Annotated in this window: 58 protein-coding genes, 4 tRNA genes and 2 pseudogenes (1 of these 64 running past the window's edge); 43 read left to right on the top strand and 21 right to left on the bottom strand. The window is 68.3% G+C overall.

The genetic code is table 11. The features are described from left to right. Positions 1-1,068 carry the 3' portion of an NADH-quinone oxidoreductase subunit NuoN gene (gene nuoN, locus L6E10_RS03815; RefSeq protein WP_236216832.1) on the top strand. 510 nt of this gene lie to the left of the window's left edge, so only the last 1,068 of its 1,578 coding nucleotides appear in the window; its start codon lies beyond the left edge, outside the window; the stop codon is at positions 1,066-1,068. Between the two features lie 37 nt (positions 1,069-1,105). Then, on the top strand, positions 1,106-2,089 hold the full coding sequence (locus tag L6E10_RS03810) for a polyprenyl synthetase family protein (protein WP_236216905.1): 984 nt from the start codon (positions 1,106-1,108) through the stop codon (positions 2,087-2,089). Here L6E10_RS03810 and rarD read toward each other — a convergent pair. Continuing rightward, positions 2,086-3,015, bottom strand: coding sequence for an EamA family transporter RarD (rarD, locus tag L6E10_RS03805; RefSeq protein ID WP_236216830.1), 930 nt, complete (start codon positions 3,013-3,015; stop codon positions 2,086-2,088). The two genes, L6E10_RS03810 and rarD, sit on opposite strands and share 4 nt — an antisense overlap. A gap of 145 nt (positions 3,016-3,160) precedes the next feature. Here rarD and L6E10_RS03800 point away from each other — a divergent pair, with 145 nt between their 5' ends. Then, the gene (locus tag L6E10_RS03800) at positions 3,161-5,149 is read left to right on the top strand and encodes a hypothetical protein (RefSeq protein WP_236216828.1); all 1,989 of its coding nucleotides are present in this window, start codon (positions 3,161-3,163) and stop codon (positions 5,147-5,149) included. Between the two features lie 64 nt (positions 5,150-5,213). On the opposite strand, the gene L6E10_RS03795 is transcribed toward L6E10_RS03800, so the two are convergent. The 4 genes from L6E10_RS03795 to L6E10_RS03780 form a co-directional block, all read right to left on the bottom strand. Further along, the gene (locus L6E10_RS03795; RefSeq protein WP_236216826.1) at positions 5,214-6,263 is read right to left on the bottom strand and encodes a 2-oxoacid:ferredoxin oxidoreductase subunit beta; all 1,050 of its coding nucleotides are present in this window, start codon (positions 6,261-6,263) and stop codon (positions 5,214-5,216) included. After that, positions 6,260-8,098: a 2-oxoacid:acceptor oxidoreductase subunit alpha gene (locus L6E10_RS03790; RefSeq protein ID WP_090094651.1), complete on the bottom strand. Its 1,839-nt coding sequence runs from the start codon at positions 8,096-8,098 to the stop codon at positions 6,260-6,262. The genes L6E10_RS03795 and L6E10_RS03790 overlap by 4 nt, the downstream gene beginning before the upstream one ends. Positions 8,099-8,309: 211 nt before the next feature. Beyond that, positions 8,310-9,050: an enoyl-CoA hydratase gene (locus tag L6E10_RS03785; RefSeq protein ID WP_236216824.1), complete on the bottom strand. Its 741-nt coding sequence runs from the start codon at positions 9,048-9,050 to the stop codon at positions 8,310-8,312. 9 nt (positions 9,051-9,059) lie between these two features. Further along, the gene (locus L6E10_RS03780; protein ID WP_240010010.1) at positions 9,060-9,509 is read right to left on the bottom strand and encodes an Lrp/AsnC family transcriptional regulator; all 450 of its coding nucleotides are present in this window, start codon (positions 9,507-9,509) and stop codon (positions 9,060-9,062) included. A gap of 66 nt (positions 9,510-9,575) precedes the next feature. Here L6E10_RS03780 and ddaH point away from each other — a divergent pair, with 66 nt between their 5' ends. Next, entirely contained in the window at positions 9,576-10,460 is an 885-nt protein-coding gene (gene ddaH / locus L6E10_RS03775) for a dimethylargininase (RefSeq protein WP_374235738.1), read from the top strand. A gap of 174 nt (positions 10,461-10,634) precedes the next feature. On the opposite strand, the gene L6E10_RS03770 is transcribed toward ddaH, so the two are convergent. Then, positions 10,635-11,846 (bottom strand): toll/interleukin-1 receptor domain-containing protein, encoded by a 1,212-nt coding sequence (locus L6E10_RS03770; RefSeq protein WP_236216820.1) that lies wholly within the window; start codon positions 11,844-11,846, stop codon positions 10,635-10,637. A gap of 778 nt (positions 11,847-12,624) precedes the next feature. Further along, positions 12,625-13,002 carry a MerR family transcriptional regulator gene (locus tag L6E10_RS03765; protein ID WP_236216818.1) on the bottom strand — a complete coding sequence of 126 codons (378 nt, stop codon included), beginning with the start codon at positions 13,000-13,002 and terminating at the stop codon, positions 12,625-12,627. 640 nt (positions 13,003-13,642) lie between these two features. On the opposite strand from L6E10_RS03765, the gene L6E10_RS03760 reads away from it, so the two are divergent. Next, positions 13,643-14,065, top strand: coding sequence for a hypothetical protein (locus tag L6E10_RS03760; protein WP_236216816.1), 423 nt, complete (start codon positions 13,643-13,645; stop codon positions 14,063-14,065). On the opposite strand, the gene L6E10_RS03755 is transcribed toward L6E10_RS03760, so the two are convergent. Then, complete coding sequence (locus tag L6E10_RS03755; protein WP_236216814.1) at positions 14,062-14,235, bottom strand: hypothetical protein; 174 nt, start codon at positions 14,233-14,235, stop codon at positions 14,062-14,064. The genes L6E10_RS03760 and L6E10_RS03755 overlap by 4 nt on opposite strands. Positions 14,236-14,358: 123 nt before the next feature. Next, positions 14,359-14,616: a hypothetical protein gene (locus L6E10_RS03750; RefSeq protein WP_236216812.1), complete on the bottom strand. Its 258-nt coding sequence runs from the start codon at positions 14,614-14,616 to the stop codon at positions 14,359-14,361. Positions 14,617-15,460: 844 nt separating this feature from the next. On the opposite strand from L6E10_RS03750, the pseudogene L6E10_RS41135 reads away from it, so the two are divergent. Both L6E10_RS41135 and L6E10_RS03740 read left to right on the top strand, forming a co-directional pair. Then, positions 15,461-15,811 (top strand): annotated as a pseudogene (locus L6E10_RS41135) (transglycosylase SLT domain-containing protein); the annotation flags it as partial. 151 nt (positions 15,812-15,962) lie between these two features. After that, positions 15,963-16,112: a hypothetical protein gene (locus tag L6E10_RS03740; protein ID WP_236216808.1), complete on the top strand. Its 150-nt coding sequence runs from the start codon at positions 15,963-15,965 to the stop codon at positions 16,110-16,112. 250 nt (positions 16,113-16,362) lie between these two features. Here the strand turns inward: L6E10_RS03740 and L6E10_RS03735 are convergent, their stop codons facing one another. Beyond that, a complete protein-coding gene (locus L6E10_RS03735; protein WP_236216806.1) occupies positions 16,363-17,394 on the bottom strand; it encodes a LysR family transcriptional regulator in 1,032 nt (343 codons plus the stop codon). 225 nt (positions 17,395-17,619) lie between these two features. Here L6E10_RS03735 and L6E10_RS03730 point away from each other — a divergent pair, with 225 nt between their 5' ends. The 4 genes from L6E10_RS03730 to htpX are packed head-to-tail and all read left to right on the top strand — an operon-like array spanning position 17,620 to position 19,882. Further along, positions 17,620-18,030, top strand: coding sequence for an NADH-quinone oxidoreductase subunit B (locus tag L6E10_RS03730; protein ID WP_090094656.1), 411 nt, complete (start codon positions 17,620-17,622; stop codon positions 18,028-18,030). Continuing rightward, on the top strand, positions 18,027-18,554 hold the full coding sequence (locus tag L6E10_RS03725) for an NADH-quinone oxidoreductase subunit C (RefSeq protein WP_236216804.1): 528 nt from the start codon (positions 18,027-18,029) through the stop codon (positions 18,552-18,554). The genes L6E10_RS03730 and L6E10_RS03725 overlap by 4 nt, the downstream gene beginning before the upstream one ends. Further along, the gene (locus L6E10_RS03720) at positions 18,551-19,003 is read left to right on the top strand and encodes a 4Fe-4S binding protein (protein WP_236216802.1); all 453 of its coding nucleotides are present in this window, start codon (positions 18,551-18,553) and stop codon (positions 19,001-19,003) included. Before L6E10_RS03725 ends, L6E10_RS03720 begins: the two co-directional genes overlap by 4 nt. A gap of 18 nt (positions 19,004-19,021) precedes the next feature. Further along, positions 19,022-19,882 carry a zinc metalloprotease HtpX gene (gene htpX, locus L6E10_RS03715; RefSeq protein ID WP_236216800.1) on the top strand — a complete coding sequence of 287 codons (861 nt, stop codon included), beginning with the start codon at positions 19,022-19,024 and terminating at the stop codon, positions 19,880-19,882. On the opposite strand, the gene rfbA is transcribed toward htpX, so the two are convergent. Both rfbA and L6E10_RS03705 read right to left on the bottom strand, forming a co-directional pair. Then, a complete protein-coding gene (gene rfbA / locus L6E10_RS03710) occupies positions 19,879-20,751 on the bottom strand; it encodes a glucose-1-phosphate thymidylyltransferase RfbA (RefSeq protein ID WP_236216798.1) in 873 nt (290 codons plus the stop codon). The genes htpX and rfbA overlap by 4 nt on opposite strands. Beyond that, on the bottom strand, positions 20,748-21,239 hold the full coding sequence (locus L6E10_RS03705) for a YajQ family cyclic di-GMP-binding protein (protein WP_236216797.1): 492 nt from the start codon (positions 21,237-21,239) through the stop codon (positions 20,748-20,750). Before L6E10_RS03705 ends, rfbA begins: the two co-directional genes overlap by 4 nt. Positions 21,240-21,358: 119 nt before the next feature. Between L6E10_RS03705 and L6E10_RS03700 the strand changes: the two genes are divergently transcribed. Then, positions 21,359-21,439, top strand: a tRNA-Tyr gene (locus L6E10_RS03700). A 592-nt stretch (positions 21,440-22,031) separates the two neighbouring features. Here the strand turns inward: L6E10_RS03700 and L6E10_RS03695 are convergent. The 4 genes and pseudogenes from L6E10_RS03695 to L6E10_RS03680 all read right to left on the bottom strand — a co-directional run bounded on the left by L6E10_RS03695 (position 22,032) and on the right by L6E10_RS03680 (position 26,846). Beyond that, positions 22,032-24,002 (bottom strand): hypothetical protein, encoded by a 1,971-nt coding sequence (locus L6E10_RS03695; protein ID WP_236216795.1) that lies wholly within the window; start codon positions 24,000-24,002, stop codon positions 22,032-22,034. A 505-nt stretch (positions 24,003-24,507) separates the two neighbouring features. Continuing rightward, positions 24,508-24,945, bottom strand: a complete 438-nt coding sequence (locus L6E10_RS03690; protein WP_236216793.1) for a hypothetical protein — start codon at positions 24,943-24,945, stop codon at positions 24,508-24,510. Between the two features lie 44 nt (positions 24,946-24,989). Beyond that, positions 24,990-25,792, bottom strand: a pseudogene (locus L6E10_RS03685) (IS3 family transposase); the annotation flags it as partial. Between the two features lie 259 nt (positions 25,793-26,051). Next, positions 26,052-26,846 carry a MerR family transcriptional regulator gene (locus L6E10_RS03680; RefSeq protein WP_236216791.1) on the bottom strand — a complete coding sequence of 265 codons (795 nt, stop codon included), beginning with the start codon at positions 26,844-26,846 and terminating at the stop codon, positions 26,052-26,054. 78 nt (positions 26,847-26,924) lie between these two features. Here L6E10_RS03680 and L6E10_RS03675 point away from each other — a divergent pair, with 78 nt between their 5' ends. The 4 genes from L6E10_RS03675 (at position 26,925) to L6E10_RS03660 (ending at position 30,030) form a co-directional block, all read left to right on the top strand. Continuing rightward, positions 26,925-27,287, top strand: a complete 363-nt coding sequence (locus L6E10_RS03675) for a nuclear transport factor 2 family protein (protein WP_236216789.1) — start codon at positions 26,925-26,927, stop codon at positions 27,285-27,287. A gap of 38 nt (positions 27,288-27,325) precedes the next feature. After that, positions 27,326-28,114: an SDR family oxidoreductase gene (locus L6E10_RS03670; RefSeq protein WP_236216787.1), complete on the top strand. Its 789-nt coding sequence runs from the start codon at positions 27,326-27,328 to the stop codon at positions 28,112-28,114. 52 nt (positions 28,115-28,166) lie between these two features. Continuing rightward, positions 28,167-29,189, top strand: a complete 1,023-nt coding sequence (locus tag L6E10_RS03665) for an alpha/beta hydrolase (RefSeq protein ID WP_236216784.1) — start codon at positions 28,167-28,169, stop codon at positions 29,187-29,189. Positions 29,190-29,352: 163 nt separating this feature from the next. Then, entirely contained in the window at positions 29,353-30,030 is a 678-nt protein-coding gene (locus tag L6E10_RS03660) for a protein phosphatase 2C domain-containing protein (protein WP_236216782.1), read from the top strand. Between the two features lie 106 nt (positions 30,031-30,136). Here L6E10_RS03660 and L6E10_RS03655 read toward each other — a convergent pair whose 3' ends face one another. Beyond that, entirely contained in the window at positions 30,137-30,490 is a 354-nt protein-coding gene (locus L6E10_RS03655) for a helix-turn-helix domain-containing protein (RefSeq protein ID WP_236216781.1), read from the bottom strand. 82 nt (positions 30,491-30,572) lie between these two features. Here L6E10_RS03655 and L6E10_RS03650 point away from each other — a divergent pair, with 82 nt between their 5' ends. The 3 genes from L6E10_RS03650 to L6E10_RS03640 all read left to right on the top strand — a co-directional run bounded on the left by L6E10_RS03650 (position 30,573) and on the right by L6E10_RS03640 (position 32,639). Continuing rightward, positions 30,573-31,397, top strand: a complete 825-nt coding sequence (locus tag L6E10_RS03650; RefSeq protein WP_236216779.1) for an NAD(P)-dependent oxidoreductase — start codon at positions 30,573-30,575, stop codon at positions 31,395-31,397. After that, entirely contained in the window at positions 31,394-32,128 is a 735-nt protein-coding gene (locus tag L6E10_RS03645; RefSeq protein WP_236216777.1) for an SDR family NAD(P)-dependent oxidoreductase, read from the top strand. Before L6E10_RS03650 ends, L6E10_RS03645 begins: the two co-directional genes overlap by 4 nt. Before the next feature lie 85 nt (positions 32,129-32,213). Beyond that, positions 32,214-32,639 (top strand): carboxymuconolactone decarboxylase family protein, encoded by a 426-nt coding sequence (locus L6E10_RS03640; protein ID WP_236216775.1) that lies wholly within the window; start codon positions 32,214-32,216, stop codon positions 32,637-32,639. A 111-nt stretch (positions 32,640-32,750) separates the two neighbouring features. Here L6E10_RS03640 and L6E10_RS03635 read toward each other — a convergent pair whose 3' ends face one another. Next, positions 32,751-32,960 (bottom strand): hypothetical protein, encoded by a 210-nt coding sequence (locus tag L6E10_RS03635; protein ID WP_236216773.1) that lies wholly within the window; start codon positions 32,958-32,960, stop codon positions 32,751-32,753. A 139-nt stretch (positions 32,961-33,099) separates the two neighbouring features. After that, positions 33,100-33,918 carry a GNAT family N-acetyltransferase gene (locus L6E10_RS40665; protein WP_236216771.1) on the bottom strand — a complete coding sequence of 273 codons (819 nt, stop codon included), beginning with the start codon at positions 33,916-33,918 and terminating at the stop codon, positions 33,100-33,102. A 30-nt stretch (positions 33,919-33,948) separates the two neighbouring features. Here L6E10_RS40665 and L6E10_RS03625 point away from each other — a divergent pair, with 30 nt between their 5' ends. The 12 genes from L6E10_RS03625 (at position 33,949) to rplA (ending at position 41,959) form a co-directional block, all read left to right on the top strand. Then, positions 33,949-34,701 carry a PhzF family phenazine biosynthesis protein gene (locus tag L6E10_RS03625; RefSeq protein ID WP_236216769.1) on the top strand — a complete coding sequence of 251 codons (753 nt, stop codon included), beginning with the start codon at positions 33,949-33,951 and terminating at the stop codon, positions 34,699-34,701. A gap of 160 nt (positions 34,702-34,861) precedes the next feature. Beyond that, on the top strand, positions 34,862-37,468 hold the full coding sequence (locus L6E10_RS03620) for a bifunctional diguanylate cyclase/phosphodiesterase (RefSeq protein WP_236216767.1): 2,607 nt from the start codon (positions 34,862-34,864) through the stop codon (positions 37,466-37,468). A 74-nt stretch (positions 37,469-37,542) separates the two neighbouring features. Next, positions 37,543-37,618 (top strand) — tRNA-Thr (locus L6E10_RS03615). Between the two features lie 43 nt (positions 37,619-37,661). Next, positions 37,662-37,734, top strand: a tRNA-Met gene (locus L6E10_RS03610). A gap of 199 nt (positions 37,735-37,933) precedes the next feature. After that, positions 37,934-38,098 (top strand): 50S ribosomal protein L33, encoded by a 165-nt coding sequence (rpmG, locus tag L6E10_RS03605; RefSeq protein WP_015105301.1) that lies wholly within the window; start codon positions 37,934-37,936, stop codon positions 38,096-38,098. A gap of 91 nt (positions 38,099-38,189) precedes the next feature. Next, entirely contained in the window at positions 38,190-38,639 is a 450-nt protein-coding gene (locus L6E10_RS03600; RefSeq protein WP_236216765.1) for a MaoC family dehydratase N-terminal domain-containing protein, read from the top strand. After that, complete coding sequence (locus L6E10_RS03595; protein WP_236216763.1) at positions 38,636-39,043, top strand: MaoC/PaaZ C-terminal domain-containing protein; 408 nt, start codon at positions 38,636-38,638, stop codon at positions 39,041-39,043. The genes L6E10_RS03600 and L6E10_RS03595 overlap by 4 nt, the downstream gene beginning before the upstream one ends. A 236-nt stretch (positions 39,044-39,279) precedes the next feature. After that, positions 39,280-39,352: transfer RNA gene (locus L6E10_RS03590), tRNA-Trp, on the top strand. Between the two features lie 34 nt (positions 39,353-39,386). Next, entirely contained in the window at positions 39,387-39,800 is a 414-nt protein-coding gene (gene secE, locus L6E10_RS03585; protein WP_236216762.1) for a preprotein translocase subunit SecE, read from the top strand. Between the two features lie 40 nt (positions 39,801-39,840). Further along, entirely contained in the window at positions 39,841-40,647 is an 807-nt protein-coding gene (gene nusG, locus L6E10_RS03580) for a transcription termination/antitermination protein NusG (RefSeq protein ID WP_236216760.1), read from the top strand. 85 nt (positions 40,648-40,732) lie between these two features. Continuing rightward, positions 40,733-41,167, top strand: a complete 435-nt coding sequence (gene rplK / locus L6E10_RS03575; protein WP_053733180.1) for a 50S ribosomal protein L11 — start codon at positions 40,733-40,735, stop codon at positions 41,165-41,167. An 81-nt stretch (positions 41,168-41,248) separates the two neighbouring features. Further along, positions 41,249-41,959, top strand: a complete 711-nt coding sequence (gene rplA, locus L6E10_RS03570; protein WP_236216758.1) for a 50S ribosomal protein L1 — start codon at positions 41,249-41,251, stop codon at positions 41,957-41,959. 63 nt (positions 41,960-42,022) lie between these two features. Here rplA and L6E10_RS03565 read toward each other — a convergent pair whose 3' ends face one another. Beyond that, positions 42,023-42,994, bottom strand: a complete 972-nt coding sequence (locus L6E10_RS03565; protein ID WP_236216756.1) for a GlxA family transcriptional regulator — start codon at positions 42,992-42,994, stop codon at positions 42,023-42,025. An 85-nt stretch (positions 42,995-43,079) separates the two neighbouring features. Here L6E10_RS03565 and L6E10_RS03560 point away from each other — a divergent pair, with 85 nt between their 5' ends. After that, positions 43,080-43,961: an NAD(P)-dependent oxidoreductase gene (locus L6E10_RS03560; RefSeq protein WP_236216755.1), complete on the top strand. Its 882-nt coding sequence runs from the start codon at positions 43,080-43,082 to the stop codon at positions 43,959-43,961. A gap of 39 nt (positions 43,962-44,000) precedes the next feature. On the opposite strand, the gene L6E10_RS03555 is transcribed toward L6E10_RS03560, so the two are convergent. After that, positions 44,001-44,726: a hypothetical protein gene (locus L6E10_RS03555; RefSeq protein WP_236216753.1), complete on the bottom strand. Its 726-nt coding sequence runs from the start codon at positions 44,724-44,726 to the stop codon at positions 44,001-44,003. Positions 44,727-44,971: 245 nt separating this feature from the next. On the opposite strand from L6E10_RS03555, the gene rplJ reads away from it, so the two are divergent. From rplJ to L6E10_RS03500, 11 genes are all read left to right on the top strand, one after another. Beyond that, positions 44,972-45,526 (top strand): 50S ribosomal protein L10, encoded by a 555-nt coding sequence (gene rplJ / locus L6E10_RS03550; RefSeq protein WP_236216751.1) that lies wholly within the window; start codon positions 44,972-44,974, stop codon positions 45,524-45,526. A gap of 56 nt (positions 45,527-45,582) precedes the next feature. After that, positions 45,583-45,969, top strand: a complete 387-nt coding sequence (rplL, locus tag L6E10_RS03545) for a 50S ribosomal protein L7/L12 (protein WP_236216749.1) — start codon at positions 45,583-45,585, stop codon at positions 45,967-45,969. Between the two features lie 352 nt (positions 45,970-46,321). Continuing rightward, positions 46,322-47,389 (top strand): ABC transporter ATP-binding protein, encoded by a 1,068-nt coding sequence (locus tag L6E10_RS03540; protein WP_236216747.1) that lies wholly within the window; start codon positions 46,322-46,324, stop codon positions 47,387-47,389. Further along, positions 47,386-48,168, top strand: coding sequence for an ABC transporter permease (locus L6E10_RS03535; protein ID WP_090094684.1), 783 nt, complete (start codon positions 47,386-47,388; stop codon positions 48,166-48,168). The genes L6E10_RS03540 and L6E10_RS03535 overlap by 4 nt, the downstream gene beginning before the upstream one ends. Beyond that, entirely contained in the window at positions 48,168-48,977 is an 810-nt protein-coding gene (locus L6E10_RS03530) for an ABC transporter permease (RefSeq protein WP_090065886.1), read from the top strand. The genes L6E10_RS03535 and L6E10_RS03530 overlap by 1 nt, the downstream gene beginning before the upstream one ends. Next, positions 48,974-50,281, top strand: coding sequence for an MCE family protein (locus tag L6E10_RS03525; protein ID WP_236216745.1), 1,308 nt, complete (start codon positions 48,974-48,976; stop codon positions 50,279-50,281). Before L6E10_RS03530 ends, L6E10_RS03525 begins: the two co-directional genes overlap by 4 nt. After that, complete coding sequence (locus tag L6E10_RS03520) at positions 50,278-51,309, top strand: MCE family protein (RefSeq protein WP_236216743.1); 1,032 nt, start codon at positions 50,278-50,280, stop codon at positions 51,307-51,309. Before L6E10_RS03525 ends, L6E10_RS03520 begins: the two co-directional genes overlap by 4 nt. Beyond that, the gene (locus L6E10_RS03515) at positions 51,306-52,307 is read left to right on the top strand and encodes an MCE family protein (protein ID WP_236216742.1); all 1,002 of its coding nucleotides are present in this window, start codon (positions 51,306-51,308) and stop codon (positions 52,305-52,307) included. The genes L6E10_RS03520 and L6E10_RS03515 overlap by 4 nt, the downstream gene beginning before the upstream one ends. Continuing rightward, positions 52,304-53,470, top strand: coding sequence for an MCE family protein (locus tag L6E10_RS03510; RefSeq protein ID WP_236216740.1), 1,167 nt, complete (start codon positions 52,304-52,306; stop codon positions 53,468-53,470). The genes L6E10_RS03515 and L6E10_RS03510 overlap by 4 nt, the downstream gene beginning before the upstream one ends. A gap of 11 nt (positions 53,471-53,481) precedes the next feature. Then, a complete protein-coding gene (locus L6E10_RS03505; RefSeq protein WP_236216738.1) occupies positions 53,482-54,621 on the top strand; it encodes an MCE family protein in 1,140 nt (379 codons plus the stop codon). Continuing rightward, a complete protein-coding gene (locus tag L6E10_RS03500) occupies positions 54,618-55,847 on the top strand; it encodes an MCE family protein (RefSeq protein ID WP_236216736.1) in 1,230 nt (409 codons plus the stop codon). Before L6E10_RS03505 ends, L6E10_RS03500 begins: the two co-directional genes overlap by 4 nt. Positions 55,848-55,853 lie beyond the last annotated feature (6 nt).

Raw genomic sequence — 55,853 nt, 5'->3', positions numbered from 1 at the left:
ATCGCGCTGGAAGTGCTGTCGCTGCCGCTGTACCTGCTGTGCGGCCTGGCTCGCCGCCGTCGCCTGCTCTCGCAGGAAGCGGCCGTGAAGTACTTCCTGCTCGGCGCGTTCGCCTCCGCGTTCTTCCTCTACGGCGTGGCCCTGCTGTACGGCTACGCGGGTTCGGTGAAGCTCTCGGCCATCGCGACCGCCGCGGGCGGCACGGACCGCTCCGACACGCTGCTGTTCGCGGGCTTCGGCCTGCTGGTGGTGGGTCTGCTGTTCAAGGCGGCCGTCGGCCCGTTCCACGCCTGGACCCCGGACGTGTACCAGGGCGCCCCGACGCCGGTGACGGCGTTCATGGCGGCCTGCACCAAGGTCGCCGCGTTCGGCGGCATCCTGCGCGTGCTCACGGTGGCGTTCGAGAACACGCAGTGGGAGTGGCGCGGCGTGCTCTACGGCGTCGCGGTCGTGTCGATGGTGATCGGCGCGGTCCTGGGTCTCACCCAGACCGACGTGAAGCGCATGATCGCGTACTCCTCCGTGGCGCACGCGGGCTTCCTGCTGATCGGCTCGATCGCGTTGACCCCCGAGGGCGACGCCCCCGGTGTGAGCGCGACCATGTTCTACCTGCTGGCGTACGGCTTCACCACGATCGCCGCGTTCGGCATCGTGTCGCTGGTCCGCAACTCGGACGGCGAGGCGACGCACCTGTCGCAGTGGGCGGGTCTCGCCAAGCGGTCGCCGATCGTGGCGGGCGTCTTCACGTTCCTGCTGCTGGCCCTGGCCGGCATCCCGCTGACGTCCGGCTTCATCGGCAAGTTCGTCGTGTTCAGCGCGGCGATCGACGCCGGCCTGACGCCGCTCGTGGTGATCGCCCTCGTGGCCTCGGCCGTGGCGGCGTTCTTCTACCTGCGGGTGATCGTGCTGATGTACTTCAGCGACCCGGCCCCGGACGGCCCGACCGTCACGGTCCCCGGTGCGTTCACCACGATCGCGATCACGTTGGGTGCCGTCGTGACGTTGGTGCTGGGTCTGTGGCCCACCTTCGTGCTCGATTGGGCGGGTACCGGCACCTTCCTCAGCTAGGTGTACGTACGCTGCTGGTGTGACCAGTAGCGAGCAGTTGGGGCCGGGGTTCGCGTTGGTGGACCCCGTGCTCACCGAGGTAGTCCAGGACGGCCTGGCCGAGGTGGAGCGCATCCTGCACGACGTCGTGCAGAGCGAGTTCCACCCGGTCACGGAAACCTCGCTTCACCTTGTGGAGGCGGGCGGGAAGCGGATCCGCCCGCTCTTCACGCTGCTCGCATCGCAGTTCGGCGCCGACTGGGACCGGGACAAGGTCATCAAGGCCGCCACTGTGGTCGAGCTCACCCACCTCGCGACGCTCTACCACGACGACGTCATGGACGAGGCGACCATGCGGCGCGGAGCGGTCTCCGCGAACGTCAAGTGGGACAACAGCATCGCGATCCTGACGGGCGACTTCCTGTTCGCCCACGCGTCCCGGCTGACCGCCGACCTGGGGACGGACGCGGCGCGGATCATCGCGGAGACGTTCTCGGTCCTCGTGACCGGCCAGATGCGCGAGACCGTCGGCCCGCGGCCCGGCGAGGACCCGATCTCCCACTACCTCAAGGTGATCGAGGAGAAGACCGGCGTCCTGATCGCCACCGCGGCGCTGTTCGGCGGCATGTTCTCCGACGCGACCGACGAGCAGACGGACGCCCTGCGCCGGTACGCCGAGGTGATCGGGGCCGCGTTCCAGATCTCGGACGACGTGATCGACATCGCCTCCCCGTCCGTCGAGTCCGGCAAGACGCCCGGCACCGACCTGCGCGAGGGCGTGAAGACGCTGCCGATGCTCCACTCGCTCGCCGACCCGGCCGAGACGCGCCTGCACGAGCTGCTGGCGGGACCGATCACCGACGACGCGCTGGTGGACGAGGCCCTCGAACTGCTGCGGAAGTCCTCGGGCATGGACAAGGCCCGCGAGACCCTCGACGACTACGCGGACCGGGCCCGCACGGAGCTGGGCAAGCTGCCGCCGTGCGCCGCGCGGGACGCGTTGGAGGAACTGGCCACGTACGTGGTCGAGCGCACTCGCTAGGGCCCGCTGACCGGCGCGAGCGCCTGCTTGCGCCGGTTCCGCACCGCGTCGACGGTGAAGACCGCCAAGGCCAGCCACACCAGGCCGAACCCGATCCACCGGCTGGCCGGCATCGGTTCGTGCACGACGAACACGCCCCACGCGAACTGCAGGATCGGCGCGATGTACTGCAGCATCCCCATGGTGCTCAGCGGGATCAGCCGGGCACCCGCGCCGAACGCCAGCAACGGGATCACCGTCACGACGCCGGTGCTGACGAGGAGCAGGGCGTGGCCGGTGCCGGCGGCGGCGAACGTGTTCGCGGTGCCGAGCGTGAGCAGGTAGATCAGCGCGATCGGCGCGATGACGGCGTTCTCGGCGGTGAGGCTGGAGATCGCGTCCAGCGGGACCTTCTTCTTCAGCAGGCCGTAGATGCCGAACGAGCAGGCCAGCACCAGCGAGATCACCGGTAGCCTGCCGTAGTCGATGGTGAGCACGATCACAGCGATCACGGCCACGCCGATGGCCGCGACCTGAGTGATGCGCAATCGTTCCTTGAGGAAGATCATGCCCAGTGCCACGCTCACCAACGGGTTGATGAAGTAGCCGAGTGCGGCCTCGACGACATGATGGCTGTTCACGGCGTAGATGTACGTTCCCCAGTTGACCGTGATCAGAACGGCCGCTGCGGTGACGATGAGCCAGCCCTGTCCTGACAGTTCGAGCAGGGGACGCCACCGGCGGAGCACCGCGACGACGACGGCGAGCACGACGAACGACCAGACGATCCGGTGTGCGAGCACCTCGACCGGCTGGGCGGGTACGAGGAGTGGCCAGTACGCCGGGAAGAGGCCCCAGAGGACGTAGGCGATTGCGCCGTAGGTGACCCCTCGCCCCTGGGTGTGAACTTCTGGCGAAGTGCGGGCAGAGGTTGTCGGAGGGGGCACAAAACCCCACTCTACGCTGGGCTTTCCAGCCGTTATTTGCGCTGAACGGCGTAGTGACGGAGCATCATCAAAGGCACTGTAGTTTGGCCATGCTCACCCTTCCGAGTGAGTGAGGTCGGAGTGTGGTCGTAGAAGGGGCTTACCCGTGAACATCTTCGGGCAGGTCTGGCTGTGGAGCCTGCTGTCCTTCGTTGCGGGAGCGCTGGTCACCTGGCTGGTGTACGTACGCCCCGCGCGCAAGCGGATCGCCGACCTCAATGATCAACTTGTCGACGCCCGCAGGTCGTCCGCGCCCGTCGCGGCGCCGGCCCCGGCCGACGACTTCGTGATCGACGAGTGGGCCGACGCGCCGCCGCGGTCGCTGAGCGACGAGGTGCCGGCACCCCCGGCACCCGTGCCCGCTCCTGTGCCCGCGCCCGCGCCGTACGTGGAGCCGCCCGCCTACTTCGGCGAGCCCGTCGCGGCACCCGCGCCGCCGCCCGTCGTCGAGGAGGAGCCCGCTCCCGCCGCCGAGGAGCGCCGCGACCAGCCGGAGGAGCACGACGAGCCCTCCGCCCCGGTCCGCCAGTACCTGGAGCCCGACGAGGCGCAGCGCCGCTTCGAGGAGCAGCTGGCCGAGCAGAGGGCGCTGGCCGACACCGAGGACGACGACCGCCCGCGGTCGCTGTTCGAGCGCCTCCCGCACGACGAGGTGCCCGCCGAGACCCCGGCCGAGCAGACGACGGTCCTGTCGCAGTCCGGCCTCGAGGCCGCGGACTTCGACGACGAGCCGGAGCTCCCGGCCGAGCAGACCTCGTACGTGCCCGCGGTCCCGCCGGTCGCCGAGCCCGGTGCCCCGGCGGCGCAGCCGACCGCCGGTCCCGAGGTCGAGCAGACCGACGACTTCGTCTACCAGCCTCGCGAGGTGTGGGCGCAGGACGAGCCGGAGACGTACCTCGACGAGGCCGCCGAGCAGGAGGACGAGCCCGCGCCGACGCGCTCCGAGCAGACGACGTTCATCGCCGTCGAGGAGAGCAGCTGGCCCGACAACGACCTCACCGGCGAGTACCCCGGCCTGCGCGACGAGATCTCCGGCCAGCTGGACGGCTTCACCGAGCCGGAGCCCGACCCCGAGGCCGAGGCCGAGGTCCAGCCGGAGGAGCCCGCCGAGCAGACCGGCCTGATCGAGCCGATCGACCTCGACGCCCCGCAGGTGCGCAACGGCGTCTTCGAGCCGACGCAGGCCGAGGAGCCGCAGCCGGAGCCCGAGCCCGCTCACGCCCCGCGCGAGGAGCCGGCCCACCGGGAACCGGTCTACGAGGAGTTCGTCGAGCCCGAGTACACCGGCTCGTTCACCCAGCCGTTCGTGGCTCCGGGAGCCCCCGCCCCCGCACCGTTCTCGGCGTTCGAGCCGCGCGTGGAGACCGACGAGGCCCCGGAACGCACCCCGCGTGCCGTCGGCGCGGCCTTCTCGCACAACGCGGAGGCCTCCGAGACCCCCGAGGCCCCCGCGGCACCGGTGGCCGACCGCCCGCGGTCGCTCTTCGAACCGCTGCTGGACGCCGACGAGCCGCTGCCGCCCCTCGGCCAGACCCGCACGCTCCCGGACACGACGAACGACCAGCCGTTCGTCCCGAAGTTCGTGCCGAGCGACGAGCCCCTGCTCGCCGCCCCGCCGGAGCCCGAACCCGAGCCGGTGCACCTGCCCCAGCGCCACACCGAGGCGGGCCTGCCCATCCGCGAGGCCAGGCGCACGACCCCGCAACGCCAGCAGAGCTTCCCGGCGTTCGCGGCGTTCGAGTCCCCGAAGCAGGAGGCTCCCAAGCCCGCTCCCGCACTCCCGGCGCGCCCCCGCCCGGTCGGCTTCTCGCCGTCCACCGGCGGCCGCCCGAACGGTGCCCCGGCAGGCGGCGGCACCGGACCGGCCCGCTTCCAGCAGCCGGAGGGCTTCAACCCGCGCTCGCCGTTCGGTCCGGGCTCGGTGCTGCCGAAGTCGGACGGCACGGCGCCGGCCGTGGACTTCGCCGTGAAGGCCACGCTGACCGGGCGTCGTTACTACTCCGAGGGGTCCGCGAACTTCGTGGAGACGCGGGCCGACGTGTGGTTCCGCACGGAGGCCGACGCGGAGAAGGCCGGGTTCCGCCCGGCACCCTGATCCCCGAGGCACAGCGAAAAGGCCCCCACCGCGTTCGGTGGGGGCCTTTTCCGTCACTCCGCGGTCAGCCGACCACGGTCCAGGTGTCCTTGCCGTGCAACAGCTTGGCCAGGTCCGCGGCCTTCGTGGCCTTGGCCTCGCCGACCTGCGCCCGCACCCCGTCGTCGTACGTCGTGCGGTTCGCCCGCCGGAACACACCGGTGACGGTGTGCGTGAGGTCCTGCGTCGACAGCCTCGACAGCGCGAACGACAGGTTCAGGTCCGACGCGTCGTGCACCACGACGTCGCTCGCGTCCACGTCCGCGGACTTGGCGACCGCGAGCCCGAAGCCCTCGCGCACCACGCAGTACTCGCCCTCGCGGCCGAAGCGGATCGGCTCGCCGTCGACGACGTTGATGATCCGCCGCTGCGCCTCGTCCGCGTCCTTCAGCACGTCGAACGCGCCGTCGTTGAAGATCGGGCAGTTCTGGTAGATCTCGACGAGCGCCGACCCGCGGTGCTCGGCCGCCTGGCGCAGCACCGAGGTCAGACCGGCCTTGTCCGAGTCGAGCGCCCGGCCGACGAAGGAGGCCTCCGCGCCCAGCGCCAGCGACACCGGGTTGAACGGGTGGTCGAGCGACCCGAGCGGGGTCGACTTGGTGACCTTGCCCTCCTCGGAGGTGGGCGAGTACTGGCCCTTGGTGAGGCCGTAGATCCTGTTGTTGAACAGCAGGATCTTGAGGTTCACGTTGCGCCGCAGCGTGTGGATCAGGTGGTTGCCGCCGATCGACAGCGCGTCGCCGTCACCGGTCACCACCCACACGCTCAGGTCCGGCCGCGCCACGGCGAGACCCGTGGCGATGGCCGGCGCACGGCCGTGGATGGAGTGCATGCCGTAGGTGTTCATGTAGTACGGGAAGCGGGACGAACACCCGATGCCCGACACGAACACGATGTTCTCGCGCTTGAGACCCAGCGACGGCAGGAACGACTGCACGGTGTTGAGCACGATGTAGTCGCCGCAGCCGGGGCACCAGCGGACTTCCTGGTCGGACTTGTAGTCCCTGGCCGTCTGCTTCTCGTCGGTGGTGGGAACCCCGGTCAGGCCGGGGATTCCGAGGTCGATCGCGGTCACGCCGACACCCCCTTGATCACGTCAGCGAGCACGTCCTGCAACTCCTCCGCCTTGAAGGGCAGGCCCTGGACCTTCGTGTACGACACGGCGTCCACCAGGTACTTCGCCCTCAACAACAACGCGAGCTGGCCCAGGTTCATTTCCGGCACGACCACCTTGTCGTAGCTGCGGAGCACCTCGCCCAGGTTCTTCGGGAACGGGTTGAGGTGCCGCAGGTGTGCGTGCGCGACCGGCAGGCCCAGCTTGCGGACCCGGCGGGCCGCCGCGCCGATCGGGCCGTACGACGAACCCCAGCCCACGACGAGCACGCGGGCGTTGCCGTCCGGGTCCTCGACCTCGACGTCCGGCACCTCGATGCCGTCGATCTTCGCCTGGCGCAGGCGGACCATCTTGTCGTGGTTCTCGGGGTCGTAGGAGATGTTGCCGGTGACGTCCTGCTTCTCCAGGCCGCCGATGCGGTGCTGCAGACCCGGGGTGCCCGGCACGGCCCACGGGCGGGCCAGCGTCTCCGGGTCGCGGGAGTACGGCTGGAAGTTCTCCGGGTCGGTCGCGAACTCGACCGTGAGGTCGGGCAGCGAGTCGACGTCCGGGATCAGCCACGGCTCGGAGCCGTTCGCCACCGCGCCGTCGGACAGGAACAGCACCGGCGTGCGGTACTTCAGCGCGATCCGGCACGCGTCGACCACGGCGTCGAAGCAGTCCGAGGGGGACCGCGGCGCCACGACCGGCACCGGCGACTCGCCGTTGCGGCCGAACATCGCCTGCAGCAGGTCGGCCTGCTCGGTCTTGGTCGGCAGGCCGGTGGACGGGCCACCGCGCTGCACGTCGATCACGAGCAGCGGCAGCTCGGTCATCACGGCGAGGCCGATGGTCTCGGACTTCAGCGCGATGCCGGGGCCGGACGTCGACGTCACGCCGAGCGCGCCGCCGTAGGACGCGCCGAGGGCGATGCCGATGCCCGCGATCTCGTCCTCGGCCTGCACCGTGGTGATGTCGAAGTTCTTGTGCTTGCTGAGCTCGTGCAGGATGTCCGACGCCGGCGTGATCGGGTACGTGCCGAGCACGACGGGCAGCTTCGACAGCTGTGCCGCCGCGACGATGCCGTACGCCGTCGCCGTGTTGCCGGTGATCTGGCGGTAGGTGCCGACGTTGAGCTTCGCGGGAGCCACCTCGTAGGTGACGGCGAAGGCCTCGGTCGTCTCGCCGTAGTTCCAGCCGGCGCGGAACGCGAGGACGTTGGCCTCGGCGATGTCGGGCTTCTTCGCGAACTTCTCGCGCAGGAACCGTTCCGTGCCCTCGGTCGGCCGGTGGTACATCCACGAGAGCAGCCCGAGCGCGAACATGTTCTTCGCGCGCTCGGCGTCCTTCTTGCCGAGGCCGGTCTCCTCGAGGGCGCCGATGGTCAGCGTCGCCATGGCGATCTTGTGGACCTGGAACCGCTCGAGCGAGTCGTCCTCGAGCGGGTTCGAGTCGTAGCCGACCTTCGTCAGGTTCCGCTTCGAGAACTCGTCGGTGTTGACGATGAGGATGCCGCCGTCCGGCAGTTCGCCGACGTTCGCCTTGAGCGCGGCCGGGTTCATCGCGACGAGGACGTCGGGACGGTCGCCGGGCGTCAGGATGTCGTAGTCGGCGAAGTGCAGCTGGAACGACGACACACCGGGCAGGGTCCCCTGTGGTGCGCGGATCTCGGCGGGGAAGTTGGGCTGCGTGGCGAGGTCGTTGCCGAACGCCGCCGCTTCCGACGTGAACCGGTCTCCGGTGAGCTGCATACCGTCACCGGAGTCGCCGGCGAAGCGGATCACAACGCGATCCAGCTTGCGGGTCTCAGTGCTCATTCCTACGCCGATACCTCTCTCCAAGGGTGGCTGTGCCCCACCGCGAGGGTAGCCGCCAGGACCGCCTGCGAGACGGGCCGTGTACCACTAGGCGAGACGAACTGTCCCATCTGCCGCAGCGGGTCCCCAACTGGACGGTGAGCACAGCACTACCAGCGGATACCCGAACGCGGCAGACGTCACCCTCGATACCTGTTACCAAAGGTAACACCTAACGCCCGCTGATCCGAGCCTTCATCGCGGCAAGCCTGGCAGCGAATTCTGGAGTGTCGATCGAAGTCACCTGTGGCCGCAGCTCGGTCTCGACGGCGTGCCCGTGGTCCTGCATCGCATCGGTCAGCCGCATCGTCGCCTTGATGGTCCGGACGAGGCCGGCCGGAGCGTCGGCGGCGGCCCGCGCCATCTCCAGGGCCGCCGCCAGCGGGTCCTCGGCCCTGGAGTGGGCGAGTCCGACGCGCACCGCCTCGTCGGCGTCGAGGATCTGCCCGAACAGCGTCATGGCCGTCGCGGTCTGCCTGTTCGTGATCCTCTGCAGCATCCAGGTCATGCCGCCGCCGGGGTGGATGCCGAGCTGGAGGAACCGCGCGTCGAACCGCGCCTTCGGCCCCGCGATCCGCACGTCGGCGGCCAGCGCGAGGTTGAGCCCGGCGCCGACCGCCGCGCCGTTGACCGCGGCGATCGTCGGGATGGTGGCGTCGGCCACCGCGAGGAAGCCCCGGTAGATCTGCTTGAGGCCCTCGTCCTTCGAGTTGCCGAGCTGCGTGAGGTCCGCGCCGGCGCAGAACGCGGGCGGCGCACCCGTGACGATCAGCGCGTTGGCTTCCCGCTCGGCCTGCTTGACCTTGTCGTGCAGCTCCCGCGACAGGTCGATCGTCAGTGCGTTGCGCCGGTCCGGATCGTTGATCGTGATGACGGCGACGGAGTCGTGGTGCTCCAGCAGAACCTCAGCCATGCCCGAACCCTAGGGTGCGGGCGGCCGGTCCAGGAGGCGGGACAGCACGACCGTGGACACGGTCCGGTCGATGATCTCGACGGCCCGCAGCCGCTCCAGCGCCGTCTCGAGGTGGTGGATGTCCGCCGCGCGCAGGTGCACGATCGCGTCCGCCGCGCCCGACACCGTGTAGGCCGCGCTGACCTCGGCCATCGGCTCCAGCCGGTGCTGGATGTCGTGCGGCGCCACGTTCCCCTTGCAGTGCACCTCGACGAAGGCCTCGGTGCCCCACCCGAGCGCCTCGGGGTCCACCACGGCCGTGAAGCCGCGCAGAACCCCGGTGTCCAGCAGTTTGTCCACCCGCCGCTTGACCGCGGGAGCGCTCAGCCCCACCTCCTTGCCGATCTCCGCGTAGCTGGAGCGCGCGTTGGCCATGAGGCACGAAATGATTCGATGGTCGATGCTGTCCACACGCAACATTCTGCCCTAATCAACGCAATGTCGCGGCGTTGTTCGATGGTCCAGCGGCCCTTTACATTTCGATCCATGACCGTCTCCATCTCCGGGCCCGGCGAGCCGATCACGCTCGACATCGCAACGCCCCTCGTGCCGACGCGCGTGCCGACCACCCGTCGGTACCTGATGTGCCCGCCGACGTACTTCACGGTGGAGTACGCCATCAACCCGTGGATGGACCCCACCAGGCCGACCAGCACAACCCTGGCCGTGGAGCAGTGGACGGCCCTGAAGGAGACCTACGAGCGCCTCGGCCACGACGTCGAGGTCATCGACCCCGTCCCCGGCCTGCCCGACATGGTCTTCTCGGCCAACAGCGGCACCGTGATCGACGGCCGAGTCCTCGGCTCCCGCTTCCGCGCCTCCCAGCGCTCGGCCGAAGCCGACCACTTCCGCCGCTGGTTCCTCGGCGCGGGCTACAAGTCCGTGGTCATGCCCACCGCCGTCAACGAGGCCGAGGGCGACTTCACCTGGACCGGCTCCCTGCTGCTGGCCGGCACGGGCTTCCGCACCGACCCCCACGCGCACGCCGAGGCCCAGGAGGTCCTGGGCGTCCCGGTCGTCTCGCTGCAGCTGGTCGACCCGCGCTTCTACCACCTCGACGTGGCCCTGTTCATGCTCGACGACCAGTCCGCCTCACCGCTGGTCGCCTACTACCCGGAGGCGTTCTCGCCGGGCTCGCAGCAGGTCCTGAAGCGCCTGTTCCCGGACGCCGTGATCGCCAACGACGACGACGCCGTCTGCCTGGGCCTGAACGCGGTGTCCGACGGCAAGCACGTCGTCATGCCCGTCGAGGCCGTGCACCTGGCGGAGCAGGTGGCGCGACGCGGGTTCGAGCCCGTGTTCGTGGACATCTCGGAGTTGCGCAAGTCGGGCGGCGGCCCGAAGTGCTGCACGATGGAACTGCGCGGCTAGACCTCGCCCACGCAGCCATCTGGATCTGCGCTGGTGGAAGGCTCGAAACGAGCTTTCCACCAGCGCAGTTTCATATCCGGCTCTGCATGGCTCCGTCACTGTCCGGCAGCGACGACGGGAGTTGTCACGCTCCACGGGGCAGTTACGGACAGAAACCCCCGGCAGACGTGTTGCCTACTCCTTCCAAAAAGTTGCAGATAGTTGTACCGGTCCGTTTGTGCTCTGGATTTCGAGGTACCCAACCTGAACCGTGCCGGCTGGCGGTTTATCCGTTCGAACGCACGCGAAGCCGACCTCCTCGAAGGCATCGTCGGAAAGTCGATTCGGCCAGGGGCTCTGGTTCAAAGATTGTTCGCATTGTTCACGCGTGGGTGCCTGCTGGCCCAAATGCGGCGCTACAGTGTGGCGCGCCGGTATCTCCCAGTGCGCCGAGGGGCCGAAGGGGGCCCCGCAGGATCCGAATCGCATCAACTCGGCAGTTGCGGCGAGATTGCGGTTGCTGTCGGATGAAGAACCTTCGAAGAGCTCGGATACTTTGCGCGCGTTGAAGTCGACTGCTACACCTTCGCAGCTGGGAACCTGAGGCACGATGAAGACACTCCCCTTGTAGGCGATGTTGCCCTCGGAAGTTGCCGATGTGCTTACGGTAGTGCTGGTAGGGGGTGGTGGTGGCTGCAGTCGCGAAGAGGATGTAGGCGAGTCGGAGGTGGTCAGTGTGGTCGAGGTTGACGCCTCCGTTTTGCCAGACGGAAAAAGAATGAATTTGACCATTGGCGTCAGAATGATCACTGCGATGATCGCAGGAACTGCAGTGATCAAAAGTTTGCGACGAAGATCGTGACCGGAGGTAAATCTCGGTTTCTGCGTAGGCGCGTTCCGCGTGTGTGGCGGCGCGCCTGGAAACTGCGGTTCCACCGGAACTGCGCGCGCAAGCGGCTTGCCAGGAAATCTGGGGGTGGTCTGCGGTTTCAAGCGCCCTTCCACGGCACCGCGCACAACTCGCCGCAGACGTTGCCGAGCTTCCTCCTCGGAAATGCCGAACAGGTCCGCCGACACCACCGAGCCCAGCAGGCCTGACCGATCGCATTCCTCGACCCGCAGGACCAGTAGCTTGCGACCTGCGCCTGCAGGGTCCTCGCGCCATGCTGCCTGCCACTCGGTCTTCCCGTACACCGACGACAGGTATGCCGACGACAACACCGCGATGGTGCGTGCAGTGCCTTGAACGCCATCGTGCATCTTGGCGACCCAGTTGCTACCCGGCACAAAGTCCCACTCTTGGATCAAGACTTTGTGACCGGACTCTTCCAACTCCCACGCCACCCACTCCGCCCACGCGCGGTCCGCCGACGTGTAAGAGACGAAGAAGTCCCGATCGTCCGTCACCGGTCACACCCCCTCGGTTCGTTCGCACCGGCACATGGTGGCCTAGTACGCTGCGTTACCGCGTTGAGCCTGGAGATGCACCGAGTGATCGAACTATGAGACCTGGTCAACGGCAGTCAATTGCAGTCGCTCGTGACTTGGCGGATCGCTCCGCGGTTCCCGGGTTCGCGCTGGGCGGAGTCCCGAGTGGGCTCCACCAAACGCAGGAGCCTTGTCGATCTTGGTGACTACGAACGGCTTCCCAGGGCAGTTTGGTGACCATCCGGTGGCGAGGGCCGTGCGGATGCTGTTGGCGACGTCGGCCGGCGTGATTGGAGTGGCAGGTGCATTGATCCAGTTGCTCGGGTGTGGCTGACTGGTCCTCACGACCAGGACGGTTCCTGCTGAGTCGACCTGTTCGACCGCATAGCTCAACGGCGTCCAGGCGAGGCATTGGCAGTACGTCGGCTTGTGCCGAATGCGCCAGCGGTAGACCGTGTCATCCACGACGATCCGCCGAGAGCCCTTTCTTGCCAAAGCCATGCTCATCCCACAGTTCGCTCGTCAGAGCGCAAAACATAACGCGTGCCGACGCTGTCGTTCGCGCCAATATCCGCTGATAATCGCGGCCAGCTTGCCTTGATGCTCCGCGGTTTCATCCGCGAATGCGCGGCGCGGGACAGGGGGCGTCTGCACAGACGTACCTGAAGCTTCTGATCTGCGCTGGTGGAAGGTTCGAACGAGCTTTCACCAGCGCAGCTTCATGTCCGGCCCACCACGCTCCGCTGCACGGACGAACTCACACGCCTTGCAACGGCGGATGCGGCTCTTCAGGTGCGGAAGCAGGCGCCAACTGGGCGTTGAGCGCCCGAGCTTCCTCGAGTTGGTCTTCCAGGGTGACGATGCGGCAGGCGGCGTCGAGGCCGGTGCCCTGGTCGACCAGGGCGCGGACGCGGGCGGCCAGGCGCAGTTGGTGGCGGCTGTAGCGGCGGTGCCCGCCGGCGGAGCGTTGCGGCTCGATGAGCTTCGCCTCGTCGAGGCTCCGCAGGAAGTTCGCTGAGGTGTTGAGCAGTTCCGCGGCACGGCCCATCGTGTAGGCGGGGTAGTGCTCGTCGTCGAACTTCTCGGCTGTTGTCTGCGGTTCGTCGTCCGCTCGTTCATGGACAGCTGGGGTCATCGCGCCTCCGCATCACGAGGGGCCCCGGTGCAGTAGCACCGGGGCCCCGGGGTTGTTGGGTTTCACTTCCACCTAGCCGACCGTGAGATCGGCTCTCTCTGTCCGCGTGGCCCCTGGAAGAAGCGGGCGAAGCGGGGATCGCTTGTGCGTAACCGAAGACCACCTACCAATCTGATGGAACTGCGGTACCCGTTCGGCAGAGCTCAGCCGAAGCCGGGCGATCCGATGGGGTGCAACCCTTCCCTTCTCCTCTGATAACTACTTTTTCTCTCACGTGGCTGTCGGCGCCGGTCCTCATGCACGTGCCGGCTTCACTTCCACCGACTGCCTCGACCGCCTCCGGGAGCCACTTCCACTGACCGGCTCCGGTGCGACCGTCCTGCACTTGCTACAGCCGGTTCCTGTTCTTGCTGGTACTGCTCACCGGCTGCCTTCGGTCATCTGCCGCAAAGCAAGCGTCTGACCGTCCTGCAATCGAGCTCACGGGTAGTTCGTCATCTCCCGTGCCATGTTATCTCTCGTTCAACGAGGAGAAGCATACACATGATCGAAGGAGCATGTCTACCTCCGTCGCAGTAGATTTTCTCCGCCAGGCGGCCGCCAACGCCGCGGAGGTCGCCGTCCTCTCTAATACGGGTCGATGAGCTTCCACTACGAGGTGGTCTTCTCGTTGTTCCTGCGCGAGAACACCCCAGCCGAGGTCCTGGACGAGCTGCGCTACCACCTCGGCCTCGCGCCCGAGCCGCCGCGGAACCCGGTCCTCGACTACGACTTCCCGGTCCTGCGGCCGAACCCGGACAGCTACCTCCCCGGTGGCGAGCACGCCGCGCTGCGCGAACAGCTCCGCGGGTTCAACGACGAGGGCGACCTGCACGCCTGGGGGCTGCACGCACGGCTGTTCTGGCTGGATGACCAGTGGGCCGAGGTGTGGTGGCAGGTCGTGCAGTGGCTGGCGCCGCACGTCGAGGACAACGGCTACGCGGGCTTCGTCCGCGAGGAAGCCGACGAGCGGCCCGCTGTGCTGACGTTCCACAACGGCGAGTTCCGCCTCGACGAGCCCTAGACCTCCAGCGCCCACTTCACGTACCGGATCGAGGGCGTGAAGCCCGCCTTCTCGAAGAGCCCGGTGGCTCCGAAGGCGTTCGCGGAGGACCTCGGTCGTCCCGATCCCTGCGTGCGCGAGTCGCGCCGACGCACGGTGGTGACAAGAAGGACGAGCGCGTCCAAGGCCATGTAGTTCTCGCCGTTCCGGTCGCCACGTGAGCTCGGGCATGCGGCGGACGCCAGCGAGTCGCGAGGACGATGTCGCCGCGGTGTCCGGAGGCGTGCTCAAGGCGCTGGAGCAGAACGCAGGCGCTAGAACGCCAGCCGGTACGCCTCCACCACCAGCAGGCCGGCGACGACCACGATCGCCAGTGCGCCCGCGAGGAGGAGAAGGCCGGCCAGCTCTCCGCCCAGCTCACGCGCCCACCACTTCGCCGAGCGCCACAGCCGCGACGGCAAAGAGGCGAACCAGCGGTGGAGTTGCCTCTGCCACCACGGGCGCGAGGCCTCCAGCCGCGCCTGCAGCACGGCCTCCTGAGCTGCCCGGCGGCGCGCGGCGCGGTCGTCCATCCGAAGCTCCCCAATCGAGCTGAACCGCCGGCGCGGCTCCTCCGTACCCCTCACCAGACCCAGGACGCACTGTCCGGCTCACAAGGGCAGGACTTGCGCCGAACCGCAGACAGCGCCGCCAGTTCGTCAGAAGGCAACGATGAACTCACGAAGGACGAACACGGCTCACTAACTGTCTGTTAGCAACGCGAAGTCCAACTGATCGGAAACGTGACGAGAGTCACCCAACGGGCGCTCAAGCTTGCCTGCGCTCGTGACACGAGGTTACGTTCTCGCCCGCCGATAACGGTTTGGTCACCGGCAGGACAAGGAACCGCAGCCAGTAGGGTCCGAAGTCCGGCCCGGAATCCCCCGCCGGGAGAGTCCGGTGGCCAAGCTCCCCGACGCAGGAGGCTTCCCCTTGGCCCGGCACAGCAAGGCCGATGGCCGAACCGTGTACACGGTCGTGCCCAAAGCAGCAGTGAAACCCGGTGCGCATCGAGTCGAGGACGACAAGGTCCCGCTCGCCCACCGCGTGAGCGCCATCGTCGTCGCGGCGGGTGTCGCCGCCGGCACCGCCGCCATCGCCAACGCCGCGACCAGCGGCACGGCCACCGAACTCGCCGCGGGTGCGGCCGAGCTGGGCGCTCTCCCCGACCAGCAGGTCAAGACCATCCAGACGGTGCACGACGTCAACCCGGGCAACCAGGTCGGTCGGCTCCTGCAGTTCCAGCAGATGTACGCGCAGCAGACCTTCGAGCAGGCCACCAAGGTCGCCGCCGACGCGCACGCCCAGCGCGAAGCGGCCGCCAAGGCCGAGGCCGAGCGTCAGGCCGAGATGCGCAAGCCCGCGAAGCAGCGCGAGGTCGAGGGCTGGATCAAGGAAGCCATCAAGGTCCTGCAGGCCAACGGCACCAACATCGACAACGGCTCCATGGACGAGATCTACACGATCATCATGAAGGAGTCGAACGGCAACCCCAACGCCGTGAACAACTGGGACTCCAACGCGATGCGCGGCACGCCGTCGAAGGGCCTGATGCAGTGCATCGACCCGACGTTCCGCGCGTACAAGCTGCCGGGGTACGACAACATCCTGGCGCCGGTGGACAACATCATCGCGGGCGTTCGCTACACCTACGCGCGCTACGGCGGCTTCCACAACCACCCCGGTCTGGTCTCCATGAACCTGGGTGGCGGGTACCTGGGGTACTGAGGAAGCGGCACGACGCGCCGTGTCGGGGTGCGGGGGACGTATCGACGGGCAATGCTGTCAATCAGGTTCACCCACAAGAATGGCGGCCCTAGCGGGCGCACGCCCGGTAGTGCTCCCATCGAACGCGATCCCCGAACGCAGGGAGTGGCCGATGAACGAGCAACAGGCACGCGAGAACGAGCTGGAGAAGATCCGCTCGGAGGCGACGAGCTGGCTGGCCAAGATGGCCCAGGCGCAGCACCGTCCCCGGGTCGAGCAACGCAGGCCTGAGCACGACGCCATGACACCCGCGAAGCAGTAGGCGGCATCCAGCGGAAGCGCCCCGGTCACGGCCGGGGCGCTTCCGCGTTCCCGGGCGGGGGACGCCTCGGGGGAGCTGGTGTTCCTGAGGGTGACGTCGGTTAGCCCGTTCGAGGCCTCGGACCGCGAGGGCGTAGCCGCTCCCGGTAGCGCTTCCGGGCCCTGAGATCCACTCAGGACGCCCGCGGCACGGGGAACCGGGTCCCGAGGCCCGGAGGGCTCGAGCGAGAGTCGGTGGACGCGCCTGCCGATCACGCGGTCGGAGCCTCCCGTTCGAACGCGGTCCACAGCAGCTTCAACGGGTGGTCCGCGGGGTGCTTCGCGAGTGCGTCGGTGCGGGCGAACACGCCCACCAGCCGTTCGAGCGAGTCGTCGGCGAGCTGCACCACGCGCAGACCGCTGCCCTCGCGCAGTTCGTTGTTCGCCGCCACCACCCCCAGGCCGGACGTCACGATCATCGCGCCCTTGACCAGGTTGGAGCGCAGCAGGGAGATGCCGTACTGGATCTCGTCGATCTCGGCGGCGATGTCGAGGCCCTGCCGGTAGTCGGGGCCGAACCAGCCGCGCAGGAACTCCGCGATCAGCCCGGCGCCGGGCACGACCAGCGGCACCGACCGCAGCGCCGGCACGCGCACCTTGTCGCCGACGACGGTCTCCGGCAGGTTCGTCAGCAGCGCGAGCCCTCCCCGGCGCCACTCGATCACGTCGAACTCGGGGCGCTCCCACCCCGCGCCGGCCCTCGTGACGACGCTGCCGCACACGAGGTCGACCTCCTGCGTCTCCAGCTTGGTCCAGATGTCCTTGGTGCGGATGTGCACGACCTTGAGGTCGACGTCGCGCTCCTGGAACTCGTCCTCGACGTGGTGCCACGCCTTCGCGAGCGTGTCGAGCATGTACCGCGTGGTTCCCACGGTGACGGTCGTGCCGAGCTTGCGGCGGCACTCGTGAATTCCGTCGAGCCACTCCGCGAGCGTGTCCCGCGCCAATTCGACGAGCGACTCACCGGTTGGCGTGAACAGCACGTCCTTTCCGCGTCCCTGCTTCACCACGAGCGCTTCGCCGCACAGTTCCAGGAAGTTCCTGTTCAACGTGTCGAGCTGCTTCTGCACGCTCGACTGCTCGCGCCCCAGCGCCCGCGCCGCCCGCAGCGCCGAACGGGTCTCGTGCACCGTCAGCAGTGTCCTGAGCTGGTCCATCGTGGTGTCCAGCAGGGCTCCGGGCATGTTCAACAGGCGGTGCAGCGTGGTACTTGTGGGGAGCACCAACTGGGACGAGCCGGACATCGAGACCCTCTCTGGTGTTCTGTCGATCAGTTGAACTGAACTTGACCGCATTTCGCCGACAAATATTCTGGAGATCCTGTCGGCAAATCCCTGGACACTTATCGCGCGGTGTACAAAACTATCCGCGGCGACCACGCGTGGGAGCCGATTCCGGGGGGAATCATTGGGGGGTGGGGGTCCGCCAGGCGTGAGCCGGCGGGCCCCCAAGTACTACTCTCAGCCGTTGTGACGGCTTCCGCTCGCCTGGACTGGGGCACCACCTACCAGGTCACCGTTCTCGAACTCGGACTCGCCTGCTGCGGGGTCGAAGTGATGGCGGCTCTCGACCGCCTTCCCGACCTCGGCGTCACGCCGGTGGACGGCGCGGGCGAGGCGCACGTCCTCGTCGTCTCCGGCACCGTCACCGACGTCATGTTGCCCGCTGTCCTCCGCAGTTTCGAGGCCATGCCCGAACCCCGTTACGTCATCTCCGTGGGCGCCTGCAGCAACACGGGCGGCCCGTACTGGGATTCCTACAGCGTCACCAAGGGCATCGACCAGGCCCTCCCCGTCCACGTCGCCGTTCCCGGCTGCCCGCCGCGCCCCGAAGCGCTGCTCGAAGGCCTCAAGGCGCTGCACCGGCTGGTGAACGCGTGACGACCCCGAAGACCGCTTTCGGTCAGACGATCCACCACGTGGAGCTCGCCGCCTGGAGCGCGACGGCCGCGGCGCACCACGCCGAGGGGTTCGTGATGTTCGACTGGCTCGGCGTCGAGGACGCGGGCCGTCCCGGTGCCGTCGGGCAGCGCCACGCCGTGTTCCTGCACGTGATCGACCCGCGGACGCGCGAGGGCGTGATGCTGCGCACCGAGCTCGGCCCCGACGAGGCGCTGCCGAGCGTCGCCCACCTCTGGAAGGGCGCGCACTGGCACGAGCGCGAGGCCGCCGAGATGTTCGGCATCACCGTCGGCGGCGCGCCGGAGCACCTGCTGCTGTCGGACAGCTTCCAGGGCCACCCGCTGCGCAAGGACTTCGTGCTCGCCTCCCGCGTCGTGCGCCCGTGGCCCGGCCGCCTGGAGCCGGGCGAGGACACCACCAGCGCGCCGAGCCGCCGCCGCACCGCACCGCCAGGAGTGCCGGACCCCTCGTGGGGCCCGCGTCGTGAAGAGGAGCAGTCGTGACGAACCTTCCACCGCGCACGAGAGGCGTCATCGCGCTGCTGGAGGCCAACTGCACGGTCTGCATGATCTGCGCGCGCGAATGTCCCGACTGGTGCATCCACATCACCAGCCACACCGAGGTCGAGCAGCAGCCCGGCAGCGCCCGCCCGCGCAGCCGCAACGTCCTCGACCGGTTCGCGATCGACTACGGCCAGTGCCTCTACTGCGGCATCTGCGTCGAGGTGTGCCCGTTCGACGCCCTGCACTGGGCGCCGGCGTTCGGCTACCCGGGAACGGGCTCGGTCGAGGGCGACGGTGCCGTGGCGGAACTGGTCCACGAACGGGACGTGCTCGCGACGTGGGTCGAGAAGGTGCCACCGCCGCCACCGCTCGACCCGGCGGCGGAGGCCGCGCCGGAGACGGCGACAGGAACTGGCAGGCGGCCTGGTTCGTTGAGAGGTAGGACGTAAAGACCCGGAGGCGCAACCGTGCACAAGCACTTCAACGGGTTGAAGACGGCCGTGCTGCTCGGCGGGATGAGCGCGCTGATCGTGCTGGTCAGCAGCTTGTTCGGGCGAACGGCACTGGTCATCGGCCTGGTGCTGGCCTTGGGCGTGAACGCCTACGCGTACTTCAACTCGGACAAGCTCGCGCTGCGGGCGATGCGGGCGCGGCCCGTGTCGCAGGTGGAGCAGCCCGTGCTCTTCGCGATCGTGCGGGAGCTGTCGCAGAAGGCCCGCCAGCCCATGCCCAGGCTGTACCTGAGCCCGACGGTGGCCCCCAACGCGTTCGCGACGGGCCGCAACCCCCGCAACGCCGCCGTGTGCTGCACGACCGGCATTCTCGACCTGCTCGACGAACGCGAACTGCGCGCCGTGCTCGGCCACGAGCTCGCGCACGTCTACAACCGCGACATCCTGATCAGCTGCGTCGCCGGCGCGCTGGCCGGCGTGATCACGATGCTCGCGAACCTGGCCCTGTTCGCCGGGATCTTCGGCGGCAGCGACGACGACGAGGGCCCCGGCCCGCTCGGCCTGCTGCTGATCGCGTTGCTCGGCCCGGTCGCGGCCACGGTCGTGCGCCTGGCTGTGAGCCGCTCCCGCGAGTTCCAGGCAGACCAGTCCGGCGCCGAGCTCACCGGCGACCCGCTCGCGCTGGCCTCGGCGCTGCGCAAGATCGAGCAGGGGACGCGGGCGGCGCCGCTCGCGCCGGAGCCGGAGGTGGTGTCGCAGAGCCACCTGATGATCGCGAACCCGTTCCGCTCCGGGGAGCAGTTCGCGAAGTGGTTCTCGACCCACCCGCCGATCGCCGACCGCATCCGCAGGCTCGAGGAGATGGCCCGGCGCTAGCGGATCGCCTGCGCCACGGCCATGAGGTACTCGCCGTACCCGGACTTGCCGAGCTTCTCGCCGAGCGCATAGCACTCCTGCGCGGAGATGAAGCCCATGCGCAGTGCGATCTCCTCGGGACACGCGATGCGCACGCCGGTCCGGTGCTCCAGCACCTGCACGAACTGCGCGGCTTCGAGCATCGAGTCGTGCGTGCCGGTGTCGAGCCACGCGAAGCCGCGGCTGAGGTCCACCAGGTGCGCACGACCCTCGCGCAGGTACGCGAGGTTGACGTCGGTGATCTCCAGCTCGCCGCGCGGCGACGGCTTGAGGCCGCGCGCGATGTCCACCACGCCGTTGTCGTAGAAGTAGAGCCCGGTGATCGCCCGGTTCGACTTCGGCTCCTTCGGCTTCTCCTCGATGGACAGCAGCTTCCCGGTCGCGTCGACCTCGCCCACGCCGTACCGCTCGGGGTCCTTCACCTGGTACCCGAACAGCACGCACCCGTCCAAAGTGGACGCGTGGTGCTGCAGCGTCGTGGAGAAGCCCTGGCCGTAGAAGATGTTGTCGCCCAGCACCAGCGCCACGTCGTCGTCCCCGACGAAGCCGGCGCCGATGACGAACGCCTCCGCGAGCCCGTTCGGCGCGGCCTGCTCCGCGTACTCGAACGACATGCCCCACTGCGACCCGTCGCCGAGCAACCGCCGGAACAGCGGTAAGTCGACCGGCGTGGAGATGATCAGCACTTCCCGGATGCCGGCCAGCATGAGCACCGACAGCGGGTAGTAGATCATCGGCTTGTCGTACACCGGCAGCAGCTGCTTGGAGACGGCCTGCGTGATCGGGTGCAGGCGCGTCCCGCTGCCACCGGCGAGGACGATCCCCTTCACCGGTAGTTGGTGAACTGGAGGGCGATGCCGAAATCGGAGCCCTTGAGCAGCGCGATGACCTCCTGCAGGTGGTCCTTCTTCTTGCCCGACACCCGCAGCTGGTCGCCCTGGATCTGCGCCTGGACGCCCTTCGGCGCCTCCTCGCGGATCTTCTTGGCGATCTCCTTGGCCTTCTCGGAAGTGATGCCCTGCACGAGGTTCCCCGTGACCTTGAACACCTTTCCGGACACGGCCGGCTCGCCCACCTCGAACGCCTTCATCGAGATGTTGCGCTTGACCAGCTTCTCCTGGAAGACGTCGATCGCCGCCTTGCAGCGCTCCTCGGTCTCCGAGGTGAAGGTGATTGCCTCCTCGCCGGCCCAGGCCACTGTGGTGCCGGTCCCGCGGAAGTCGAAGCGGGTGCTCAGCTCCTTGGCCGCCTGGTTGAGCGCGTTGTCGACCTCCTGCCGGTCCACCTTGCTCACCACGTCGAACGACGGGTCCGCCACGACTTCACTCCTCCACGATCTCGGGGTCACAGCCAGCGTCGATGCTACTGGGGTACCCCGATTTGGGGCCTCCCGAAGGGGTTATGTATTGTTCTGCCCGCACCGTTACGACGGTGTGGGGCGGGTTGCCCGAGCGGCCAATGGGAGCGGACTGTAAATCCGTCGCGAAAGCTACAGAGGTTCGAATCCTCTACCCGCCACAGCAGGACCGAAGGCCCTGTGACCAGCGAGAACTGGTCACAGGGCCTTTGTCGTGCTGGCCGGCTCGATCCGGCCGGTTGCTGGTGTCTGTGCCGAAGAAGCGCCGAAGTTCGGCAAGCTCTACCCGCATCCTATGGCCGGCCACATCGGTCGCCGTTCGAGGGCGTGTGCCGGGGCTGTCAGGTCTTGAAGTACGCAGCCAGGCAAGAAGGCCGCTCAGCAGGAACGCGCGCTTCTGGGGCCATGTCGGAGTCTTGTACGTCGGTCCGCCGCCAGGTCCGGCTCCACGGCGGACTGCGCGTCTCTGGGTTCGCGGGCTATCGGCCGCATGAGCAGAGCCTGGTGAGTCGGCGCAATCGCTGCGGTCTTCAGGGCCATCGTGTCAATACGGGGTAGCCGCTAGGTAAGTGCTGCTTGCATCTCTTCGAGATGGAGCCGCGCGACGAGGGGCGTGGTTCAGGCAGTAGGACACGCCGGGTACATCCGCTTATAGGTGTACCCGGCGTTCATCCCCGTGTGCCCAGGCTATCTGAGTCAGCTGCCATGCCTCGGGAGTTTGAATTAACTGGTCAGTCGAAGTTTCCCGAGAAGCTATGAGGCGTTGGCTCGGCTACCGAACAAGCCGCCACCACGAGTGAGGATGCGTTGCTCTACATTGACCAGACCGAGCAGGCCTGCTGTAAGCGACGCAGGACTAAGGAGTTCCTTGACGTCCTCCGGGCCCAGTCGAACGATCGTGCCATCGTCGTCACGACCGACCACGGAGCCGTTAAGCCTATCTGCGTGTACGACATGGGCTACAGCCTCCTGGCCGTAAACGTCTTGCACTAGGCGAGTGACCTCGCTCGGGTCCGCCTTCGGCCATACCTCGTCAGTCCAGTAATTGATCTCCTGGATGAATACGGGGTGCTTGGTGTTCAAGTACACTACACCCTGAAAGGTGTGCCCATCTTCTGTGCGCGGGCTATCTTTTTCGTTGTAATCGGCAAGGTACTTGCGCTGATCTCCTTCGAACGCCTTCCATTCAAAGGTGGGGTAGCCGCCGCGCAGGCTCGTTTCTTTTGCCTTCACTGGACCGCCTGGGGAAGGTGTGACAATTTCCTGGCTACCCGAGGTGCCCCCTGGGCCGCCGGGAGTGCCTCCAGTTTTTGGGACCACTTTGACTGGACGAATTCCTGGTGTGCCAGCCTTTGCGCTCGTTGTAAACCCGGCGATCTTGCCGATGGCGGAGGATACGAGTCGAGAGGCTTTGAAGCGAGGATTGAGCCGATCCAGGATGCGCGAAAGATTCTTGGCCATGTTTGGATCTGTGTTCGCGGTGATCTTCGCCCGCGCTTTGTCGCGAGCGTCGGCCAACTCCTTCGGAAAGCTGTTGTAGAAGTTGTTGCCCCACGCCTCCCAAGGAAGTTCTCCGCCTCCCTTTGTCATCAGTATGTTTCGCGAAGCCTGCGTGAGCACGCCCCATTTTGTGGGACGCTGGTCGCTATATACGGGTGGCCGAATCACAATCCAAGTTCGACCGCGGATTTCATCCGTAACGCCGAACTGGCGGTATCGATGGATGCTCGCATCGGCGTGATACGCCTCGCCTTGATAGTCGACGACCACCACAGGCTTGGAGGCGATGTAGTCAGCGCTACCCCCAACTGGAGAGTGCGGCTCCGGAACGTAGTGCCACTCCAAGAGGGTGCCGTGATCATCGATCGTGATAGCAGGTCCTGTGACGGCCTCGGTGGGGATGAAACTTTTCATCCCGCGGACCTTGCGCTGATGAACCGCAAGGATGCTTTGATCGGGAAGGGTGATGGTGCTGTCTTTCGTCGATCGCCGGTCTGCGGTGCGTGCTTTTACCTGCTCCAAGATGACGATGGTGGTATCCACGGGTTTTCCTTCGCGCACCGGCACGTCCAGAAGCCGGCTGTTGAGGTAGCGAAGTAGTCCCTTTGCGGTCTCCTGTCTATTGGGGTCCGGGTCACCGTCAACGGTGTTTGCGTTCGGCCCGTCTCCAAGAAGCACCATGATGGTGCCGGTCTCAAGCCAGTCCGGCTTTACCAGCGACCAGTTGCAACCGTGCTCTTGATCATCAAAAGGCTCGACCTGATTCGTTACAGCTACGTCACCCGACTCGTCTCTAATTTCCCATTCGCGAAGGAGAAAGCGGCCTTGTGGATCCTTTTCGATCCAAAGCATCGAACCTTCTGGGGTCATGCGGGTGTAGCTGATTACGACTACGCCGTATGGATTCCACGGAAGAACGGAAGATTTGAAACCCTGTCCGAAGTTGGAGTCGACTCCGATGGGTTTTCCTCCGCCGCCGAAGGTGGTCAAGAATGTCCTCATATCATCCGGCTCCATGCCTTCACCGTTGTCGATGATGACTCGCCGGAGCACTCCGGTGCGCTCTGCTGCCTGACGTTCGACGTCGAAGACGATACGAGTGGCGCCGCTCTCGTCTGAATTCCGCCACGCCTCGCGGGCCCATTGGTATGGACCACCGGCGTCATATGCTTGGCGGATCAAGTGTTGCGTTGCGTCTGTGGGAACGCTGACATATCTGGGCATGCTTCGCCAATCTCTCGGCCTAGAGAACCTTGCTCTAGACAACGTGCACAAGGAGCCCTTGTGCGCCGTCTACCTTAGATCGTTGGCTACATCCTGGCTACTCTTTACTTAATGGATTTGTCTCGTCACCGTCAGTTCAGCAAGATTCCGCGACAGAAGGAATATCTCGGATTCCCGGATGCTGATCGTGAGATCGCAAAGAGTTGATTCTGATGTCCCTCCCCTGCCGCAGCTATGCTGCCTTGAACGCAGCGATTGGGCCTCCAAGCCCCTCCTGCATGTTCCGCAAAGCTTCTTGCTCACCCCCGTCGGAGCACTTGGCGTATTCGCGGAGCAACACTGCGAGGCTGTGTCCTGCCCACTTAGCTACTCGCTTAGGCTCCTTGACCAGGTTGAGCCAGAACGTCACACAGGCATGGCGTAGGTCGTACGGCCGTTTCGCCAGCGGGCCAGCCGCCGCCTCCGCAGTGAACGCGATCTTGCGGGCGAGATCCCAGATCCGCCTTTAAGTCGAGCTGCCGATGCGCCCGCCGTGCTCGGCGACGAACAGCAGCTCACGCGGCCCAATGCCGAACATCGCTATGTGTTCGTAGAGGTAGAGAGCCAACTCCGGGCACATTGGGACCGGTCGGCCGAAGCCCTTGTGACGGTGCTTGAGCTCTCGCTCCTCATGCCGCTTGCCGCTGTCCGTCCACTCGCCACCTACCTCGGGGGCTGCCCCCTCAAGGTCGATCACGCCCCACTCATGAACTTCCCAACGCTGTGCCTCCTCGTTCCACACCTTCGGAGGCAGCCGCAGGTTGTAGAGCCTGACGTTGGAAGCCTCCTCAGGCCGAAGCGCCGTGAAGAACATCAGCGCGAAGAACGCCACCAGCTTGGCGCCCGTGCGGCCGATGCCCCCGGCCTCACGAAGCACCGTGCGGAACTGAATCGGGTTCGCCACACAACGACGATCGGGTCTACTGCACGAGTAGGTGACAGTGATAGTCACGCAGCCTGACTGGCTGACGTGGTCATGATTGCTTCGTATTCGACGCGGGTCAACCGGCCGAGGGCGGTTTGGCGCCGTCGGCGGTGATAGGTGCGTTCGATCCAGGTGACGATCGCCGTCCGCAGTTCATCGCGGGTGGACCAGGTGCGGCGGTCGAGAACATTGTTCTGCAGCAACGCAAAGAAGCGTTCCATGGCTGCGTTGTCACCCGCCGCGCCCACCCGCCCCATCGACCCGGACAGGCCGTGACGCGCGAGCGCACGGACGAATTTCCTGGACCGGAACTGGATCCGCGGTCGGTGTGCACCACGCAGCCGCCGACCTCACTGCGGCGGGCGATGGCGTTGGTGAGCGCGGTGACGGCGAGGCGGGACTTCATCCGGGAGTCGATGGAGTAGCCGACGATCCGGTTGGAGCAGACGTCCTTGACCGCGCACAGGTACAGCTTTCCTTCTGTGGTGCGGTGTTCGGTGATGTCGGCCAGCTACAGCCGGTTCGGCGCGGTGGCGGTGAAATCGCGGCGGACCAGGTCGTCGTGGACCGGCGGACCGGCCTTCTTGCCGTTGCGGCCGCGTTTCTTGCCGAACGCGCTGCACCAGCCCAGCGACGAGCAGATCCGCCACGCGGTCCGGTCCGCCATCGACACACCGGCGTCACGGGCTTCGTCGGCCAGGAACCGGTAGACGAACTCCGGATCGTCGCGGTGAGCGTCGCACAACGCGTCCGCCCGATACGCCTGTTCGAGTTCTGTGTCGGTGACCGGGCGGGCACGCCACCGGTAGTACGGCTGTCGAGCGAATCGGCTGGTCTGCATCACCAGTCCCAGAGTGATGTTCGGCCCGAGGCGCGTGCGCCGAGCCGATACCGAAGTTATAGCTGTAGGCTGTGAATTACCAGTTCAAGCGTAGTGGTTGCGGTGCTCTATAAATCCGTCGCGAAAGCTACAGAGGTTCGAATCCTCTACCCGCCACAGCAAAAGGTCCCTGTGACCAGCGCGAGCTGAGTCACAGGGACCTTTTCTGTCGTGTGCGCCGATTCCGGCGTTCTCCGACTCCGCCTCACGTCACGCGGAAGACCGGCCAGCCGATCTCGGTGCGCCACTCGGCGGGATCGCTCGAGTCACGAGGGCCGACGAGGTAGACCTCCCGCACCGGCCCGGCCACCGACATCGCGTTCTCCACCACCCAGGTCCCCAGTGCGCCGTACGTGACCTCGATGCCGTCGTGCTCGCCGACGTGCGTGGTGACGGCCAGTTCCGCGGCCGGGAGGGTTGCGGGGTGCACGCGTCCGGTGCGAGGCGGCGCGGCGGTCGGCAGGTAGACGAGCGCGTGACCGCGCTCCTGTTCGAAGAGGGCGTTGTCGTAGTTGCCGCCCGGCGGTCCGGTCACGGCGGCGCCGACGGCCGCCTCCAGCTCGGCCATCGCGCCCGCGTACCAGGTCGTGATGTCGCGGCTTGCGACCACGGCCTCCACCGCCGCGACGGTCCTGGCCGGCTCCGCGCGCAGCTCGACGTCGATCGGCGCGGGGTCGGGCCGGAGCAGGCGCCGCAGCGACACGACCGCGGCCCGCGTGCGGTCGAGCACGTCCTCGAGGCGGTGCAGGTGGTCCGCGACCAGGGTCGCCCGGACGTCCGGGTCGGGGGTCCGCAGGACTCGCTGCACGTCGCTCAGGGGGACGTCGAGCTCGCGGAGCCGGTGGATGACCTGCGCGGTCGGGATCTGGTCGACGCCGTAGTAGCGGTAGCCGGAGTTCTCGTCCACCACGGCGGGTTCCAGCAGGGCCGCCTCGTGGTACCGGCGCAGGGTCCGCACGCTCAGGTGGGTCAGGCGCGAGAACTCCCCGATGGTCAACATCCGTTCATTGTGGACTCTCTCCCCGGGGGAGGGTCCACGGCTTGACCCTCCCGCGCCGCGAGGCCGCACGGTGGGCTCATGACACAGCACACCGACCTCCCGTCCGATCTGCTCCCGGCCACCGTGCGCGAGTTCCTCGCCGCCCACGTCGTCCGCGACGCCGGCACCGCCTCGTCGTTCCTCACCGAGGACGTGGTGGTCGTCGACCAGGACGAGACCTTCCGCGGCAGGGAAGAGGTCCACGCGTTCCTGCGGGACGCCGGGTCCGAGTTCGAGTACACCACCGAGCAGATCGGTGCCCGCCGCGTCGACGACGACCACTGGGTGGTGACCGTGCGGATCGAGGGCACCTTCCCGGGCGGAGTCGCCGAGCTCGACTACCGGTTCGCGCTGCGGGACGACCTCGTCGCCGAACTCGTCATCGCCAACCACACGGTCTGACCGAAGCCGTGCCACACCGATCTCCAGTGGAGGAACAGATGTCCGGTTCGGATCGCGATCGTCTCGACGGTCGCCGCGCGCTGGTCACGGGCGGGTCGAAGGGCTCCGGCAAGGCCGTCGCGGAGAGGCTGCGGGAGATGGGCGCCGACGTCTACGTGACGGCGCGAACGATGCCCGACGGGTACGAGCACCCCGACCGGTTCATCGAAGCGGACGTGACGACGGTCGAAGGCACCACCGCGGTGGCCGCTCGGATCGCCGAGGCCGGCGGCGCGCTCGACATCCTGGTGCACGTCGTCGGAGGTGCTTCGACGCCGCCCGGTGGATTCGCGGTCATCACCGATGACCAGTGGCTCACCGAGCTGAACCTCAACTTCCTGGGGGCGGTGCGGCTCGACCGCGCCCTTCTGCCGGCGATGGTCGAGTCCGGGGCGGGCGTGGTGCTGCACTTCACCTCGATCCAGCGGGAACTGCCCCTGTACGACGCGTCCCTGGCGTACGCGGCGGCGAAGGCCGCTCTGCGCACGTACAGCAAGGGACTCGCCAACGAGCTCGCGCCGCGCGGCGTGCGGGTCAACGCGATCAGCCCCGGCGGGATCGAGACCGAGGCCTACGAGAGGTTCGTGGACCGGATCGCCGAGGGCAACGGACTCACGCGCGAGGCGGCCAAGCAGACCATCTACGACTCCTTGGGAGGCGTGCCCCTGGGGCGGTTCGCGCAGACCGAGGAGATCGCGGACCTGGTCGGGTTCCTGGTCTCGGACCGCGCCTCGGCGATCGTGGGCGCCGAGTACGTGATCGACGGCGGGACCGTTCCGACCGTCTGAGCCAGGAGCCGGTTCCGGCAAGCCACCCACGAGCGACCAGCATGGAGAACGCATGACCACGCAAGTCGAGGACCGGTCCTCCAGACAGCCGGTCGGACCGCCGCCACCCTTCGACCCGGAGCTCGCTCCCGTCGTCGAGGTGCTGACCGGCCTGCGGCCCCCCGACGCGTACCGCCCGGACAACATCGTCGAGATGCGCGCGCCCGTTCCCGGGGTGGAGACCCCGACCGACGAGGTCCTCTCGCGCGGTGGCGCCTACAGCGTGCGGGAGCGGACGGTCCCGGGGCCGGACGGGGAACCGGACGTCCCGCTGCTGATCTGCCTCCCGCAGCACGCGGCGGTCCCGGCCCCGGCGCTCTACCACGTCCACGGCGGCGGCATGATCGTCGGGGACAACCGGTTCGGCCTGGCCGAGATGCTGGACCTGGCCGCACCGCTGGGCATGGCCGTGGTCTCGGTCGAGTACCGGCTCGCACCCGAGACACCCCACCCCGGTCCCGTCGAGGACTGCTACGCGGGCCTGGAGTGGCTGTCGCGTCACGCCCACGAGCTGAACATCGACCCCGAGCGCATCGTCATCGGCGGTGCGAGCGCCGGCGGCGGCCTCGCGGCAGGTGTAGCCCTGATGGCACGCGACCGCAACGGCCCCGCCGTCCTGGCCCAGCTGCTCCTGTCGCCGATGCTCGACGACCGCAACGACTCGCCCTCCGCGCGGCAGATGCGCGGCCTCGGCATCTGGGACAGCTCCTCGAACGAGACCGGGTGGAACGCGCTCCTCGGCGACGGTGTTCGCGGAGGGCCGGACGTGTCCCCGTACGCCGCGCCTTCCCGCGCCGCGGACCTCTCCGGACTGCCGCCCGCCTTCGTCGACGTCGGGTCGGCCGAGACGTTCCGGGACGAGGACGTCGCCCACGCGAGCCGCATGTGGCAGGCGGGCTGCGACGTCGAACTGCACGTGTGGCCCGGCGGGTTCCACGGGTTCGACGTCGTGGTCCCTCATGCCGTGCTCTCGCGGGACGCCGTCGCGGCCCGAGCGGCGTGGCTGCGCCGTCAACTGGGGCGGGTTTCCCGGTGAGGCGCTGAGCCGGGCGCGTGACCCGTGATCAAGTGCCGGTTCAGGACCGGATCGCGAAACCGTGCCGGTAGGCTCCGCGGGGCCAGGCCGAACGATGGGCCTCTGACCGGCGAGGTCAGAGGCCCATCGTCGTACATCGGGTGTTGTCGCGGAGGGGGACGCTGTGCGCACGCAGATGGCAACGGAGGCGGGACGGACGACCGCGCCGAGCGAGGACCGGGCGCTCGTCGGGCCGAACCTGCTCGCCGTGCTCGACGGCGTCACGGCCAAGCCGGAGACCGGCTGCGAGCACGGCGTCGGCTGGTTCGCCGACCAGCTCTCCGCGGAGATCCTGCGCTTCGCCCACCTCGACCCGTCCGCGGCGCTCACCGAAGCCGTCCGGCAGGCCGCCGATCTGCACTCCGGCACGTGCGACCTCGAGCACCCGGACTCGCCGAGCGCGGCGATCGCGGTGGTGCAGATCAAGGACGACGTGCTGCGGTACCTGGTGCTCGGCGACGCCACGGTGGTGGTCGACGGCAAGCGCGAGCTGCTCGTGGTGAGCGACACGCGGTCCCGGCGCACGGCCGGCCCCCGGGTCGCCGACGTCGAGCACGCGCTCACGGGTGAGGTGCCGCTGCAGGACGTGCGGAGGGTCGCGATCCTGTCCGACGGGGCGGCGCGGGCCGTGGACCTGTTCAACCTCTTCGACTGGCGCCAGGCCCTCGAGTTGATGGCGGCCAACGGGCCGGATGACCTCATCCGCAAAATGCGCGCCGTCGAAAAGGAAGACGCGAAGGCCGTGGAGTGGCCGCGCGAGAAGGTTTCCGACGACGCCACTGTCGTGTACTTCGACCGGTGACCCTCCTCGGCGCGGCCCGGCGGTCGGTCGCCCAGGCCCGTCCGGATGCGGCTCGCCAACGCTGAGGGGGAGATCCCGGGGTGGGCGGAACCACCGCCGCGCAAGGTTAGTGCCGGGGCGCCGGCTCCACCCCACGACGGCGCGCGATCGTCCGCATGTTCTCCTCGCCCCAGTCGCCCAACGGCAGCAGCGCCTCGTTCAGCCGCACGCCGAGTGGCGTCAGCGAGTACTCGACGCGGGGCGGGACCTCGTGGAACACCTCGCGGTGCACGATCTCGTCCGCCTCCATCTCGCGCAGCACCTGGATGAGCATCTTCTCGCTGATGCCGGACACGGACCGGCGCAGCTCACCCGTGCGCGTCGGGCCGTGGTGCAGCGCCCAGAGGATCAGGGCCTTCCAGCGGCCGCCGATGACGTCGATCGCCGCGTCGAGTCCGCAAGCGTAACTTCGTGGCTTCATCAGGATCCTTACCAAAAGGTGGGTACCTGACAAAATAGTAGGTACTTGTCGAGAAGTCAGTGTCGGAACGAGCATTTCCGGCATGGAGATCAAGAAGACCGTGAGTGTGCTCGGCCTGGGACGCATGGGCAGCGCGCTCGCCGCGGCCCTCGTCGACAAGGGCTACGAGGTGACCGTGTGGAACCGGTCCGAGGACAAGCCGACGCCGCCGAACACCACGCGTGTCAGCACCCCGGAAGAGGCGTTCAAGAGCGACATCGTCGTCACGTGCCTGTCCACGTACGACGCTCAGCGGCCGTTGCTCACCAACGACATCAAGACGCTCGTCAACCTGACGTCCGGCACTCCGGAGGAGGCCAGGAACACCGCTCAGTGGGCCGAGGCCAACGGCATCGAGTACGTGGACGGCGTGATCATGGCGGTGCCGCAGCAGATCGGCACACCGCAGGCGCGGATCCTGTTCAGCGGCAACGAGAACCACTACGTGCTCGACGCGTTCGGCGAGCCGGTGCACGTGGGGGAGGACGCCGGGCTGGCCGCGCTGTACGACCTGGCGCTGCTCGGACTCATGTGGGCCGCGTTCGGCGGTTACCTGCAGGCGGTCGCGTTGATGGGCACCGCGGGCATCGCGCCCGAGAAGTTCACGCCGATGGCCGTGAGCTGGCTGAACGAGATGACCACCCTCCTGCCCCGGATGGGCGAGGAGACGCAGAGCAGGCAGTACGAGACCGAGGTGTCCGCGGTGGACATCAACGTGGCCGGGCTGCGGATGTTCACCGAGGCCGGCCGGGAGCAGGGGCTCGACACCACCCTCCCGCAGGCCCTGCACGACCTGTTCGAACGCGCCCAGCGCAACGGCCACGGCGCGCACAGCATCGCGAGTGTCATCGAGGAGATCCGCAAGTGAAGTACCTGGGCAAGAAGGCCGTCGTCACGGGCGGCACGCACGGCATGGGCCGCGCGACCGTGGAAATGCTCGTCGAGAACGGCGTCGACGTCGTGCTGACCGGCCGCACCGCGGAGCGGATCGAGGGGCTCAAGGCCCACGCGATCGCCTCCGACGCGACGGACCTCGGCGACATCGCCAGGCTCAGGTCCGAGGTGGAGCACCGGTTCCAGGACGTCGACCTGCTGTTCGTCAACGTCGGCTTCTCCACCCTCACGCCGTTCGACCAGACGAGCGAGGCCGACTACGACCGCACGTTCGACGTGAACACCAAGGGCGCGTTCTTCACCGCCCAGCACCTGGCGCCGCTGGTCAAGGAGGGCGGCTCGATCGTCTTCACGACGAGCGTCGCCACGGTCCTCGGCTCGCCGGGCCTGAGCGTCTACGCGGGGGCGAAGGCGGCGGTGCGGGCGTTCGCGCGGGGGCTCGCGGCCGAACTGGCGCCGCGGAACGTCCGGGTCAACGTCGTCAGCCCCGGCTTCATCGACACGCCGTCGATGGGCGTCTCGGGTGTGCCGCGGGAGGTGCTCGAGCAGTTCAAGGAGGAGGGCGACCGCATCACGCCGCTCAAGCGCCACGGCACGATGGACGAGGTGGCGAGCGCCGTGCTGTTCCTCGCCTTCGAGGCCACGTTCACGACCGGTGCCGAGCTCGCGGTCGACGGCGGTCTCGGCCAGGGGGTCAGCGCGTAGGGAAGATCTTCGGAGAACCTGTCACACCTCCGCCGCCCGCCGGGTCGAGAGGGCGGAAGACGAAGAGACGACAGGGAGAACGACGATGAGGATCGCCAACCCGATCATGTCCGTGCCCGGCGCGATGAAGGCACTGCTGGACCTGTCCGAGGCCGCGGCCGCCACGGGCCTCGACGGGAACTACGTGGAGCTGATCTGCCTGCGCGTCAGCATCATGAACGGCTGCGGCACGTGCATCGACTACCACACCAAGCTGCTGCGCAAGGCGAACGTGGCGGACGAGAAGGTCTACGCCGTCGCGGGGTGGCGGGACGTGCCGTACTACACCGACGCCGAGAAGGCCGGATTCGCTCTCGCGGAGCAGATCACGCGCGTGCACGTGAGCGACGACGTCTGGGACGAGGCGGCGAAGCACTACTCCGACGACCAGCTCGCGGGTCTCGTGATCGCGATCGGCGCCATCAACTTCTGGAACCGGATGAACGTCGCGACCGGGCAGAAGGTCGCTTGAGGAAGAGTGAGGCCGGCGCGCAAGAGCTTCCTCTCTCTTGCGTGCCGGCCTCAGCGCGCAGCATACCTCATATCGAACAAATGTTCGATCATCAGGTGATCGACGCGCCGGTCAGCTGGCGGCGAGTGCCGCCCGGCCGTCGTCGGTCAGTTCCGCGCCGACGCGCAGGCCGAAGCTGGTCGGCCGCGAGGGTCGCAGCAGTCCGGCGTGCACGAGGTCGTGCGTCGCCATCTGGTCGCAGCAGGGGAGTCCGTCGACGTAGAGCTCGGGCTCCACGCCGCCTGTCACCTCGGCACGTCCTGCGGCGACAGCCCGCAGCATCGCCCTCGCTCTTCCGCTGAGTTCCATCTCGACCCCCCAGGAGTGGTGTCCGAATCGCTTACCCCTTTGTCGAATTAGAGGCCGGATTCGTTCCACAAGTACGGGCTCGTCGGCTTCTTCCCTTGTGCGAACGGCTGGATCATGTCTCATTAGGCCGTTCGGGGAGCGCAGACACGCCGGGGGACGAGCGCAGCGCGGGGCGGCGGACCCACACCGTCCACCGCGGGCGGTAGCCGTGGGAGTACCAGAACGGTGTCGGGCGCGGGTTCGGCAGGGCGTGGTGGAGCAGGGTCGACGCCACTCCGGCGCGGTCGAGGACGTCGTGCGCGTGTGCCGTCAGGACACTCCCGGCGCCTGTGCCGCGTGCGTCCGGCCGAACACCCAGGTGCGCCAAGTACGCGAACGGCCGCGCGGAGGCGAACCGCTCCATCCACCCCGCGTGCTCCGGCATGTCGACGTAAAGCATGCCGACGGGCGTGTCGCCGTGGAGCGCGAGCCACATCGCCTCGTGGTCTCGGTCGAGCACCTCGGCGAGCGCGGTCCTCAGGTGCTCCGCGGTGTTCGCGCGTTCGGTCACCATGCCGAACGCGGAGTCGTACCGGACCGTGTGCAGGTTCAGTTCGACCGCCACGTCCAGGTCGGCCTTCGTCGCCGGGCGGAGGCCGACCTCGGCCGGCCGCGACGGCACCGGCGTCCCGGCGCGGCGCTCGGCGATCACGGTGAGCGGGGCGAAGCCGTGGCGGAGCAAGGGCGGGGTCTCGGAGACCTCGTGGCTCGGCACCGTCACGAGCGCGGCGGTGTCGGGGTCGTCGAGGCCCGTCAGCCGGGCCTCCCACTCGTCGAGCAACGCGGGCAGGTCGCAGCCCGGCTGCCAGGTGAGCCTGTGCGTGCGCAACGGCCCCCACGTCGCCGCCAGGGAGTCCAGACCGGTTTCGGTGTAGGAGAAGATCTCGGTCACGCCCCATCCGAGCATGGCAGGGTCGGCCGTGTGGAGATCTTCGTCGTGGATTCGTTCACCAGCAGGCCCTTCGCGGGCAACCCCGCCGGGGTCGTCCTCCTGACCGAGCCGCGCGACGACGCCTGGATGCAGCGGGTCGCCGCCGAGATGAAGCACGCCGAGACCGCGTTCGTCACCCCGGACAACCACCTCCGCTGGTTCACGCCGGAGGTCGAGGTGGACCTCTGCGGGCACGCCACGCTCGCCACCGCGCACGTGCTGGGCGGGGACCAGGAGTTCACCACGCGTAGCGGGGTGCTCACATGCGCAAACGACGATGGGTGGGTGCGGATGGACTTCCCGGCGGACCCGCCAGAGTTGACTGACCCGCCAATCGGTCTAGCGGAAGCGCTGCCACATGCGACGATCAAGTCCGTGGCGCGCGGGCGCTTCGACTTCCTGGTGGAGCTGGAGAGCGCCGCGGAAGTCCGCTCCGTGCGACCCGACGTCCAAGGACTGGCACAAATCCGGTCACGCGGAGTGATCGTCACGGCCGTCGGCGACGGGGAGGCGGACATCGTCAGCCGGTGCTTCTACCCGGCCGTCGGCGTCCCGGAGGACCCCGTCACCGGTTCGGCCCACTGCACGCTTGCGTCCTATTGGGTGCCTCGGCTCCAGCGCGCTGACCTGCTCGCGGAGCAGGCGTCGCCGCGCGGGGGCTTCGTCAGGGCGACCCTCGGCCAAGATCGCGTGCTGCTCGCGGGCCAGGCCGTGACGGTGCTTCGGGGACGCCTGAGCGTCTAATCACGTCTGGGTGAATCGATGTCACCAAACGTGCTCGACCTGCCATTTCGTACCCCGAGAGGGGTACATTGGTGCCCCTGGAGGGGTCCTGATCGCGAAGTGCGGGACCCCTCAGTCACGCCCAGAGGTCCCCCCACACCCAGGCCGACGAGGAGGCTGGATGTCCGACCGAGCGTCGGCCCCCGTGTCGGACTCGGCCGCCTGGTCGGCCAAGTCGACCAACCGCGCGTTCAGCGCGTTCGCCATCACCCTCCTGGTGGCCGGCGTGGTCTGCGCGGGCATGGTCGCGGCGTGGCTCCCGGAGAAGGAGAACACCTCCCTCTTCTGGATCGGCCCCCTCCTCGTCGTCGGCTTCCTGCTGGCGGAACAGCTCGCGATCAACGTCGACGTCCGCAGCGGCGTCGCGTGGACGATCTCCTTCACCGAGATCCCGCTGGTCCTGGGCCTGCTGGTCGCCCCGTTCGAGATAGTGCTCGCCGCGCACGTGGTCGCGGGCGTCGGCACGTTGCTCGGCAGGCGGATCCTCGACCGCGCCGTCTACAACGCGGGCCTGATGTTCATGGAGATCTCCGTGGCCTTCGCGGCCGCGGAGGCGGTGAACCGGATGATCGGCGCCGGTGGCCCGTTCTGGGCGGGCGCCTTCGTCGGCACGATCACCGTGCCGCTCCTCGCGAGCGTGCTCGGCCTCTGCGCGTTGCGCCTCATGGGCAAGTCGATGCGCGTGGGCAACAGCGTCCGTCTCGTGCTGCAGACGCTCGTCGTGGCGCTGCTGAACACCTCCGCCGGCCTCGTCGGCTTCCAGATCGTCTCCACCACCGAGTGGGGCGGCGTCCTCATCTTCCTGGTGCTCGCGGGCATCGTGGCCACCTACCTCGCCTACTCCGGGCTCCTGCGCGAGCAGCGCGACCTCGAGGCGCTGAGCGAGGTCAGCCTGCGCGTCGCGAGGTCGGGACAGCACGGCACCGGCCCCCGCCAGCCCGACGACGACCTCACGACGGGCGTCGAAGAGGACGAGTGGCAGCTCATCGCGGAACGCATCCGCGAGCAGCTCAACGCCAACAGGGTCGTGCTGCGCCTGCGCACCGACCCGCAGGAAGCCATGATCACCCTCGTCGCCGGCGAACCGCTGCCGGAGGAGATGACGGCGACGGACCCGCGTGCCGTGCGCGAGGACCCCGTCCTCCAGCTTCCGGGCACGCACGTCCGCTACTACCGCGTGGCCGACGCGACCGAGGACATCACCGAGGCCTTGCTGCGCCGCGACGCCCAGGAGGCGCTCGTCGTCCCGTTGCGCGGCGCCACCCAGCTGCTCGGCGCCGTCGAGGCCCACGACCGGCTGTCCCGCTGGCGCGGCTTCGGCAAGGCCGACATCCAGCTGCTGCGGACCCTGGCCTCGCACCTCGCGACGGCCGTCGACAACCGCCGCCTGCTCGCCAGGCTGCGCCACGACGCCTACCACGACCCGCTGACCGGCCTGCTGAACCGGCCGGGCTTCCGCGAGGCCTGCGCCGAGCCGCTGCGCGAGTCCCGGGGCGGAGTGGTGCTGCGCATAGACCTCGACATCCTGTCGACCGTGTCCGACGCGCTGGGCCAGGCCTGGGGCAACCGGATGGTGGTCGCGGCCGGACGCCGGCTGCGCGACGCCCTCGGCGCCGACGTGCCGCTCGCACGCCTGGAGGGTGGCGCGTTCGCCGCCTACCTCGACGACGACCGCGCCGCCACGGCCCGCGAGACCGCCGAACGCCTGCGCGCCGGCCTGTCCGTGCCGTACCCGGTCGACCGGCTCACCGTCGAGGCCTCCGCGGTCGTCGGCTACGCGTCGAAGGCCGACTCCGAGACCGAGGACCCGGACCCCGACGTGTTGCTGCAACGCGCGGACGTCGCCGTGCGCGCAACGTCCGAGGGCACGCCCGTGAAGGCCTACGCGCCGTCGATGGGCCACCTGTTCCTGCGCCGCTTCCAGCTCGTCACGCAGTTCCGCCAGGCCGTCGAGACCGGCCAGATCTCGGTGCACTACCAGCCGAAGGTCGCCCTGCCGTCACGTCAGGTCGTGGGCGCGGAGGCCCTGGTGCGCTGGACGCACCCGGAGTTCGGCCGCGTCGACCCGGACGAGTTCGTGCCGGCCGTCGAGGCCACCGGGCTCGTGGACGTGCTGACCGACTTCGTGATGGACCGGGCGCTGGAACGCGTGCGCCGCTGGCTCGACCGCGGCCTGCGCATGTCCATCGCGGTCAACCTCTCGGTCCGCACGCTGGGCGACGAGGACTTCCCGAACCGCGTCGAGGCCGCTCTGCGCCGCCACGACGTGCCGTCGGGCCTGCTGACCTTCGAGCTCACCGAGTCGGGCGTCATGGCCGACCCCGAACGCGCCCTGCCGGTGCTGCGGCGCCTGCACGCGATCGGCGTCGTGCTGGCCGTCGACGACTTCGGCACCGGCTACTCGTCCCTGGCGTACCTGAGGCAGCTGCCGGTCGACGAGGTGAAGATCGACAAGTCGTTCGTGCTCGGGATGGGCACGGATCTCGGCGACATGGCCGTGGTCCGGTCGATCGTCGAGCTCGGGCACTCGCTCGGTCTGGTCGTCGTGGCCGAGGGCGTGGAAGACGACGCCGCGCGCGACCAGCTGGTCGGCATGGGCTGCGATGTCGCGCAGGGCTACCTGATCTCCCGGCCGCTGTCCGAGGACCGCTTCGAGGCCTGGCTGCGGGCGCGAACGGTGCAGGTCAGGGGTGCTCGGGATGAGACGGTGCTCACCTTGGTCCACTAAAGGGACCCCCGGATTTCGTTCTCGGTGGACGCGTGTTGTAGAGTTCTCCTCGCTCGGCAAGAACGAAAGAGCAAGCCCCTTTAGCTCAGTCGGCAGAGCGTCTCCATGGTAAGGAGAAGGTCTACGGTTCGATTCCGTAAAGGGGCTCCACGACTCGGCCGCAGTGCAGTGCGCTGCGGCTTGTGTTGTGTAAAGCGGTGTAGCTCAGTTGGTAGAGCAAGCGGCTCATAATCGCTGTGTCGCCGGTTCAAGTCCGGCCACCGCTACGTGAGTGGGTGAGGATGGCTGGCGGAGAGCGCCAGCCATCCTCACTCCGCCATGATTTTGGGGCCGAGCCCCCATACCCCCGGTACGCAGGTTCACCGGGAAGCATTGCCAGGGCAGCGTCTTGTTGCCCGCCCCGCCAGACGGTAAGCCCGGACTGGGTTACACGGGGTCTCATGTGCTCTCAGGAAGGCAAGGACCGTGGCTGCAACCGACGTACGCCCCAAGATCACCCTCGCGTGCGAGGAGTGCAAGCACCGGAACTACATCACCAGGAAGAACCGGCGCAACGACCCGGACCGCCTGGAGATCAAGAAGTTCTGCCCGAACTGCAAGACGCACCGCGCGCACAAGGAAACCCGCTGAGCGCGTAGCAGTCTTCGGCGAAGCCCGTCCCGCACCCCGGGGCGGGCTTCGTCGTTTCTGCGGCGTCCGAGGGGCCCTATAGGCTGCTCAGGTGCCTCTCGACCCCGCTTTCACCGGACGTAGTTATCCGCCGTCGCAGCCGTACGACGTGAGCCGCGAGAAGATCCGCGAGTTCGCCGACGCGATCGGCGCGACCAGCCCGGCCTACCGCGACGCCGAAGCCGCGAAGGCGTTGGGGCACAGGGACGTCATCGCCCCGCCGACGTTCGCGATCGTCGTGTCGATGAAGACGAACGAGACGGTCATGTTCGACCCGGAGCTGCAGCTCGACTACAGCCGCGTCGTGCACGGCGACCAGAACTTCACCCACCACCGGCCCATCACCGCGGGCGACCAGCTCGTCAGCGTGGCGCACATCGACTCCATCACGTCCCGCATGGGCAACGACATGGTGACCGTGCGGACCGAGATCAGCACGGTCGACGGCGAGCTCGTCGCCACCGCCAAGTCGATGCTCGTCGTGAGGGGACAGGACGCATGACCGTCGAAGTGGGCACCGAGCTGCCGGCGCTGTCCGTGCGCCTCACGCGAGCCGACCTGGTGCGCTACGCGGGCGCCTCGCTGGACTTCAACCCCATCCACTGGAACGAGAAGACCGCGAAGGACGTCGGCCTCCCGGACGTCATCGCGCACGGCATGCTGACGATGGCCGTGGCGTCGCGGATCGTCGCCGAGTGGGTCGGCGACCCCGGCGCGATCGTCGAGTACGGCTGCCGCTTCGGACGGCCGGTCGTCGTGCCGAACGACGACGAGGGCGCGCTGGTCGAGGTCACCGCGAAGGTCACCAAGGACTTCGGGGACGGAACTGTGAAGGTCAACATCAACGCGGCTTTTGACGGCAAGTCGGTGTTGACGGGCGCCTTCGCCCGCGTGCGCGTCGCGTGATCTTGTGATCAAGAACACCACCGGGTCACCCGGTCCGGTGGTGTTTGCCGTGCTCACGGGATGTCCGGGCCCGCGGGCGCCCTCGGTTGCACGACCCTGATTCGTGTTCTCGGCCCACGTGTGGGTAGGCTGTGCGACAGGCCGCTCGGCAGGTGATTGAGCGGTCTGGTTGGAATGGACGGGACAGCCTCCCGTACACTTCCTGCTTGGCCAGGGGATCCCGATCGGGATCTCGAAGGGGTGTAGCTCAACTGGCAGAGCAGCGGTCTCCAAAACCGCAGGTTGCAGGTTCAAGTCCTGTCGCCCCTGCTGTCGAAGCGTCATGGGTGGAGTGGAGGACGGCATGAGCGAGGGCCGCGAGCAGGACCAGCCGGAGGAGCGCGAAGGCGCTGTCCGGCCGTCCACTGCTGCGGCGCGGCGTGAACGTCGTGCCTCCTCTCGCCCGGCCGCCCGCAAGGACGGCAGCAGCGCTGAGTCGAAGAAGAGCGTCCTCAAGGCCGACACCTCGGACGAGGACGTGAAGAAGGGTCGCCCGACCAAGACCCGTGAAGGACAGGAGAAGCGTCCCTCGCTGATCGGGCGGGTCTTCCGCTACATCCGCGAGGTCGTCGGCGAACTCCGCAAGGTGATCTGGCCGACGCGCAAGCAGTTGGTCACCTACACCGGCGTCGTGCTGGTGTTCGTGGTCTTCATGGTGGCGCTGGTGTGGGCTCTCGACCTCGGCTTCGGCGCGGCTGTTTTCGAGCTGTTCGGCTGAGCCGGACAGCTGCCGCTGCAACCAGGAAGCGAGATCCACAGTGAGCTCCGACAACGGCGTTGACGCCCAGGAGAAGACCGACCTCATCGACGACGAGGTGTCCGAGGACACCACCGCCGACGAGACGGTCGAGTCGGAGGCTGTGGACTCCGAGGACGTCGAGGACGCCGACGTCGAGGCCTCGTCCGAAGAGGACGTGGACGTTCTCGCGATCGACGAGACCCCGATCGACGAAGAGATCGCCGACCCCGCCGAAGAGCTGCGTCAGGCCCTGCGCCACGCGCCCGGCGACTGGTACGTCGTGCACTCCTACGCCGGTTACGAGAACAAGGTCAAGGCGAACCTCGAGACTCGTATCCACACCCTCGACATGGAGGACTACATCTTCCAGGTCGAGGTGCCGACCGAAGAGGTCACCGAGATCAAGAACGGCCAGCGCAAGCTGGTGCAGCGCAAGGTGCTGCCCGGCTACATCCTGGTCCGCATGGAGCTCACCGACGCGTCCTGGAGCGCCGTCCGCAACACGCCGGGCGTCACCGGGTTCGTCGGAGCCACCTCGAAGCCCTCGCCCCTCACGATCGACGAGGTGCTGAAGTTCCTGCTCCCGCAGCAGGAGCAGAAGCCGGCCGAGGGCAAGAAGGCCGCCTCCACCAGCGCACCGAAGCCGACCATCGAGGTCGACTTCGAGGTCGGCGAGTCGGTCACCGTCATGGACGGCCCGTTCGCCACGCTGCCCGCCACGATCAGCGAGGTCAACGCGGACGGCCAGAAGCTGAAGGTCCTGGTGTCGATCTTCGGCCGGGAGACGCCGGTCGAGCTGTCGTTCAGCCAGGTCTCCAAGATCTGAGCGGTCTCCCTCCGGGACGACCGATCGGCCACGCTGCGGCTGGCAGGGCCGCGCGCGGACACCGCAATAACAGGAAGTACGGACAATGCCACCCAAGAAGAAGAAGCTGTCAGCGATCATCAAGCTGCAGATCAAGGCTGGTGCCGCCAACCCGGCGCCGCCCGTTGGTCCCGCGCTGGGTCAGCACGGCGTCAACATCATGGAGTTCTGCAAGGCCTACAACGCCGCGACCGAGTCGCAGCGCGGTCAGGTCGTGCCGGTCGAGATCTCCGTGTACGAAGACCGCTCGTTCGACTTCAAGCTCAAGACCCCTCCGGCCGCGCGACTCATCCTCGCCGCCGCGGGTGTCGACAAGGGCAGCGGCGAGCCGCACCGCCTCAAGGTCGCCAAGGTGACCATGGAGCAGGTGCGTCAGATCGCGCAGACCAAGATGGTCGACCTGAACGCGAACGACATCGACCAGGCCGCGAAGATCATCGCCGGCACCGCCCGTTCCATGGGCATCACGGTCGAAGGCTGACCACACCCTCTTTCGAGCAAGCGTGGGAGAGCCGAGCGCGGCTCATTCACCACGAACTGATCCACGGTAAGGACAGAGTTTATGAAGCGCAGCAAGGCCTACAAGGCCGCCGCCGAGCTGGTGGACCGGGAGCGGCTGTACTCGCCGCTGGAGGCCGCCAAGCTCGCCAAGGAAACGTCCAAGGTGAAGCTGGACGCGACCGTCGAGGTCGCGATTCGCCTCGGCGTCGACCCTCGCAAGGCCGACCAGATGGTCCGCGGCACCGTGAACCTGCCGCACGGTACGGGCAAGACCGCCCGCGTGATCGTCTTCGCAACCGGTGACAAGGCCGCCGAGGCCGAGGCCGCCGGTGCGGACGCCGTCGGCTCCGAGGACCTGATCGAGCGCATCCAGGGTGGCTGGCTCGACTTCGACGCCGCGATCGCGACCCCCGACCAGATGGCGAAGGTCGGCCGCATCGCCCGCATCCTCGGCCCGCGTGGCCTGATGCCGAACCCCAAGACCGGCACCGTGACCCCCGAGGTCTCCAAGGCCGTCAACGACATCAAGGGCGGAAAGATCAACTTCCGCGTTGACAAGCAGGCCAACCTGCACTTCGTCATCGGCAAGGTGTCGTTCGACTCCGAGAAGCTGGTCGAGAACTACGCTGCCGCGCTGGACGAGGTGCTCCGCGCCAAGCCGTCCGCGGCCAAGGGCCGGTACGTCAAGAAGGTCACCGTCTCCACGACGATGGGCCCCGGCATCCCGGTGGACCCGAACCGCACCCGCAACCTGCTGGTGGACGAGGCCTGAGCCTCTCCGGTTCGAGCACGACCCCGTGAAAGGCCCCCGGTTCGCCGGGGGCCTTTTCGCCGTTCAGCGCCGGAACGCCTGCCGGTGGTCGCTGGGGGACCTCCCCACGTGCTTCAGGAAGTGGTGGCGCAGGTTGTTGGCCGTGCCGATGCCGCTCAGCGCCGCGACCTTCTCCATCGGCAGGTCGGTCGACTCCAGCAGGACCTGCGCCCTGGTGATGCGTTCGCCCAGCAGCCACTGCAGCGGTGTCGTGCCGGTGGTGGCCTGGAGCCTGCGGTAGAACGTCCGGGGGCTCATCGCCGCCTTGCGGGCGAGGTCCTCGATCGTCAGCGGCTCGTCGAGGCGGGCGCGGGCCCAGTCGAGCACCGGCGCCAGGCCGTGGGCGTCACTGGTGGGGACGGACAGGTCGACGAACTGCCCGAGGTGGCCGGGGCGGTGTCCCGGCACGACCATCCGGCGGGCCAACTGGTTCGCGACGTGGGCGCCGAGGTCGCGGCGCACGAGGTGCAGGCACACGTCGAGACCCGCGGACATGCCCGCGCTGGTCAGCACGTCCCCCTCGTCGACGTAGAGCTGCGAGTCGTCGACGTGGATCTTCGGGTAGCGCTCGGCCAGCAGCGCCGTGTGCATCCAGTGCGCGGTGGCCCTCTTGCCGTCCAGCAGGCCGGCTTCGGCCAGGGCGTACGCGCCGACGCACGCCGACACGATCCGTGCGCCGTTGTCGTGAGCGGCGCGCAAGGCCGCGACCAGGTCGGGCGGCACGGGCGCGTTGTCCTCGATGACCTCGTCCGGCACCCACGACACGATGACGGTGTCCGCGCGCACGACGTCCGCAAGCTCGTGCGTGCTGTGCAGGGTGAAGCTCGGAGTGGTGGTGCCGGTGCGGTTTCCGGTGCCGCACAACCACAACTCGTACCAGGGGTCGGCGAGGTCGGGCTGGGGCGTGCCGAAGACGGCGGCGGGGATGCCCAGTTCGTAGAGGTCGGCGACGCCGAAGTCGCCGGGGACGATCAGGGCGACGGAACCAGCGCTCATGCCCGCCAGCCTATGGCAGGAATTTGGTGAAAGGGGTCATTCCGGTCACTCGCCAGAGGTGATCACCTCTGGCGAAGCTGGAGCCATGACATCTGAAGCGATCACCGTGCTGGGACTGGGCAATCTGGGACGTGCGCTGGCCGAGGCGTTCCTGCGGGGCGGGCACTCGGTCACCGTGTGGAACCGTTCCGCCGCAAAGGCTTCCGAGCTCGCGGTGGGCGGAGCGGTGGTGGCGCCGACGGTCGTCGAGGCGGTGGCGTCCGCCGATCTCGTGGTCGTCGCCGTGCTCGACCACGCGGCGGCGCGGGAGGTTCTGCGCGGGGCGGACGTGCGCGGGCGGGCGCTGGTGAACGTCACCTCCGGCACCCCGGAGGAGGCGCGCGAGATGGCCCGCTGGGCGGCGGAGCAGGGCGCCGAGTACCTGCACGGCGCCGTGTACGCCGTGCCGCAGACGATCGGGACCGCCGAGTCGTCCATCAACTACAGCGGTTCCTCCGCGGTGCACACCCGGTGGCGGGAAGTGCTGGAGCTGCTGGGAAAGGTGACGTTCCACGGGGACGACGCCGGGCGCGCGTCCGGGTTCGACGTGGCGATCCTGTCCGCGATGTACGGGTTGCTCGGCGGCTTCCTGCACGCGGCGGCGCTGGCCCGGTCGAGTGGGATCGAGGTCGCCGAGCTCACGCCGCCGCTGCTGTCGTGGCTGGCTGACCTGCGGCCCGCGCTGGTCACGTTCGCCGGCGAGATCGACAGCGGGAGCTACGCCGCGGGGGAGTCGAGCCTCGCGATGAACCAGACGGGACTGGGCATGCTCCTGCGTGCCACGCGGGCGCAGGGCGTTCCGTTCGCCGCGCTCGAGTCGGTCAAGGAGCTGGTCGACCGGCAGGTCGCCGAGGGGCACGGAACGGACAGCCTCGCCCGTGCCGTCGAGTCTTTCGAGGCGTTCCGGCGGTTTGCGGTTCGCGAATAGGAACACGGGAGGTCACCGGGGCGCGGGCCGCGCACCCGATCAACCACAGGTGCTGGGGTTCCAGTCGGTGATGACCCAGCCGGCGTTGACCTTCTCGACGACGAACGAGCCGAGCCGCGGGCCGCCCTCGACGGTCAGGGCGCAGGAGTCGATGGTGACCACGCTGGAGGTCGGGGTCTTCAGCATGTCCGGCGGGAACATGACCTGCTGGTACCTGTCGACGCTGGTCACCTGGGCCTTCAGCGTCTTGATCGCCGCCGCGCAATCGCTTGCGCCGTGGGCGTTCGCGAACTTCTGGCGGGTGTCGTCGCGCAGGAACAGCGTGCAGGCGCGGGTCGTGTCCGCGAACGAGACGTGCTTGTAGAACATGCCGACCGTGCCCTGCAGGCCCGCCGGCGCCGAGAGGCCCTGGGCGGGGCCGGTGACGCCACCGCTGTCCTGGGCGATGTCGCCGGGGTCGTCGACGCCGAAGAAGTGGTTGTAGGCCCACATCGCCGAGAAGACGACGAGCAGGAAGAACAGCGCGCGCCAGAAGATGCGGCTGCCGAGCACGACGAGCCACCAGCGCTTGCCGCCGGGCTGCCGCGGGACCTGCGGTGCCTGGCCCGTCGCCTCCTGGTAGCGCTGGAACTCCTGGAAGCGCTGGAACTCCTGGAACTGCCGCAGCTGCTCCGGGTCGATCTGCGGCGCGGGGTGCTGCGGCGCCGGGGGCTGCGGCGTGGGCGGCTGGCGGGGCGCGAGGTCCTTGCCGGGCTCGTCGGTCACACGTCACATCATGCCGATTTGGTCCGCCGCTACACAGTCGAGTACTGTTTTCGATGGTTCTACCGAAGACCGCAGGTTTTCTCCGCGAGGAGAACGAAGGCCCCGTTGCAACACGGGCGGCCCGCGCAGGGAGGACGAGGCAAAGCTTCTTGTGACGCCCCGTGCTGCTTGTGCGCGTGGGCGTTTTTGTTGTTTCGGGACCTTCTCCGATCTGTGGTCTAACCCAGCCCAGAGAGGAGGCGATCATGGCGAAGCCCAGCAAGGTTACGGCGGTCGCTGAGCTCGCGGACCAGTTCCGCACCAGCTCGGCAGCGGTTGTCACCGAGTACCGTGGCCTCTCCATGGCGCAGCTCACGACGCTGCGTCGCGCTCTCGGCGCGGGCACCAAGTACACCGTCGCGAAGAACACGCTGGTCAAGCTGGCCGCCGCGGACGCCGGCATCGAAGGCCTCGAGGCCCTCATGTCCGGTCCGACCGCCATCGCGTTCGTCGAGGGCGAGCCCGTCGACGCCGCCAAGGCGATCCGCGACTTCGCGAAGGACAACAAGGCCCTGGTCATCAAGGGCGGCTACATGGATGGCCGCCCGCTCTCGGTCGAAGAGGTCACCGCCATCGCGGACCTCGAAAGCCGTGAGGTGCTGCTCGCGAAGCTCGCGGGCGCGATGAAGGGCAACCTGGCCAAGGCCGCGGGTCTGTTCAACGCCCCGGCTTCCCAGGTCGCTCGCCTGGCTGCTGCCCTGCAGGAGAAGAAGGCCGCCACGGCTCCCGCCGCCGAGGCCGACGCTCCCGCCGAAAGCTGATCACCCGAAGACACGCCCGGCGCTTTCGCGCGGGAGATTAGAAAGGACCGCCGATCATGGCGAAGCTCAGCACCGAAGAGCTGCTCGACGCTTTCAAGGAGATGACCCTCCTGGAGCTGTCCGAGTTCGTGAAGCAGTTCGAGGAGACCTTCGAGGTCACCGCCGCGGCGCCCGTCGCCGTTGCCGCAGCGGGCCCGGCCGGCCCCGCTGCCGCCGCCGAGGAGGAGAAGGACGAGTTCACCGTCGTTCTCGAGGGCGCCGGCGAGAAGAAGATCCAGGTCATCAAGGTCGTCCGCGAGGTCGTCTCGGGCCTGGGCCTGAAGGAGGCCAAGGAGCTCGTCGAGTCCGCTCCGAAGCCGCTGCTCGAGAACGTCGCCAAGGACGTTGCCGAGGCCGCCAAGGAGAAGCTCGAGGCTGCCGGCGCCAAGATCTCGCTCAAGTGAGACCGGCCCCTTCGGGGGCTTGACCCCTCCGGGGGTCGGCGTTCTGCCTTGCAGTGCCTGAAGCGGGCGCGCACCTTTCAACGGGGGTGCACGCCCGCTTTTCGCGTTCTCCGGGTTCGCCCGGTTCGCGGGCGGCAGGCGGTGTGTTCGTAGTCACACCGGTCTCGCAAATCCCGGTTGTCAGGCGGTGGTCCCGGCGCCGGTGACCGTTTTGCGAGGTCACGCTGCGTGCTGTTATCCGACCGCAACCGTCGTTAGCCCAACTGGTGAGTAACCTGCCGCGAACGAACTCGTTGCCCCAGTGTGACGCCGATCGCCTCGGCGTCCTCGGGCCGTGTGCGGAGGTGCGTGGATGGGTGTCGAGGTGGTCGTCGAGGGTCTGACCAAGTCCTTCGGCAAGCAGACCATCTGGCAGGACGTCACGCTCACGTTGCCGCCGGGTGAGGTCAGCGTGATGCTCGGGCCGTCGGGCACGGGCAAGAGCGTGTTCCTGAAGTCGTTGGTCGGGTTGCTCAAGCCCGAGCAGGGCAAGATCGTCATCAACGGCACGGACCTCGTGCGGTGCTCCGAGCACAAGCTGTACGAGATCCGGAAGATGTTCGGCGTGCTGTTCCAGGACGGTGCGCTGTTCGGGTCGATGAACCTGTACGACAACATCGCCTTCCCGTTGCGGGAGCACACCCGCAAGACCGAGGCCGAGGTCCGGCGGATCGTCCTCGAGAAGATGGAGATGGTCGGTCTCGTCGGTGCGGAGAAGAAGCTCCCCGGTGAGATCTCCGGCGGTATGCGCAAGAGGGCCGGTTTGGCCCGTGCGCTGGTGCTCGACCCCGAGATCATCCTGTGCGACGAGCCGGACTCCGGGCTGGACCCCGTCCGGACCGCCTACCTCAGCCAGTTGCTGATCGACCTCAACGCGCAGATCGACGCGACGATCCTGATCGTCACGCACAACATCAACATCGCCCGGACCGTGCCGGACAACCTCGGGATGCTGTTCCGGCGCGAGCTCGTCATGTTCGGGCCGCGTGAGGTGCTGCTGACCAGCGACGAGCCCGTGGTCGAGCAGTTCCTGAACGGACGGCGGCTCGGGCCCATCGGCATGTCCGAGGAGAAGGACCAGGCCACGATGGCCGCCGAGCAGGCCCACGCCGACGCCGGGCACTCGGACGGGTCACCGGACGAGGACATGCGGGGCGTCGTGCCGCAGCTGGAGCCGACGCCCGGGCTGCCCTACCGGGATGCGGTGCGGCGGCGGAAGGACCGGGTCATGTCGATCATCCACCAGCTGCCGCCCGAGGCCCAGCAGGGGATCATCGCGAGCCTGACGAACGAGGAGCAGGTGCGGTACGGCGTGCACGTCGGGACGCCCGTCGCCGCTCCCGCGCCTTCCCCCTGGCCGCGGCACGGTGGTGTGCTGTGAGCACCCAGACCTTTCCCGGGGCCGGCGCCCTGCGGGAGACCGGCAAGCTGTGCCAGCTCGGGATCGACGTCGTGCGGACGTCGTTCCGGCGGCCCTTCCAGCTGCGCGAGTTCATCCAGCAGAGCTGGTTCATCGTCAGCGTGACGGTGTTGCCGACGGCGCTCGTGTCGATTCCGTTCGGCGCGGTCATCGCGCTGCAGCTCGGGTCGCTGACGCGGCAGATCGGTGCCCAGTCGTTCACGGGTGCGGCGAGCGTGCTGGCGATCATCCAGCAGGCCAGTCCGATCGTGACGGCGCTGCTCATCGCGGGCGCGGGTGGCAGCGCCATCTGCGCGGACCTCGGGTCGCGGAAGATCCGCGAGGAGATCGACGCGATGGAGGTGCTCGGCGTCAGTCCGATCCACCGGCTCGTGGTGCCGCGGGTGCTGGCGGCGATGCTGGTGTCCGTGCTGCTCAACGGCATGGTCAGCGTCGTCGGTGTGCTCGGCGGCTACTTCTTCAACGTGATCATGCAGGACGGCACGCCCGGCGCGTACCTCGCGAGCTTCTCCGCGCTGGCGCAGCTGCCCGACCTGTGGATCAGCGAGCTCAAGGCGCTGATCTTCGGGTTCATCGCGGGCATCGTCGCCGCCTACCGGGGTCTCAACCCGGCCGGTGGGCCGAAGGGCGTCGGCGACGCGGTCAACCAGGCCGTGGTCATCACGTTCCTGCTGCTGTTCTTCGTCAACTTCGTCCTCACCACGATCTACCTGCAGGTCGTGCCCGCGAAGGGGAGCTGATGGCGAACAAGGTGCTGTCCACCCTGGACGGGTTCGGCGACCAGCTGTCGTTCTACATCAAGGCGCTGGCCTGGACGCCCCGCGCGCTCAAGCGGTACTCCAAGGAGACGCTGCGGCTGCTGGCCGAGGTGAGCTTCGGCAGCGGTGCGCTCGCGGTCATCGGCGGCACGATCGGCGTGATGGTCGGGCTGAGCGTGTTCACCGGAACCGTCGTCGGCCTGCAGGGCTTCACGGCCCTCAACCAGATCGGCACGTCCGCGTTCGCGGGCTTCGTGTCCGCCTACTTCAACACCCGCGAGATCGCGCCGCTGGTCGCGGGCCTGGCCCTGAGCGCCACGGTCGGGTCCGGCTTCACGGCCCAGCTCGGCGCGATGCGGATCTCCGAGGAGATCGACGCGCTGGAGGTCATGGGCATCCCCAGCCTGCCGTTCCTCGTGACCACGCGGATCATCGCGGGCTTCGTCGCGATCATCCCGCTCTACGTGATCGGCCTGCTGACGAGCTACCTGGCGGCGAGAACGATCACCGTCGAGTTCTACGGGCAGTCGGCCGGCACGTACGACCACTACTTCAACCTGTTCCTACCGCCGATCGACGTGCTCTGGTCGTTCGGCAAGGTGCTGGTCTTCGCGGTCGTGATCATCATGACCCACTGCTACTACGGCTACCGCGCGTCCGGTGGCCCCGCCGGTGTCGGTGTCGCGGTCGGCCGCGCGGTGCGGACCGCGATCGTCACGACGGCGCTGCTCGACTTCTTCCTGAGCCTCGCGATCTGGGGCGCGACCACGACGGTGAGGATCGCCGGATGAGGAAACGCGTGCTGGGCATCGCCTTTCTCATGGCGATCGCCATGTTCCTGTCGCTCACGGTGGCGCTCTACAAGGACGTCTTCAGCGACTACGTCGAGGTCACGCTCAAGACCGACCGCATCGGCAACCAGCTGCAGACCGCGAGCGACGTCAAGGTGCGCGGGCTGATCGTCGGCTCGGTCAAGGCCGTGCGCACCAGCGGGGACGGTGCCGAGCTGGAGCTCGCGCTGCTGCCGGACAAGGTGGAGCAGATCCCCGCCAACGTCAGCGCGCGGCTGCTGCCCAAGACGTTGTTCGGCGAGCGGTACGTGAACCTCGTGCTGCCGCAGCGCAAGGGCGCGGCCATCACCGAGGGCGCGGTCATCGAGCAGGACCGCACCAGCAGCGCGATCGAGCTCGAACGCGTGCTGGACAACCTGATGCCGGTGCTGCAGGCGATCCAGCCGGAGAAGCTCGCCACCACCCTCACCGCGTTGTCGCAGGCGCTCGACGGCCGCGGCAAGCCGCTCGGCGAGACGCTGGTGTCGCTCGACTCCTACCTCGGCGAGCTCAACCCGCAGCTGCCCGCGCTGAAGGAGAACATCTCCCGGCTCGCGGACGTCTCGAACGTCTACGCGGACGCCGCGCCGGACCTGCTGCAGGCGCTCAACGACATGACCACGACGACCAGGACCGTCGTCGAGCAGCGCGACAACCTGCTGTCGCTCTACGGCACGCTGACCACGACGTCGCAGGACCTCACGAGCTTCGTCACGGTCAACAAGAACAACATCATCAACCTCGCCGGCACGAGCCGCCCGACGCTCGAGCTGCTCGCGAAGTACGCGCCCGAGTACCCCTGCCTGATCAAGGGCCTCGCGGAGTTCGAACCGATCATCAGCAAGGCGTTCGGCCAGGGCACCGGCGAGCCCGGTCTGCACATCACGCTGGAGATCACGCAGAACCGCGGCAAGTACCGGCCGAACCTCGACGAGCCCGAGTACCGCGACAAGCGCGGACCCCGCTGCTACGACCTGGTCCCGCGGCCGGACCCCTTCCCGCAGTACCCGCCGGACGGGCCGGTGCAGGACGGCTCCAGCTCACCGCCGCCCGCCCGCGTCGCGAGCGACGGGGTCCTGCCGCCCGGCTCCACCATCCCGTCGTCCGCGCGGGACGCCGTCAACCTCGCCAACTCTCCGGAGGAGGCGCGGCTGATCGCGGCGCTGTTCGGGCCCCGCGTCGGCGTCGAGCCGCAGGACATGCCGGGCTGGTCGAGCCTGCTGCTGGGACCGCTCGTGCGCGGAGCGGAGGTGACGGTCGAGTGAAGGGCGTGCTCGCACCGCTGCTCAAGCTGATCACCTTCGCGCTGGTCACGATCCTCGCCACGACGCTGCTCGCGGTGACGATCGCGAACGTGGACCTCGGCGCCGCCACGGACTACAAGGCGCAGTTCACCGACGTCACGGCGTTGAACGAGGGTGACGACGTCCGCATCGCCGGCGTCCGCGTCGGCCAGGTCGACGAGATCAGGGTCGTCGACCGCAAGACCGCCGAGGTGGCGTTCTCGATCGACGGCGACCGCAGGCTGCCGGGATCGGTGACGGCGACGATCAAGTACCGCAACCTGGTGGGGCAGCGGTACATCGCGCTGGAGTCCGGCACGGGCGACACCAGCGCCGTGCTGCCCGAGGGCGGCACGATCCCGCTGGACCGCACGAAGCCGGCGCTCGACCTCACGGTGCTGTTCAACGGCTTCAAGCCGCTCTTCCAGGCGTTGTCGCCGGAGGACGTGAACAAGCTGTCGTTCGAGATCATCCAGGTGCTGCAGGGAGAAGGCAGCACGATCGACAGCCTGCTGCGGCACACGGCGTCGCTGACCAGCACCCTCGCGAGCAAGGACGCGGTGATCGGCGAGGTCGTCGACAACCTCAACACCGCCCTCGAGACCGTGAACTCGCGCGACGAGGACTTCACCAACCTCGTCGTCACGTTGCAGACGCTGGTGTCCGGCCTCGCGCAGGACCGCCAGCCGATCGGGGACGCGATCACCGCGCTCGGCGACCTCACCCAGGCCACCTCCGGGCTGCTGGAGCAGGGGCGCGAGCCGTTGCGCAACGACATCGCGCAGCTCGGCATCGTCTCGAAGACGCTGGGGGACAGCGAGGCCGTGGTCGACGGCATGCTGCAACGCCTGCCGAACAAGCTGGAGACGATCACGCGGACCGCGACCTACGGCTCGTGGTTCAACTTCTACCTGTGCGAGGCCAGCGGCCAGGTCGCCGTGCCGCCGGTCATCAGCAACCCGATCCCGATCACGGCGCTGCCGGTGACGCAGCAGAGGTGCCGCCGATGAAGACCACCAACCCGATCAGGACCGGCGCGATCAGCCTGACGTTGATCGCCCTGCTGTTGCTGGCCGCGTTCTACTCCGACGACCTGCCGATCGTCGGCGGCGGCACGAGCTACGCCGCGGACTTCAGCGAGGCCGCGGGACTGGTGCCGGGCAACGAGGTCCGCGTCGCCGGCGTGAAGGTCGGCAAGGTCACCAAGGTGAAGCTCAACGGCGACAGGGTGCGGGTGACGTTCAAGGTCAAGGACGCCTGGGTGGGCGACCGGACGACCGCGATGATCCGCATCAAGACGTTGCTGGGCCAGAAGTTCGTGGCACTGGACCCGCAGGGCAGCCAGCCGCTGTCGCCGGGCAACCCGATCCCGAAGGAACGCACGCTCGCGCCGTACGACGTGAACGAGGCGTTCAACGGGCTCGCGACGACGGTCGGCCAGATCGACACCAAGCAGCTCGCGGACAGCTTCACGGTGCTGTCCGACACCTTCAAGAACTCGCCGGAGCACGTCCGCGGCGCGCTGGACGGCCTGTCCGCGCTGTCGAAGACGATCTCCTCGCGCGACGAGCAGCTCGCGAAGCTCCTGGACAACACCCGGCAGCTGACCAAGACGCTCGCCGACCGCAACGCGGAGTTCGAGAAGCTGCTGTCGGACGGCAACCTGCTGCTCGGCGAGCTGCGCAAGCGCCGCGAGGCGATCAGCGCGCTGCTGACCGGCACCCGCGACCTGTCCCGTGAGCTCAGCGGTCTGGTGCAGGACAACCAGAACCAGCTCAAGCCGGCCCTGGAGCAGCTCGGCCGGGTCACCGGGGTGCTGGAGCGCAACCAGGAGAACCTCGACCGCAGCCTCGCGCTGATGGCGCCGTTCTACCGGGTGTTCGCGAACACCCTGGGCAACGGTCGCTGGTTCGACACCTACATCTGCGGCCTGCTGCCGCCCTCGGTGAACCTCGGCGTCGTCGGGTTCAACGAGGAAGGCTGCCTGCCTCCGGGGGTGCGGCGATGACTGACGTGGCACAGAGCAGGGTCGGGCGCTTCATCGCGATCGCGTGCGTGCTCGCACTGGTCGTGACGGCGGCGCTCTGGTGGGTCTTCGCCGGCATGAACGGCCGCAAGGTCACCGCGCACTTCGCGGCGGCCGTCGGCGTCTACCCCGGCGGTGACGTGCGGGTGCTCGGCGTGAAGGTCGGCACGATCGACGAGGTCACGCCCGAGGGCAGGACCGCGAAGGTCGTGTTCACCCTCGACCGCGACGTGCGGGTGCCCGAGAACGCGCAGGCCGTCGTGGTCTCGCCGAGCGTGGTCAGCGACCGGTACGTGCAGCTCGCGCCCGCCTACACCGGTGGTCCCGCGCTGGGCGACGACGCCGTGATCCCGCGCGAGCGCACCGCGACGCCGGTCGAGCTGGACGAGCTGTACTCGTCGCTCGACAAGCTCACGACCGCGTTGGGACCCAACGGCGCGAACGCCGACGGGGCGCTGGCCGACCTGCTGAACTCGGCGGCGAAGAACCTCGAGGGCAACGGCCAGGCGCTCAACGACACGCTGAAGAACCTGGGCCAGGCCACGCGCACGCTGTCGGGGTCCAAGGAGGACCTGTTCGCGACCGTGGACAACCTGCAGAAGTTCACCGCGATGCTGGCGGCGAACGACAGCCAGGTGCGGGACTTCAACAAGCAGCTCGCCGACGTGTCGAAGATGCTCGCCGACGAACGCGGCGACCTCGGTGCCGCGCTCGCGGAGCTCGCCACCGCGCTGGGGCAGGTGCAGGGGTTCGTCAAGGACAACCGCGAGGTGCTCAAGTCCAACGTGGACAAGCTCGCCACGATCACGCAGGTGCTCGTGAACCAGCGGGCGGCGCTGGCCGAGACGCTCGACGTCGCCCCGCTGGCCCTGGGCAACCTGCAGAACTCCTACAACGCGGCGTCCGGCACGCTCGACACCCGCGCGAACATCAACGAGCTGAACCAGCCGCCGATCGTGCTGGTCTGCAAGCTCGTGCAGCAGGCGACGCCGAACAAGGTGCCGCCCGTGCTCGCGCAGACGTGCAAGCAGCTGGAGCCGTTGCTGACCGGCGCGATCCCGCTGAAGTCGCCGGCCGAGGTGCTGGGCGACCTGAACGCGGGCAGGCTGCCGCTGCCCCTGCCGCTCGCGGGGGTGCCCCAGTGAGGTCGGGTGCGGTGGGGAAGCTCGTGGCGGGACTGGCCGCGGTGCTGCTCGTGTCGGGCTGCGGCTCGGGTGGCTTCGACGGCGTCTACACCATGCCGCTGCCGGGCGGCGCCGACGTCGGTGACCACCCGTACCGGGTGAAGGCGCAGTTCAAGGACGTCCTCGACCTCGTGCCGCAGGCCGGCGTGAAGGTCAACGACGTCCCGGTGGGACGCGTGGAGAAGATCGACCTGGGCTCCGACGGCTGGACCGCCGAGGTGACCATGCTGGTCAACGGCGACGTGCGGCTGCCGGCCAACGCGTTCGCGAAGCTGCGCCAGTCCGCGCTGCTGGGCGAGAAGTTCGTGGAGCTCGGCAAGCCCTCCGACGCGACCGGCACGCTGGCGGACAACGCGGTGATCCCGTTGTCGAAGACCAACCGCAACCCCGAGGTCGAAGAGGTCTTCGGCGCGTTGTCGATGCTGCTCAACGGCGGTGGTGTGGCGCAGCTGCAGAACATCACCAAGGAGCTCAACGCGGCGCTGGAGGGCAACGAGCAGGAGATCCGCTCGTTGCTGGGCAACCTCACCACGTTCGTCGGGGAGCTCGACGAGCACAAGGCGGAGATCGTCCGCGCGCTCGACTCGATGAACCGGCTCGCCGGGACGCTGGCGCAGCAGCGCCAGAAGATCGCCGTCGCGCTGACCGACCTGGGGCCCGGCCTGCGCGTGCTCGCGGAACAGCGCACCCAGCTCGTGACGTTGCTGAAGTCCCTGGACACCCTCTCCGACGTCGCCACGGACACCGTGAACCGCAGCCGTGACGACATCGTGGCGGACCTGAAGGCGTTGCAGCCGACACTGACGAAGCTCGCCGAGTCGGGGCAGAACCTGCCGAAGTCGCTCGAGCTGCTGCTGACCTACCCGTTCCCGGACGAGGCGCTCGACGGCATCAAGGGCGACTACACCAACGCGTTCATCGACCTCGACCTGAACCTCGGGACGATCGTCGACAACCTGGGCCGGTCGCGGCAGTCGCCGATCGACTCGCTGCTGCCGACGCCGGGGACGCCGTTGCCGATGCCGAACATCCCGCTGCCGAACCCCGGGCAACCGACCGGGTCCGGGCTGGGCGACCTGCTCGGCGGTCTGCTGGGAGGGGGTCGCAAGTGATCCTGCGGTCGACGAAGCTCAAGATCGGCGCGTTCGTGCTGGTCGCGCTGCTGGGCATCTCGTACGTCAGCGCGACGTACGTGGGGCTGTTCAAGTCGGCGTCGACGGTGGTGACGATGCAGCTCGCCGACTCCGGCGGCATCTTCACCAACGCCGAGGTCACCTACCGCGGCGTCACGATCGGCCGGGTCGGGCAGCTGCGGCTGACCTCCGACGGCATCGAGGTCGACCTGGAGCTCGACGCGGACGCCCCGCGCGTGCCGGCCGCGACCGAGGCCGTCGTGGCCAACCGGTCCGCCGTCGGTGAGCAGTACGTGGACCTGCGGCCGAAGTCGGACGAGGGCCCGTTCCTCCAGGCCGGGTCGGTCATCCCGCGCTCGGCCACCAAGACGCCGCCGCCGGTCGACGGGCTGCTGTCGAACCTGGACGCGTTCGCGTCATCGGTGCCCACGGACTCGTTGAAGACCGTGGTCGACGAGCTGCACACGGCGTTCAACGGGACCGGTGGCGACCTCCAGCTGCTGATCGACAACACCGCCGCGTTCACGGCCGCCGCGCGCGAGCACCTGCCGCAGACCACGAAGCTGCTCGCGGACGGGCGGATCGTGCTCGGCACGCAGGCCGCCGCCGGTGGCGCCATCCGGTCGTTCAGCGGTGACCTGCGGCTGCTCGCCGAGCAGCTCAAGGCCTCCGACGGCGACCTGCGGCGGCTCATCGTCGCCGTGCCGCCCGCGTCCGAGCAGGTGTCGGCGTTGCTGAAGGAGAGCGGGCCGAACCTCGGGGTGGTCTTCGCGAACCTGCTGACCACCTCGAACATCCTCGTGACCAGGCGCGACGGTCTGGAGCAGATCGCCGTGACGTACCCGATCGCCGTCGGTGGCGGCTTCACCGTGGCGCCGGGCGACGGGACGGCCCACTTCGGGCTCGCGCTGAACGTCTTCGACCCGATGCCGTGCACGGCCGGGTACGAGGGCACGACCATCCGCACGGGCGCCGACACGTCCGCCGCGCCGCTGAACACGCAGGCCTACTGCGCTCTGGCGCGCGGGTCGGCGACGTCGGTGCGAGGCTCGCAGAACGCGCCGTACGGAGGAACGCCGACCACACCGGTGGGCAACGCGACGACGCAGCCCGGTCAGGAGCCCGCCGGGCAGCAGGCGGCGCCCGAGGTGCCGCTGCTGACGTCGCTGGGCCAGCTGCTCGGTTTGCCAGAGGAGAAGAAGTAGTGCGGA

This window comes from Lentzea sp. CC55, assembly GCF_021056325.1.
Taxonomy (GTDB): Bacteria; Actinomycetota; Actinomycetes; order Mycobacteriales; family Pseudonocardiaceae; genus Lentzea; species Lentzea jiangxiensis.
The sequence above is the reverse complement of the archived record's forward strand: the minus strand, read 5'-3'. Positions and strand labels throughout refer to the sequence as shown.

Coding starts and splice junctions, on each gene's coding strand:
- L6E10_RS03790 (WP_090094651.1), bottom strand. CDS start 8,098: ATGAGCACTGAGACCCGCAAGCTGGATCGCGTTGTGATCCGCTTCGCC.
- L6E10_RS03785 (WP_236216824.1), bottom strand. CDS start 9,050: ATGGCTGAGGTTCTGCTGGAGCACCACGACTCCGTCGCCGTCATCACG.
- L6E10_RS03780 (WP_240010010.1), bottom strand. CDS start 9,509: ATGTTGCGTGTGGACAGCATCGACCATCGAATCATTTCGTGCCTCATG.
- ddaH (WP_374235738.1), top strand. CDS start 9,576: ATGACCGTCTCCATCTCCGGGCCCGGCGAGCCGATCACGCTCGACATC.
- L6E10_RS03765 (WP_236216818.1), bottom strand. CDS start 13,002: ATGACCCCAGCTGTCCATGAACGAGCGGACGACGAACCGCAGACAACA.
- L6E10_RS03760 (WP_236216816.1), top strand. CDS start 13,643: ATGAGCTTCCACTACGAGGTGGTCTTCTCGTTGTTCCTGCGCGAGAAC.
- L6E10_RS03755 (WP_236216814.1), bottom strand. CDS start 14,235: ATGGCCTTGGACGCGCTCGTCCTTCTTGTCACCACCGTGCGTCGGCGC.
- L6E10_RS03750 (WP_236216812.1), bottom strand. CDS start 14,616: ATGGACGACCGCGCCGCGCGCCGCCGGGCAGCTCAGGAGGCCGTGCTG.
- L6E10_RS03740 (WP_236216808.1), top strand. CDS start 15,963: ATGAACGAGCAACAGGCACGCGAGAACGAGCTGGAGAAGATCCGCTCG.
- L6E10_RS03735 (WP_236216806.1), bottom strand. CDS start 17,394: ATGTCCGGCTCGTCCCAGTTGGTGCTCCCCACAAGTACCACGCTGCAC.
- L6E10_RS03695 (WP_236216795.1), bottom strand. CDS start 24,002: ATGCCCAGATATGTCAGCGTTCCCACAGACGCAACGCAACACTTGATC.
- L6E10_RS03680 (WP_236216791.1), bottom strand. CDS start 26,846: ATGTTGACCATCGGGGAGTTCTCGCGCCTGACCCACCTGAGCGTGCGG.
- L6E10_RS03675 (WP_236216789.1), top strand. CDS start 26,925: ATGACACAGCACACCGACCTCCCGTCCGATCTGCTCCCGGCCACCGTG.
- L6E10_RS03670 (WP_236216787.1), top strand. CDS start 27,326: ATGTCCGGTTCGGATCGCGATCGTCTCGACGGTCGCCGCGCGCTGGTC.
- L6E10_RS03665 (WP_236216784.1), top strand. CDS start 28,167: ATGACCACGCAAGTCGAGGACCGGTCCTCCAGACAGCCGGTCGGACCG.
- L6E10_RS03655 (WP_236216781.1), bottom strand. CDS start 30,490: ATGAAGCCACGAAGTTACGCTTGCGGACTCGACGCGGCGATCGACGTC.
- L6E10_RS03650 (WP_236216779.1), top strand. CDS start 30,573: ATGGAGATCAAGAAGACCGTGAGTGTGCTCGGCCTGGGACGCATGGGC.
- L6E10_RS03640 (WP_236216775.1), top strand. CDS start 32,214: ATGAGGATCGCCAACCCGATCATGTCCGTGCCCGGCGCGATGAAGGCA.
- L6E10_RS03635 (WP_236216773.1), bottom strand. CDS start 32,960: ATGCTGCGGGCTGTCGCCGCAGGACGTGCCGAGGTGACAGGCGGCGTG.
- L6E10_RS03620 (WP_236216767.1), top strand. CDS start 34,862: ATGTCCGACCGAGCGTCGGCCCCCGTGTCGGACTCGGCCGCCTGGTCG.
- L6E10_RS03595 (WP_236216763.1), top strand. CDS start 38,636: ATGACCGTCGAAGTGGGCACCGAGCTGCCGGCGCTGTCCGTGCGCCTC.
- secE (WP_236216762.1), top strand. CDS start 39,387: ATGAGCGAGGGCCGCGAGCAGGACCAGCCGGAGGAGCGCGAAGGCGCT.
- rplK (WP_053733180.1), top strand. CDS start 40,733: ATGCCACCCAAGAAGAAGAAGCTGTCAGCGATCATCAAGCTGCAGATC.
- rplA (WP_236216758.1), top strand. CDS start 41,249: ATGAAGCGCAGCAAGGCCTACAAGGCCGCCGCCGAGCTGGTGGACCGG.
- L6E10_RS03565 (WP_236216756.1), bottom strand. CDS start 42,994: ATGAGCGCTGGTTCCGTCGCCCTGATCGTCCCCGGCGACTTCGGCGTC.
- L6E10_RS03560 (WP_236216755.1), top strand. CDS start 43,080: ATGACATCTGAAGCGATCACCGTGCTGGGACTGGGCAATCTGGGACGT.
- rplJ (WP_236216751.1), top strand. CDS start 44,972: ATGGCGAAGCCCAGCAAGGTTACGGCGGTCGCTGAGCTCGCGGACCAG.
- rplL (WP_236216749.1), top strand. CDS start 45,583: ATGGCGAAGCTCAGCACCGAAGAGCTGCTCGACGCTTTCAAGGAGATG.
- L6E10_RS03540 (WP_236216747.1), top strand. CDS start 46,322: ATGGGTGTCGAGGTGGTCGTCGAGGGTCTGACCAAGTCCTTCGGCAAG.
- L6E10_RS03530 (WP_090065886.1), top strand. CDS start 48,168: ATGGCGAACAAGGTGCTGTCCACCCTGGACGGGTTCGGCGACCAGCTG.
- L6E10_RS03525 (WP_236216745.1), top strand. CDS start 48,974: ATGAGGAAACGCGTGCTGGGCATCGCCTTTCTCATGGCGATCGCCATG.
- L6E10_RS03515 (WP_236216742.1), top strand. CDS start 51,306: ATGAAGACCACCAACCCGATCAGGACCGGCGCGATCAGCCTGACGTTG.
- L6E10_RS03510 (WP_236216740.1), top strand. CDS start 52,304: ATGACTGACGTGGCACAGAGCAGGGTCGGGCGCTTCATCGCGATCGCG.